The sequence below is a fragment of the Teichococcus wenyumeiae genome, from assembly GCF_003696345.1.
Taxonomy (GTDB): Bacteria; Pseudomonadota; Alphaproteobacteria; order Acetobacterales; family Acetobacteraceae; genus Pseudoroseomonas; species Pseudoroseomonas wenyumeiae.
This window is the reverse complement of sequence record NZ_RFLX01000023.1, coordinates 1-55,791: the sequence shown is the minus strand read 5'-3', so window position 1 is coordinate 55,791 and position 55,791 is coordinate 1. Positions and strand designations below refer to the sequence as shown.

The 55,791-nt window shown below is 67.5% G+C and carries 49 protein-coding genes and 4 tRNA genes; 19 read left to right on the top strand and 34 right to left on the bottom strand.

Features of this window, described 5'->3' with window-relative positions; translation table 11 throughout:
* The first annotated feature begins 382 nt into the window (after positions 1-382).
* Genes tnpA through tnpC form a run of 3 tightly spaced genes read left to right on the top strand, consistent with a single transcriptional unit; the run spans position 383 to position 2,738 of the window.
* A complete protein-coding gene (tnpA, locus tag EBE87_RS21585; protein ID WP_120639299.1) occupies positions 383-754 on the top strand; it encodes an IS66-like element accessory protein TnpA in 372 nt (123 codons plus the stop codon).
* Entirely contained in the window at positions 751-1,098 is a 348-nt protein-coding gene (gene tnpB, locus EBE87_RS21580; protein ID WP_120639298.1) for an IS66 family insertion sequence element accessory protein TnpB, read from the top strand. The genes tnpA and tnpB overlap by 4 nt, the downstream gene beginning before the upstream one ends.
* 47 nt (positions 1,099-1,145) lie before the next feature.
* Positions 1,146-2,738: an IS66 family transposase gene (gene tnpC / locus EBE87_RS21575; protein ID WP_120639297.1), complete on the top strand. Its 1,593-nt coding sequence runs from the start codon at positions 1,146-1,148 to the stop codon at positions 2,736-2,738.
* Positions 2,739-3,274: 536 nt separating this feature from the next.
* On the opposite strand, the gene EBE87_RS21570 is transcribed toward tnpC, so the two are convergent.
* Entirely contained in the window at positions 3,275-4,117 is an 843-nt protein-coding gene (locus tag EBE87_RS21570) for a hypothetical protein (RefSeq protein ID WP_120639296.1), read from the bottom strand.
* A gap of 313 nt (positions 4,118-4,430) precedes the next feature.
* Between EBE87_RS21570 and EBE87_RS21565 the strand changes: the two genes are divergently transcribed.
* Positions 4,431-4,517, top strand: a tRNA-Ser gene (locus tag EBE87_RS21565).
* A 26-nt stretch (positions 4,518-4,543) separates the two neighbouring features.
* On the opposite strand, the gene EBE87_RS21560 is transcribed toward EBE87_RS21565, so the two are convergent.
* From EBE87_RS21560 to EBE87_RS29115, 4 genes are all read right to left on the bottom strand, one after another.
* Entirely contained in the window at positions 4,544-5,170 is a 627-nt protein-coding gene (locus EBE87_RS21560) for a hypothetical protein (RefSeq protein WP_120639295.1), read from the bottom strand.
* Between the two features lie 3 nt (positions 5,171-5,173).
* Positions 5,174-8,572 carry a hypothetical protein gene (locus EBE87_RS21555; RefSeq protein ID WP_147426122.1) on the bottom strand — a complete coding sequence of 1,133 codons (3,399 nt, stop codon included), beginning with the start codon at positions 8,570-8,572 and terminating at the stop codon, positions 5,174-5,176.
* Positions 8,569-9,978 carry a tyrosine-type recombinase/integrase gene (locus EBE87_RS21550; RefSeq protein WP_158600946.1) on the bottom strand — a complete coding sequence of 470 codons (1,410 nt, stop codon included), beginning with the start codon at positions 9,976-9,978 and terminating at the stop codon, positions 8,569-8,571. Before EBE87_RS21550 ends, EBE87_RS21555 begins: the two co-directional genes overlap by 4 nt.
* A gap of 138 nt (positions 9,979-10,116) precedes the next feature.
* A tRNA-Ser gene (locus EBE87_RS29115) sits at positions 10,117-10,202 on the bottom strand.
* A gap of 67 nt (positions 10,203-10,269) precedes the next feature.
* Here EBE87_RS29115 and EBE87_RS21545 point away from each other — a divergent pair.
* From EBE87_RS21545 to mazG, 10 genes are all read left to right on the top strand, one after another.
* On the top strand, positions 10,270-11,325 hold the full coding sequence (locus EBE87_RS21545; RefSeq protein ID WP_120639292.1) for a lipid A deacylase LpxR family protein: 1,056 nt from the start codon (positions 10,270-10,272) through the stop codon (positions 11,323-11,325).
* Positions 11,326-11,392: 67 nt separating this feature from the next.
* A complete protein-coding gene (locus tag EBE87_RS21540; RefSeq protein ID WP_120639291.1) occupies positions 11,393-12,367 on the top strand; it encodes a lytic murein transglycosylase in 975 nt (324 codons plus the stop codon).
* Positions 12,364-13,263, top strand: coding sequence for a septal ring lytic transglycosylase RlpA family protein (locus EBE87_RS30365; RefSeq protein WP_120639290.1), 900 nt, complete (start codon positions 12,364-12,366; stop codon positions 13,261-13,263). Before EBE87_RS21540 ends, EBE87_RS30365 begins: the two co-directional genes overlap by 4 nt.
* A gap of 21 nt (positions 13,264-13,284) precedes the next feature.
* The gene (locus tag EBE87_RS21530; RefSeq protein WP_122140115.1) at positions 13,285-14,493 is read left to right on the top strand and encodes a D-alanyl-D-alanine carboxypeptidase family protein; all 1,209 of its coding nucleotides are present in this window, start codon (positions 13,285-13,287) and stop codon (positions 14,491-14,493) included.
* A 1-nt stretch (position 14,494) separates the two neighbouring features.
* Positions 14,495-15,130 carry a dTMP kinase gene (gene tmk, locus EBE87_RS21525; protein WP_120638244.1) on the top strand — a complete coding sequence of 212 codons (636 nt, stop codon included), beginning with the start codon at positions 14,495-14,497 and terminating at the stop codon, positions 15,128-15,130.
* Positions 15,127-16,134, top strand: a complete 1,008-nt coding sequence (locus EBE87_RS21520) for a DNA polymerase III subunit delta' (RefSeq protein WP_120638243.1) — start codon at positions 15,127-15,129, stop codon at positions 16,132-16,134. Before tmk ends, EBE87_RS21520 begins: the two co-directional genes overlap by 4 nt.
* A gap of 14 nt (positions 16,135-16,148) precedes the next feature.
* Positions 16,149-17,687, top strand: a complete 1,539-nt coding sequence (gene metG, locus EBE87_RS21515) for a methionine--tRNA ligase (RefSeq protein ID WP_120638242.1) — start codon at positions 16,149-16,151, stop codon at positions 17,685-17,687.
* On the top strand, positions 17,687-18,460 hold the full coding sequence (locus EBE87_RS21510) for a TatD family hydrolase (protein ID WP_120638241.1): 774 nt from the start codon (positions 17,687-17,689) through the stop codon (positions 18,458-18,460). The genes metG and EBE87_RS21510 overlap by 1 nt, the downstream gene beginning before the upstream one ends.
* Before the next feature lie 10 nt (positions 18,461-18,470).
* On the top strand, positions 18,471-19,262 hold the full coding sequence (locus EBE87_RS21505) for an MBL fold metallo-hydrolase (protein ID WP_120638240.1): 792 nt from the start codon (positions 18,471-18,473) through the stop codon (positions 19,260-19,262).
* 39 nt (positions 19,263-19,301) lie between these two features.
* Entirely contained in the window at positions 19,302-20,093 is a 792-nt protein-coding gene (gene mazG / locus EBE87_RS21500) for a nucleoside triphosphate pyrophosphohydrolase (RefSeq protein WP_120638239.1), read from the top strand.
* Between the two features lie 14 nt (positions 20,094-20,107).
* On the opposite strand, the gene EBE87_RS21495 is transcribed toward mazG, so the two are convergent.
* The 10 genes from EBE87_RS21495 to dusB form a co-directional block, all read right to left on the bottom strand.
* Positions 20,108-20,935: an inositol monophosphatase family protein gene (locus tag EBE87_RS21495; RefSeq protein ID WP_120638238.1), complete on the bottom strand. Its 828-nt coding sequence runs from the start codon at positions 20,933-20,935 to the stop codon at positions 20,108-20,110.
* Positions 20,936-20,944: 9 nt separating this feature from the next.
* Positions 20,945-22,249, bottom strand: a complete 1,305-nt coding sequence (gene hflX / locus EBE87_RS21490; protein WP_233553189.1) for a GTPase HflX — start codon at positions 22,247-22,249, stop codon at positions 20,945-20,947.
* Positions 22,250-22,271: 22 nt separating this feature from the next.
* Positions 22,272-22,610, bottom strand: a complete 339-nt coding sequence (gene hfq, locus EBE87_RS21485) for an RNA chaperone Hfq (RefSeq protein WP_120638237.1) — start codon at positions 22,608-22,610, stop codon at positions 22,272-22,274.
* Positions 22,611-22,731: 121 nt separating this feature from the next.
* On the bottom strand, positions 22,732-23,397 hold the full coding sequence (locus EBE87_RS21480; RefSeq protein WP_120638236.1) for an HAD family hydrolase: 666 nt from the start codon (positions 23,395-23,397) through the stop codon (positions 22,732-22,734).
* Positions 23,394-24,266 carry a D-amino-acid transaminase gene (locus EBE87_RS21475; protein ID WP_120638235.1) on the bottom strand — a complete coding sequence of 291 codons (873 nt, stop codon included), beginning with the start codon at positions 24,264-24,266 and terminating at the stop codon, positions 23,394-23,396. Before EBE87_RS21475 ends, EBE87_RS21480 begins: the two co-directional genes overlap by 4 nt.
* A gap of 69 nt (positions 24,267-24,335) precedes the next feature.
* Complete coding sequence (ntrX, locus tag EBE87_RS21470; RefSeq protein WP_120638234.1) at positions 24,336-25,736, bottom strand: nitrogen assimilation response regulator NtrX; 1,401 nt, start codon at positions 25,734-25,736, stop codon at positions 24,336-24,338.
* The gene (locus EBE87_RS21465) at positions 25,726-27,948 is read right to left on the bottom strand and encodes a sensor histidine kinase NtrY-like (RefSeq protein WP_120638246.1); all 2,223 of its coding nucleotides are present in this window, start codon (positions 27,946-27,948) and stop codon (positions 25,726-25,728) included. The genes ntrX and EBE87_RS21465 overlap by 11 nt, the downstream gene beginning before the upstream one ends.
* 50 nt (positions 27,949-27,998) lie before the next feature.
* Positions 27,999-29,441, bottom strand: a complete 1,443-nt coding sequence (gene ntrC, locus EBE87_RS21460) for a nitrogen regulation protein NR(I) (RefSeq protein WP_120638233.1) — start codon at positions 29,439-29,441, stop codon at positions 27,999-28,001.
* Positions 29,438-30,568, bottom strand: a complete 1,131-nt coding sequence (locus EBE87_RS21455; RefSeq protein ID WP_120638232.1) for a two-component system sensor histidine kinase NtrB — start codon at positions 30,566-30,568, stop codon at positions 29,438-29,440. Before EBE87_RS21455 ends, ntrC begins: the two co-directional genes overlap by 4 nt.
* Positions 30,565-31,680, bottom strand: a complete 1,116-nt coding sequence (gene dusB, locus EBE87_RS21450) for a tRNA dihydrouridine synthase DusB (protein ID WP_120638231.1) — start codon at positions 31,678-31,680, stop codon at positions 30,565-30,567. Before dusB ends, EBE87_RS21455 begins: the two co-directional genes overlap by 4 nt.
* A gap of 102 nt (positions 31,681-31,782) precedes the next feature.
* On the opposite strand from dusB, the gene EBE87_RS21445 reads away from it, so the two are divergent.
* Complete coding sequence (locus EBE87_RS21445; protein WP_120638230.1) at positions 31,783-32,931, top strand: bifunctional 2-C-methyl-D-erythritol 4-phosphate cytidylyltransferase/2-C-methyl-D-erythritol 2,4-cyclodiphosphate synthase; 1,149 nt, start codon at positions 31,783-31,785, stop codon at positions 32,929-32,931.
* Here EBE87_RS21445 and trpS read toward each other — a convergent pair.
* Positions 32,928-33,929 carry a tryptophan--tRNA ligase gene (gene trpS / locus EBE87_RS21440; protein WP_120638229.1) on the bottom strand — a complete coding sequence of 334 codons (1,002 nt, stop codon included), beginning with the start codon at positions 33,927-33,929 and terminating at the stop codon, positions 32,928-32,930. The two genes, EBE87_RS21445 and trpS, sit on opposite strands and share 4 nt — an antisense overlap.
* 201 nt (positions 33,930-34,130) lie before the next feature.
* On the opposite strand from trpS, the gene EBE87_RS21435 reads away from it, so the two are divergent.
* The gene (locus tag EBE87_RS21435) at positions 34,131-36,290 is read left to right on the top strand and encodes a VTT domain-containing protein (protein ID WP_233553188.1); all 2,160 of its coding nucleotides are present in this window, start codon (positions 34,131-34,133) and stop codon (positions 36,288-36,290) included.
* Between the two features lie 59 nt (positions 36,291-36,349).
* Positions 36,350-36,994, top strand: a complete 645-nt coding sequence (locus EBE87_RS21430; RefSeq protein WP_233560146.1) for an endonuclease/exonuclease/phosphatase family protein — start codon at positions 36,350-36,352, stop codon at positions 36,992-36,994.
* On the opposite strand, the gene EBE87_RS21425 is transcribed toward EBE87_RS21430, so the two are convergent.
* The 13 genes from EBE87_RS21425 to EBE87_RS21360 form a co-directional block, all read right to left on the bottom strand.
* Positions 36,982-37,058, bottom strand: a tRNA-Arg gene (locus EBE87_RS21425). The genes EBE87_RS21430 and EBE87_RS21425 overlap by 13 nt on opposite strands.
* An 18-nt stretch (positions 37,059-37,076) precedes the next feature.
* Positions 37,077-37,400 carry an NADH dehydrogenase ubiquinone Fe-S protein 4 gene (locus tag EBE87_RS21420; RefSeq protein ID WP_120638226.1) on the bottom strand — a complete coding sequence of 108 codons (324 nt, stop codon included), beginning with the start codon at positions 37,398-37,400 and terminating at the stop codon, positions 37,077-37,079.
* Positions 37,401-37,422: 22 nt separating this feature from the next.
* A tRNA-Pro gene (locus EBE87_RS21415) sits at positions 37,423-37,499 on the bottom strand.
* Between the two features lie 47 nt (positions 37,500-37,546).
* A complete protein-coding gene (gene serS, locus EBE87_RS21410) occupies positions 37,547-38,815 on the bottom strand; it encodes a serine--tRNA ligase (protein WP_120638225.1) in 1,269 nt (422 codons plus the stop codon).
* A gap of 9 nt (positions 38,816-38,824) precedes the next feature.
* Complete coding sequence (tatC, locus tag EBE87_RS21405; RefSeq protein ID WP_120638224.1) at positions 38,825-39,577, bottom strand: twin-arginine translocase subunit TatC; 753 nt, start codon at positions 39,575-39,577, stop codon at positions 38,825-38,827.
* 50 nt (positions 39,578-39,627) lie between these two features.
* Positions 39,628-40,182: a Sec-independent protein translocase protein TatB gene (tatB, locus tag EBE87_RS29450; protein ID WP_199707339.1), complete on the bottom strand. Its 555-nt coding sequence runs from the start codon at positions 40,180-40,182 to the stop codon at positions 39,628-39,630.
* A 231-nt stretch (positions 40,183-40,413) separates the two neighbouring features.
* Positions 40,414-40,992: an SMC-Scp complex subunit ScpB gene (scpB, locus tag EBE87_RS21395; RefSeq protein WP_120638223.1), complete on the bottom strand. Its 579-nt coding sequence runs from the start codon at positions 40,990-40,992 to the stop codon at positions 40,414-40,416.
* Positions 40,979-41,734 (bottom strand): segregation and condensation protein A, encoded by a 756-nt coding sequence (locus EBE87_RS21390; protein WP_120638222.1) that lies wholly within the window; start codon positions 41,732-41,734, stop codon positions 40,979-40,981. The genes scpB and EBE87_RS21390 overlap by 14 nt, the downstream gene beginning before the upstream one ends.
* Positions 41,731-42,432, bottom strand: coding sequence for a site-2 protease family protein (locus EBE87_RS21385; protein WP_120638221.1), 702 nt, complete (start codon positions 42,430-42,432; stop codon positions 41,731-41,733). The genes EBE87_RS21390 and EBE87_RS21385 overlap by 4 nt, the downstream gene beginning before the upstream one ends.
* Positions 42,429-43,433 (bottom strand): beta-N-acetylhexosaminidase, encoded by a 1,005-nt coding sequence (nagZ, locus tag EBE87_RS21380; protein WP_120638220.1) that lies wholly within the window; start codon positions 43,431-43,433, stop codon positions 42,429-42,431. The genes EBE87_RS21385 and nagZ overlap by 4 nt, the downstream gene beginning before the upstream one ends.
* Position 43,434: 1 nt before the next feature.
* Complete coding sequence (locus tag EBE87_RS29445) at positions 43,435-44,280, bottom strand: SPOR domain-containing protein (protein WP_233560144.1); 846 nt, start codon at positions 44,278-44,280, stop codon at positions 43,435-43,437.
* Complete coding sequence (gene argS, locus EBE87_RS21365; RefSeq protein ID WP_120640943.1) at positions 44,277-46,058, bottom strand: arginine--tRNA ligase; 1,782 nt, start codon at positions 46,056-46,058, stop codon at positions 44,277-44,279. Before argS ends, EBE87_RS29445 begins: the two co-directional genes overlap by 4 nt.
* Before the next feature lie 11 nt (positions 46,059-46,069).
* A complete protein-coding gene (locus tag EBE87_RS21360) occupies positions 46,070-47,221 on the bottom strand; it encodes a deoxyguanosinetriphosphate triphosphohydrolase (RefSeq protein WP_120640942.1) in 1,152 nt (383 codons plus the stop codon).
* 114 nt (positions 47,222-47,335) lie between these two features.
* Here EBE87_RS21360 and EBE87_RS21355 point away from each other — a divergent pair, with 114 nt between their 5' ends.
* Together EBE87_RS21355 and xth are read left to right on the top strand one after the other, a co-directional pair.
* Entirely contained in the window at positions 47,336-47,692 is a 357-nt protein-coding gene (locus EBE87_RS21355) for a HesB/IscA family protein (protein WP_120640941.1), read from the top strand.
* Between the two features lie 7 nt (positions 47,693-47,699).
* Positions 47,700-48,467: an exodeoxyribonuclease III gene (gene xth / locus EBE87_RS21350; RefSeq protein WP_120640940.1), complete on the top strand. Its 768-nt coding sequence runs from the start codon at positions 47,700-47,702 to the stop codon at positions 48,465-48,467.
* A gap of 209 nt (positions 48,468-48,676) precedes the next feature.
* Here the strand turns inward: xth and EBE87_RS21340 are convergent, their stop codons facing one another.
* The 5 genes from EBE87_RS21340 to EBE87_RS21320 form a co-directional block, all read right to left on the bottom strand.
* Entirely contained in the window at positions 48,677-49,024 is a 348-nt protein-coding gene (locus EBE87_RS21340; protein WP_122140114.1) for a YXWGXW repeat-containing protein, read from the bottom strand.
* Between the two features lie 151 nt (positions 49,025-49,175).
* The gene (ilvD, locus tag EBE87_RS21335; protein ID WP_120640753.1) at positions 49,176-50,900 is read right to left on the bottom strand and encodes a dihydroxy-acid dehydratase; all 1,725 of its coding nucleotides are present in this window, start codon (positions 50,898-50,900) and stop codon (positions 49,176-49,178) included.
* A gap of 117 nt (positions 50,901-51,017) precedes the next feature.
* Complete coding sequence (locus EBE87_RS21330) at positions 51,018-52,337, bottom strand: MFS family transporter (protein ID WP_120640752.1); 1,320 nt, start codon at positions 52,335-52,337, stop codon at positions 51,018-51,020.
* Positions 52,338-52,428: 91 nt separating this feature from the next.
* Positions 52,429-55,122 carry a valine--tRNA ligase gene (locus EBE87_RS21325; protein WP_120640751.1) on the bottom strand — a complete coding sequence of 898 codons (2,694 nt, stop codon included), beginning with the start codon at positions 55,120-55,122 and terminating at the stop codon, positions 52,429-52,431.
* Positions 55,123-55,181: 59 nt separating this feature from the next.
* Positions 55,182-55,667 carry a DUF2497 domain-containing protein gene (locus EBE87_RS21320; protein ID WP_233553453.1) on the bottom strand — a complete coding sequence of 162 codons (486 nt, stop codon included), beginning with the start codon at positions 55,665-55,667 and terminating at the stop codon, positions 55,182-55,184.
* Positions 55,668-55,791: the final 124 nt, after the last annotated feature.

Below are 55,791 nucleotides of genomic sequence, written 5' to 3'. Positions count from 1 at the left end.
GGGGATGAGGCCGAATGTCCATGGGGGGGCGGGACCGCTGGCGGCGGTTGAAACGGGGGTTGCTCCGTCTGACCCTGGCTGTCCTCGCGACCGACCGCCGTCGCAGCGGTCTTCGCTGGCCACACCTTCGGGCATGGGAGCCTCGCGACGACCAAAGGGGGGCAGGGCTGGCCCGTTGCCGAACCTCGACTGTTGATTGCCACTGAGACCTGGGATCTCCCGCACTTTCCGTGCTCGCAGATCCGGAAAAGGCGGCGCAAACCACTGATTACGGACGGGAACTCGGCAAATGGTGTACTCATCCGGTGACGGCCGCCTTGTGAGGGTTGATGGTCGCTGACCTTAGTGACGCTCGTAAGGGCGACGCTAAGGACGGGACGGGATGGAGATCATCACCGGTGTGGAGCGGCGACGACGCTGGCGCGACGAGGACAAGTTGCGCGTGCTGGCCGAGGCGGAGCAGCCAGGGGCACGTGTGTCGGAGGTGGCTCGGCGGCACGACATCAGCCGCGGCTTGCTGTGGTACTGGCGGCGACAGTTGCGGCAGGGGCGACTGGCAGTAGGTGACATGGCCGGGCCGGTGTTCCTGCCGGTGCAGGTGAGCGATCCGGTGCCGCCGGAACTCGCGGCGCCTGCAGTTGCCAGGACCGATCCACGGATCGAGATCGTGCTGCCGGACGGCACCTGTGTGCGGGTCGGTGCCGATGTGGATGCGGCTGCCCTGCGGCGCGTGCTGGCGGCGCTGCGCCGGTGATCCCCGTCCCCTCCGGCATGCGGGTGTGGTTGGCGGCAGGTCATACCGACATGCGCCGCGGCATGAACGGCCTGGCCCTGCAGGTGCAGGAGGCGCTTGGGCGCGATCCGCACGCGGGCGATCTGTACGTGTTTCGTGGCCGCCGCGGTGACCTGGTGAAGATTCTCTGGCACGACGGGCTTGGGATGTCGCTCTACGCCAAGAGGCTGGAGAGAGGACGCTTTATCTGGCCTTCACCCGCTGATGGCGTGGTGTCCATTTCCGGCTCGCAACTGGCCTACATGCTGGAAGGCATCGATTGGCGGAACCCACAGCGCACCTACAGGCCGCTGGCTGCGGGCTGAAGCCGATTGTGCTGGCAAAGCGCGGCTGTCCCTGATTCACTTCTGGTATGACGCCCGCCGCGGCTGACCCTGATGACGTTGAGGCCCTGCGCGCGGCACTGGCAGCCGAGCGGGAGGCGCGCCTCGCGGCCGAGGCCCGTGCCACCGGTGCCGAGGCCAGGGCGGTTGGCGCGGAGGCGATGATCGCGCACCTCAAGCTGGTGATCGCCAAACTGCGGCACGACAAGTTCGGCGCCTCCTCCGAGCGCGGCCGTAAGCTGCTGGACCAGCTGGAACTGGAACTCGGCGAGTTGGTCGCCACGGCGGCCGAGGACGCGGCGCGGGCGGAGAACCAGGCTGGAACCCGGCCCGGCGCACCGCCGCGCAGGCCCTCCCGCGGCCCTCTGCCTGCCCACCTGCCGCGCGAGCGGGTGGTGCTCCCGTCACCCGCGGCCTGTCCCTGCTGCGGCGGCAAGCTGTCCAAGCTGGGCGAGGACGTCACGGAAACCCTGGAGGTGATCCCGCGCTCGTGGAAGGTCATCCAGACGGTGCGGGAGAAGTACTCTTGCCGTCAGTGCGAGGTGATCACCCAGCCGCCCGCGCCGTTCCATCCGATCGCCCGCGGCCGGGCCGGACCGAACCTGCTGGCGATGATCCTGGAGGCCAAGTTCGGCCAGCACCTGCCGCTGAACCGCCAGAGCGAGAGCTATGCCCGCGAGGGCGTGGAACTGAGCGTCTCCACCCTGGCGGACTGGGTCGGCACCGCGGCGGCGGTTCTCTCGCCACTCCACGCGCTCATCGAGGCGCATGTCCTGGCGGCGGAGCGCCTGCACGGAGACGACACCACGGTACCGCTGCTCGCGCGCGGCAAGACGGTCACCGCCCGCCTCTGGGCCTATGTGCGGGACGACCAGCCCTTTGCCGGACCAGCGCCACCGGCCGCCGTGTTCTACTTCTCACGCGACCGCACCGCCGAGCACCCCAAGCGACACCTGGCCGCCTACAGCGGGATCCTGCAGGCCGACGCCTATGCCGGGTTCGGCGACCTCTATCTGGTCAGCCGTAAGCCCGCGCCGGTGACGGAGGCGGCGTGCTGGGCGCATTTCCGGCGCAAGGTGTTCGAGCTGGCGGAAGTCGCCCGCGCGCCGCTGGCGGCCGAGGCCGTGCGCCGCATCGACCGGGTGTTCGAGGCCGAGCGGGCGGTGAACCGGCGCCCGGCGGCCGATCGCCTGCAGCACCGGCAGAGCGTCGTGGCCCCACTCGTTGCCGATCTCCATGCCTGGATGCTGGAGAGCAGGGGAAAGCTGTCGCGCCACAACGACCTGGCCAAGGCGCTGGACTATGCTCTCAAGCGCTGGCCTGCATTCACCCAGTTTCTCAGCGACGGCCGGGTTTGTTTGACGAACAACGCCGCCGAACGCGCACTCCGTGGCGTGGCCCTCGGCAGGAAAGCATGGCTGTTCGCAGGCAGTGACCGTGGCGGCGAACGGGCCGCGATGATCTACGCGCTGATCACCACCGCGAAGCTGAACGACGTCGATCCCCGCGCTTGGCTCGCCGATGTGCTCGCCCGCATCGCCGATCACCCCGCCTCCAGGCTCGACGAACTTCTGCCGTGGAACTGGCAGCGTGCTCAAACGCCTGCAACCGCCGCCGCTTAAGCGTCAACCGCGGCCATCACCGGATGGGTACCAAATGGTGGCCGTTTTCGGAAGTTGAGCGGTTGATGCGGATTGAGTTGGGGGTTTTCTGAGCCGCTCCAAGCACTTGCAGATAAGTTTGCCCTAGGCGCAGCACGGAAAGTGCGGGAGATCCCGGCTCTCAGTGGCAATCAACAGCCATCATTCAGGGCGGTGATCGGCCTGCCGTTCATGGATCCCGAAGTGTCAAGGAGCAAGAGGCAGGGACACCTCGGTTCGGGATTCTCGATCAGGTTCGGGGGAACGAAGGGAATCTGATCCGAAAAGCTCATTGGGCAATCCTGCCATTGGACGGGGTCGGATAGACCGTCAGCGAACCTCTGCAACAAGTGGGCAGCGGGAGGTCTGGGGCCCTGAGGGCATGCAGGGGCAATCCCTAGCCACTCGGCCTTCTCTCCCCTCTGCAGTCAAGGACCACGGAATCCTTCAGGGAAGACTCGACCCAGCAGCTTCGTTACGAGTGACTGGCCGCGCGATATGCGGTGGGGCCGCGCGGCTCAGCCGCCCGCTCGAAACGAGTCGCTGACATCGAACACGTTTACGGTCAGTGTAGCCGCAAGTCCGGAAACCCCTGCAGGGGGTGGGCCATCCAGGACTAATACTGCCTGCGCGTTCGGAGCATGCCCAAGGACGCTCTGCATGGCCCTGAGGACTGAGCGGTACTTCACGCACTGAAATACACCGCGCTCGATCTCGTCGTGCGGCGACCGGACGGACTTGACCTCGACAGCGAGGCGCGACGCGCCGCCCTCGAAGTAGGCATCGAGACGGTCGCCCGACGAAAGGGTAACCTCAGTCTCGCCGATCCCGAAGGTGCCATAGTCGGCGAAGAACTCGGGATTGGACGCCGCCCAAATTTTGAGGTCCTTGTGGGCGGCACTCTCCCGGCCAGTAGAAAACCCCCGGGGATCCGGAAGCCGGGAGCCTGGGCCTGGTACACGCTTGCGCCCAGCGATCGGCACCCGTAGCCGGAGTCGCCTGCACACCTCTGGCCACCCGTTGTAGTCAAAGACGGAATGGATGGCCTGGCGAGCGTAGGCGTCGCGCTCCTCCTGGCTGAGCCGCCCAATTTCGGGGCCGCTGAAGCCAAGGAAGCGAGCTAGGTAGTGGTCGACCCCGTAGCTGGGTAGTTTGGTCTGACCGTTCACAACAATCGCGTTTAGGGGAGGGATCGTCTCGCCCATCTCCTTGCCGAGCGCCTCGCAGATGTCGCCGACCCTCCCGGCGACGTGGTTATAGTGGAGGGCCCAGGAATTGCTGATATCCGGCTCAACGATCTTCTTCAGACCGAGGTAGGTGATGGTGCTACCAACAAGGGCATGCCGCACCAAGGGCAGCATGGCCTCACGCGCTTTGCGGTGCGTTGGGGATTTGTTCTCCAGAAGGAGATCTAGGGCAGTCGGCATCTATACACCCATCGTTTCTTGTGCAGAGGACAGCACACGGCGCGGCTCTGGCAAGGGTGGCCGCGAACTGGATCCGGATTAGTCTCGCCGCATTGCGGATTTTCTGAGCCGCCTGCGGGACCAGCAACGCGTTGCCCTAATTTGGATCCCCGGACATCTGCTCAAACATCGTGCCAGCGGTCTCGCCGGTGGCCATGCCGACCGGGTTGAACAAGATGCCTGTTATAGGCTAAGATACTTATCATGAGGGTGGATGGCCGAGTGGTTTAAGGCAGCGGTCTTGAAAACCGCCGTGGGTGCAAGTCCACCATGGGTTCGAATCCCATTCCACCCGAATTTGATTTATTCTATATTTTCAATTCATTTGTCTTTTAGCTGTTGAATATACCAGGCGATAAAAGCCTTTGTAAGGTTGCTGCCCACTACTGGTAGGCTACCTGGCCGCTCAGCTCGATTAATAATCAACCCTCGTGCGACGTCCACTTCGAAGACGCGTGCGTTCTCCAAAACCCTAACGAGCGCCGTCGCCGTGCAGACGAACGCCTCGTAGAAGTCGGGTGCTGACGCGGCGTTCCTTGTCTTGGCGGCGGCCCCGTCAAGGCGGGCCTCATTTCCCGATTTGACGTTCTGCTGGATGTAGAGTTCCAGGCGCCTCTTGTCCGCCCGTGCGTTCGACAACTCGAGACGGGCTGACAGGAGCTTGGCCTTGAGGGTCGCCATCTCCTGCGTGCTGTCGGCTACCAGGCCGACAGCACCCTTCTGGGATGCAACGTGTGTCTCAAGACGGGCGCGGTAGGCCGGGTTCCGCCGAAGGTTCCCTGCCGACGTGCCGCACCGTTCGGCCACGTACTCGGCGAGGTTACTAACGTTGCGGAACACGGTCCCGGGTCGGATGCCTCCCAGGACGCCATCGATGACGGCCAGGGTCGCCTCCCGGCCTTCCTTGTGGAAGGCGCGGGCGTTGTAGGTCCCTTTACGGGCGGGCATCGCTCAGGCTTCCGATGGCGGGAGGAGAAGCAGCGGACGCGACTCAGCTATGCTGGCCGGGTTACGAACGGCGTCGGCAAGCTGCTCGATCGAGATGTTCCTCGCCTTGAGGACTGTCTTGATGAACCCCGCGAACTCGGCGACAGGATCTCCTGCGCCCTCCGGCATTAGGCTCGCCACGTCTCCCAGTCCGGCCAGGATTTCCGACTTGATCTGCATGACCTGGAACCGCAAGCGGTCGGTCTCGAGTGTCGGATAGGCGTTCGACTCCACCACCCGTCGTAGGAGGAACTCCCGGTCCGACGACGGTCTGGTGACCCGGAGCAGGTGCCTCCGGATGATTTCCGGACTGGCGGCATGGATCGCCTCCCCCGAAGCCGCGATGTCACGGCGCATGTCCGACAGGATCTCCTCCGCTAGGCTCCAGCCGAGGAGTTCCTGCAGGTCGGCCTCGATGGCGTCGTAGATCTCCCCCAACTCGCTCCCCTCGCTTCCGCGGGCGGCCATCCGCCCATAGGCTTCCTGGCTTGCCAGCAGGCGTTCCTTGAGCTCTCTCCGCTTCGCTGCGATGGCCGGGAGGTGGTCGATGCTCTTGCAAGCCAGCGGACAGGTCCCACAGCGACGATTACCTCCGATCTGCGCTACGATCTCCGCCGGGCAGTATTCCCCCACGGGACAGATGTGCGTCTCGCGGAACACGATGCTGGCCATCGGTGACGAGCGTAGGAGATCGAGAGCGATCGGGTCGGCTTCGTCAGGTTCCATCGCCGGAGTGAGGGCCATTATCCCGAAGGTCCTGATCGTCTTTTCCCGATCCTTCCGGAAGCTCCTGACAAGCGCGGAATTCTGCTCCTTGGCCTTGATGAGGGCCGGTCCGGAGGAGATCGCGGCCTGCGCTTTCATCTCGCCGAGGACCTGGGCATCGGCATGGAGGAGCCTTTCGCCAAGCGAATCCGGGTCGGGGTAGTCGTAGTGGCTCGCCACGTTGCCGTCGGCCTGGCCGACGATGGTCGCCACGTCGTCGAGCGTCATGAAGGGTGTACGACGGGTGATGAAGGTAGACCGGCATGAATGCGGCGTGTGTATCGCCATGTAGTGCAGCCTGCAGTAGTGGTATCCTTCGACTGTCCGTCTCACCTTCACGGTCGGGGGCTTCCCCACGTCCACGAGACAGGAGAGTCCCAGCCCGAGGCGGTTGTAGTGGATCTGGAAGGCACGCATGGCATGCAGCCACAGTTCGCTGTAGGCCTTGTCGCTGTAGGGTTGGCCGTTCGAGACGTTCCTGAACAGGGGCAGCAGAGGAGCGAACCGCGAGTTCTCACGGCCCGCGTAGGGCACGCGCACGTCCTCGACCATCAGGGATTCTTGGTCGGCTGATTCCCGGAGGAGGACGTCCCGGACCCTGGGCAGCACGACCGTCGTGAAGCCGTCGTTCGACTTGTCCGTGTTTACGCGCAGGCTATAGAACTCTCGCTTTTCCCGCGGTGCATTTCCCCCGTCGAAGGTCTCCCGCGACAGCCACTGGATGCTCTGGAAGCGGAGGCCGGTCTCCAGAGCGACGATAATCATCCGGATTTGGGTTAGCGACGGTTCGTTCCTGCCGGGCTGGGGCAAGAGCAGCCTGTTGGGGATCTCGTCGACCCGAAAGGTCTCGCCGAGATGACGGTAGGTCGATACGTCGCTGTCGTCGCTAATCGGCGTCTTCCCTCCGTTCGGAACCTGGCCACCTTTCGCCCTCGTCATCATCCCGAATGCCTCTACGGCATACAGCCATTTCAGGAGATGGGGCACGACATGCTTGCCAAGCGGCCGCTTGTTCGTCCAGGCGCTGATACGGGATGTCTTAGGGAGGTCGAAGTCCTTAGAGATCGGATTTCTGAAGCTTTCGCCCGTGACTTCGGCATTATCCTGGTAGCTGAGACCGATGAACTCGAAGAAGAGACGGATCTGATTCAAGTGGCTGTAGGCACTGCCGATGGTGAAGCGCTTGGCGACGTAGTTGAGAAGGGTCGCACCTCCTAGGATATCCTCGGCCGCATCGTCGATGAACGGGAAGCGCGTGAAGTCGCCGGGCCGTGCGGGTACGGCCATGATGACAGATGCTGAGTCCATCGAGACGGGAAGGCAGACAGCCAGGTAGTCGGCCAGCACGCGGAGTGCATTTCGTGGTACTGTCCCATCCTCTAGCCCACGCTTGGATCTCCACGCTAAGAATGAGTCAAAAAGTCTGCTCCACATCCCTCTCGCTTCCTCGGGGAGGCTTGTGGACAGGAAGCTCAACTCGGAGGTGTCCGGGAACCAGCCTACGCGCTTGTACTTGCGCTCAAAGATCAGGAGCATCGAACCTTTTTCCCGGTTTTCGACGTCCTCCGGCTCCACATTCGCATCTCCGTCATGGACCTCGGTGCGTGCCGCCCTGCATGCCGGGACACCTACCCGCCCCGTGAAGCCCCGCACTTCCCAGTACCTCTTGCGACGGGTAGCATTTTGCTTCTTGCGCCGGAGCACGGCCCTATCATCGACTATCGTCTCGAGGAGGGCCTCTTCGGCGGCTTCTGGCAGACGGTAGGCCATGATACGGTCATAGGCGGAAAGGGCTTCCCTGTCGTATCTTACCTCGTCCGGGATCTGATCCAGGAGAATGGACAGCAGGAAGCGGACGCTGGTCAGGATCGATGGCGCGGGAAAGTCTATCTTCCCGTTCTTGCAGTCGTTTAGAAATCTGGCGATGCCGATCGCCTGCCTGACATCGACGTCCCTGGGCGCATACCAGCTCGTGGCTAGGAGCCATCGTGTCGTGTGGTTGCGGATGCGCCAGTGCTCCGTCTCAGTCCCGCCGTCGTTCTGGTAGTCGAGGCAGAACCTAAGGAGAGAGGGTGCGATCTTCGCCTGTTCCTCCCTCGTCAGCGATCCTTTGAAGGAAAAGGTGATCGGGAGGAGAACCTCCTTCTCGGCCCAGAGGTGGAGAAGCATCCAACGCGCGTTCCGTCGGATGTGGTTCCAACCCGACGCCGGAACCCGCCCTCCAAAGCTAGTGGTCGCGTAGAGCCTCCCCATCAGATCGCCCGAGGTAGCGCTCGCGGGAAGAATCGCGATCTCGCAGAGCAGCCTCGCGTAGTCAGTCAGGTCCGTGGTTGGGTGTAGGTTGTCAAGGCGCATGATGTCCATGGCCTTGGCCTTTTCGCGCAGCGTTCTGGAGGAGTGACCCTGGTCGACTCCCCCCGACACGTAGTCGGCCTCAAGCGCCCTGAGAGATTTTCGAACAGCCGCCCCGGTTCCGGCCTTCAGGAATACCGGTGAGGCTGTCCGGTTGAGGTAGACGCCTTCTCCGGCATTTCCCTTGTCATTCACCGGGCCAGAGTCGGACCTGCCCCCAGTTTGCCCACTTTCGACGTCGGTCATTGGACGCCCGCCGCCGCCTCGAGGCGGTTCGCCTCGGCTCGTAGTCTCCTGACGACAAAGGAGGGCAGTGACGACACGTCGGTTCCCCCACCGAAAACGTGGGTGTCCGCGAAGGCCAGCTTCGCCTCGAGCACGAGGCCGTCTCTCCGGGCATAGATCTCCGTAGTTGCGGGATCCGAATGCCCCATCAAGCGCTGCACCTCGCGCAGGTCCAGCCCATAGCCTCCGTCGATCGGCAGGTAGTTGGTCAAGTACACACCATAGGTGTGTCGCAGGGAATGCAGCCCCCAGGCTCCATGCTCCGGCGGTGGTACCTCTGCCCTCCTGACCGCACGCTTAAATGCGGCATCCCGCGCTGTGTCCGAGAAGTCAGCCATCGGTCTCCCTCTGGCGGCACACTGGCGGATGTCCTGGAACACGTGGTCGTGATCCACACCGGGCACATATTCGTCTCTGAGATAGAGCGCTAGGCTGTCGAAGAAGGCGGTCTTGAGAGGCTCAAAGATATAGGTCTCGCTGAAGAGGCGCCCTTTCCAGCGCCGGAAGGCCTGCTTCTGCTCCGGCTTCGGCGTCCTGCGGCCGTTGGGGTCAAACACGTGGACGGTGCGCTTCGCGACGTCGACGCCCTCCCATACCAGCGCCATTGCCTCTGAGGTGCGGAGCCCCCCCCCGGCCAGCAGCGTCCAGAGTGCCCGGTCGCGGTGGCTCGTGGCCGCATCGAAAAGGGGAGCGAGGTAGGCAAGCGGGAAGTCGAGCCGCTGGTCGGCATCCACTCCCTTCTTCACGGAGAAGGCGACTGTCTGCGACCTGTCCGTCGGGAGGGCGCCGGGACGGATAACGTTTGCAAGCTTTGAGCCACTCTTTCGCCCCCGCCGCTCCCGGCTTGCCTTCCCCCGTGTGGTCGTGAGCACCTTCAGCAGTGGGCCGCTCGCGTCCAGCACTGTCCTTGGCCCCAGCGCCTGCGCTCGTTCGGCCTCGGTCTGGGCGTGCAGCTCGGAGAGGGCGATGAACAGGTTGACGGCCGCCACCATGTTCGGGTTGACGTCCACCGAATGCAGGTCGAGCGCCTCCGCGATCGCCCGATATTCCCTCACCATGGGGTCCTGGGAACCCGGCTTAGCAGCGCGGATCTCCGAGGCCCGCTGCCGGACTCGGAAGTAGTCCTCGACTACGGCGACCAAGCGCTCCGACGGCACGGCCTGGCCGAACGCCCCCGCCTCGGCGAGGTAGTCCAGGAAGTTTGCAACGACCTCAAGGTACCGCTTGACCGTCGCGACCGCCCGTCCTCGCCTAACCATCTGACGAGCGAAATGATCAAATGTGGTCACCAGACTGCCGTGGTCATCGATCAGTTGGAACACGGCGGTTCCGCCGATTTCGTAGGCCCGCTTCGTGAAGTTTTTCATCGCCGCCGCCCTTCTATAAGACCCCGTAGGATGCCTTTCGAAGGTGCACATGTTCCACACAGGCGAGGCGGACTAATTTACCGCCAATCCCCCATTCTGCAGAGATTTTAGTCCGTTTTGACAGTGCGGCCTATGTGCACCGGGTGAACGGTTCAGATAAGAACCCACGGTAGAGTTACCCCTACGGCGGTTTTCAAGACCGCTGCCTTAAACCACTCGGCCACCCATCCATTTTGCCGGAACCAAAGCGGCAACTTGTGCGTAACGCCACTGCGGCCAGAAGGAAAGTGCATGCACGCTAAAGTCACGACCCTATTGTCGGCCATTCTCGTCGTGAGCGTTCCCCTGGGCGCCATGGCCCAGGGCGCGAGGGTGCCCGCCGACAACGTCGCGGCCGCGCCCTCGATCGCCCCGGATCAGGCGCCGCCGCCCGATCCTTATGGCACCTTCACCTTCTCGGTTGAGAACGACCTCTTCGGCGGCGGGACCGACCGCTACTACACCAATGGCTTCCAGTTCTCCTGGCGCTCGCCTTCGGCGGATCTGCCGTCGCCGCTGGCCTGGGTCAACGACCGGCTGGAATGGGTGCTGGGCCCGGGGACCCTCCGCTGGGGTGCCTCCTTCGGGCAGAGCATCTACACGCCGGAGGATACCTACCGGCGCAATCCCGATCCCAGCGACCGCCCCTACGCGGGCTATCTCTACGGTGCCGTCAGCCTCAGCCGCACCACGGAGCTGACTTCCCGCGTGGTGGAACTGCAGCTTGGCGTGGTCGGCCCTTCGGCGCTTGGCGAGTTCGTCCAGAACAACTACCACGATATCTTCAACATCAAGAACACCGAGGGTTGGGACTACCAGCTGAAGGACGAGCCGGCCGCCACGCTGCTTTATGAGCAGAAGCGCCGCGTTCCGCTCGGCAGCTTCGGCGGCATCGATGCCGAGGTCATTCCCTCCGCCACGCTGAGCCTTGGCAACGTGCAGACCTATGCCGGGGTCGGTGGCACCTTCCGGATCGGCCAGGGGCTGGATTCCGACTTCGGCCCGCCACGCATCCGGCCGGCGCTCTCCGGCTCCAACTGGGTGCAGCCGCGCCGTGGCTTCGAGTGGTATCTCTTCGCTGGGGTGGAAGGGCGCGCCATTGCCCGCGACATCTTCCTGGACGGCAATACCTGGCGGGACAGCCGCAGCGTGGACAAGCGTCCCCTGGTGGCTGATTTCCAGGTCGGCGCGGCCGTCGTCTGGCATGGCGTGCGCGTCGCGCTGACCCAGGTCTGGCGTTCGGAGGAATTCTACGGCCAGCAGGGGCGGCAGAAATTCGGCTCCCTCAGCGTGTCCTTCCGCTTCTGAGGCCGCGAGGCCTTGTGTGGAAGGCCGAGGTTGTCCGGCCGGCGGATCGCGTGGCATTCCTGCCGCCATGCTGAAGCGCCGTAGCCTGACCACCCGATTCGGTGCCGCCACCCTGCTGGCCAGCGGTGGGGCGGCACATGCGGCATCGCCTTCCTTCGAGGATTTCCTGGCCGGCGTGGCGGCGGAGGCGCAGCAGGGCGGCGTCTCCCCGGCCACCCTGCGGCGCGCGCTGGACCCGGTCCGCCCCAATGACAAGGTGCTGCAGCTGGACCGCAGGCAGCCCGAGTTCACCTTGACCTGGGACCAGTATCGCGACGGCCGCCTTTCGCAGCAGCGGGTGGACCGTGGCCGCCAAGCCTTTGCCGAGCATCGCGCGCTGCTGGATTCGATAGCGGCTCGATACCGGGTGGACCCGCGCGTGATCGTGGCCATCTGGGGGCTGGAAACGAACTACGGCGGCTTCACCGGCAATTTCAATGTGATCGAGGCCTTGGCGACCCTGGCCTGGGAAGGCCGCCGCGCCGCCTTCTTCCGCAAGGAGCTGCTGGCGGCGCTGCGTATCCTGGAACAGGGAGACGTCGCGCCAGAGCGGATGCGCGGCAGCCATGCCGGCGCCATGGGTCATCCGCAGTTCATGCCGACGAGCTTTGAGCGGCTGGCGGTGGACTTCGATGGCGACGGCCGCCGCGACATCTGGGACACCCGAGCCGATGCGCTGGCCTCGATCGCCAATTATCTGGCCGCAAACGGCTGGCAGGATGACGCAAGCTGGGGCAGGGAGGTGGTGCTGCCCGCCGGCTTCGACCCCGCCATGGCCGGCCGCGACAACCGGCGGCCGTTGCGGGACTGGGCTGGCATGGGCGTGATGGCCGCTGACGGCGCAGCCCTGCCATTGCTGGACATGGATACCGCCATCCTGTTACCCGGCGGGGCAGGAGGCCAGGCCTTCGCGGTGTATGGGAATTTCAATGTCATCCGACGCTACAATCCCTCTGACTATTATGCCCTCTTGATCGGCCTACTGTCGGACCGCGTGGCATGAAGGCCCTGTTCCGCCCGGTGGCCTTGCTGCTGCCCCTGCTGGTGGCCTGCACGCCGCCACCCCCGGCCCCAAAGCCGCAGCCCCGCTACACCGTTGGGCAGCCCTATGAGATGGGAGGCGTCTGGTCCTATCCGCGCGAGGATTTCGCGCTGCGCGAGACCGGGCTGGCCAGTGTCATTCCCGACCCGCGCCCCGGGCGCGCGACGGCCGATGGCGAGATCTACGACCCGGCGCTGCTGACCGCCGCGCATCGGACGCTGCAATTGCCGGCCATTCTGGTGGTGACCAATCTGGAGAACGGCCTGTCGCTGCGCGTCCGCGTCAATGACCGTGGGCCAGCCCAGCCCGGGCGGGTGGTGGCGCTCTCCCGCCGCGCGGCGGAACTGCTGGGTGTCTCGGCCAGCGGCACGCAGGTGGCCATTGCGGTAGACCCTGACCTTTCCCGCGCGCTCAGCGCAGGCCTGCCGCAGCCCGAGGCGCCGCGCATCGCCATCGAAACCGCGCCACGGGAGGCTGTGCAGGCCGAGAGCCTGGCGCCGCCGCCCGGCACCCAGGCGGCGGAGCGGGTGCGCCAGGGCCGCAGCCCGGTGCAGGTGGCCGCGGTTTCTGTGGAGCCGGCGGCGCAAGCCGTGCCTGACCAGATGCCGGAAGCCGTCAGCCGGGGCTATGCGCGGCCGGGTCAGCTTTATGTCCAGGCCAGCACCTTCACCACCCGTTCCGCCGCGCAGCGGCAGGCGGCGCGGATCGGCGGCGCGCGGGTGGAGGCCATCGGCAGCGGGCGGTCGGCGGAGTATCGTGTGCGTCTTGGTCCCTATGGATCGGTGGCACAGGCCGATGCAGGGCTTGAGGTGGTGCGGCGCTCCGGCGTATCGGACGCACGCATTCTGGTGGACTGAGTTCAGGGGGAGTTTGGAGCCATGCCGCATCGCCGCGAGTTATTGGGCGGTACCGCCGCGTTGCTGGCTGCCGGCGCGCTGGGCCAACCGGCCATGGCGCAGCGCCGGGCGCCCGCCCGCGCCGGCGCCAATGCGCCGCCGCCGGGCACGCCCGCCAGCACGCCGCTGGGGCCGGTGCATACGCAGGCCAAGCAGGCACTGCTGATCGACGCCGATACCGGCGCCGTGCTGGCCGAGAAGAACGCGGACGAGCGGATGCATCCCTCGTCCATGTCCAAGCTGATGACCGTCTATGTGGTTTTCGACCTGCTGAAGCAGGGCCGGCTGCGCATGGACCAGACCCTGACCGTCAGCGAGAAAGCCTGGCGGATGGGCGGCTCCAAGATGTTCGTGGAGCTGGGCAGCCAGATCAGCGTCAACGACCTGCTGCATGGCGTGATCGTGCAGTCCGGCAACGATGCCTGCGTCGTGCTGGCCGAAGGCATCAGCGGCAGCGAGACGCAGTTCGCGGAGCTGCTGAACGAATACGGCAAGCGCCTGGGCCTGAAGGACAGCACCTTCCGCAACGCGACCGGCTGGCCGGACCCGGAGCACCTGATGACCTGCCGGGACCTCGCATCCCTGAGTAAGCACATCATCAACGACTTCCCTGAATATTACGGCATCTTCAACGTCCGCTCCTTCCAGTGGCATGGCATCACGCAGGAGAACCGCGACCCACTGCTGGGCCGCGTCGCCGGCGCCGACGGCCTGAAGACCGGCCATACCGAGGACGGCGGCTATGGCCTCGTGGGCAGCGCCAAGCGCGGTGAGCGCCGGCTGATCGCGGTGCTGAACGGCATGACCTCCATGCGCATGCGTGCCGAGGAATCCGAGCGCATGCTGGAATGGGGCTTCCGCGAGTTCGAGAACGTGGTGCTTTTCCGTGCCTCGGACACCGTGGAGCAGGCGCCGGTCTATCTTGGCGACCGCCCGAGCGTGCCGCTGGTGGGCGGCCGCGACATGGTGATGACCCTGCCGCGCCAGTGGCGCCGCAACCTGGCGGTGAAGCTGCGCTACGACGGCCCGGTGCCGGCGCCCATCGCCAAGGGCCAGGAGATCGGCCAGTTGGAAGTCTCGGGCCAGGGCGTGCCGCCGATGACGCTGCCGCTTTATGCTGGCGCCGATGTCGCCAAGCTGGGCGTGCTGTCGCGCATTCCGGCGGTGATCGGGCGCTGGGTCTCAGGCTGACGTGACCACGGACAAGGCGCGCTTCATCACGCTGGAAGGCGGGGAGGGCGCTGGCAAGACCACTCTGGCGCGGCGGCTGACCGAAGCCCTGGCCGCCGCCGGCAGGCCCGTGCTGCGCACGCGCGAGCCGGGCGGTGCCCCGGGGGCCGAGGCGCTGCGCGCGCTGATGCTGCACGGTACGGTGAACTGGGACCCGGTGGCGGAGGCCATGCTCATGTTCGCCGCGCGCCGGGAGCATTTGGCCAAGACCATCCGGCCGGCGCTGGAGGCAGGCATCTGGGTGGTCTGCGACCGTTTCGCCGATTCCACGCTGGCGTATCAATGCTACGGCCATGGCCTGGACGCCGCCGTCTGGCGCAAGCTGGCGGATGTGGCGCTGGACGGCTTCGCGCCCGATGCCACGCTGGTGCTGGACCTGCCGCCCGAGGCCGGCATGGCGCGGGCGCTGACGCGCGGGCTGCCGGACCGCTTCGAGCGGCTGGGCGCGGCTTTCCATGCCCGCGTGCATGAGGGCTTCCGCGCCATCGCCGTGGCGGAACCGCACCGCTGCACCCTGCTGGATGCGGCCCAGCCGCCGGAGGCGGTCTTCGCCGCCGCCAGCGTGGCACTGCACAGCCGGCTTGGGCTGGCGCTATGAGCCCGCCGCCGGAACCCCGCGCCAACCCAGACCTCTTTGGCCATGACCATGCGGCGCAGGCACTGGCCGATGCCGCTGCCTCGGACAGGTTGCACCATGCTTGGCTGCTGACCGGCCCGCGCGGCGTCGGCAAGGCCACCCTGGCCTTCCGCTTCGCCCGCTGGCTGCTGGCGGGGCGGCCGCCCGGCAGCCCGCCGCTGTTCCTGCCGCCCAGCGACCCCACCTTCCGCCGCGTCGCCGCTGCCGGCCATGCCGACCTGCGCAGCCTGGCGCCCAATGCCGGCGAGCGCGGCGTGAAGATGATGATCCGCGTGGACGAGGTACGGCAGGTGCCGCGCTTTCTCTCCCTCACGGCCGCCGAGGGCGGCTGGCGGATCGTGCTGGTCGAACAGGCTGAGGCGATGAACGCCGAGGCCCAGAACGCGCTGCTGAAGACGCTGGAAGAACCGCCCCCCCGCGCGCTGCTGCTGCTGACCACGGCGGCGCCGGACCGTTTGCTGCCCACCATCCGCAGCCGCTGCCGGCGCGTGGACCTGTTTCCCCTGGCCGCGCCGCAGATGGAGCAGGTGCTCAACAACTGGCTGCCGGACCTGGATGCCGGGCAGCGGGCTTCCCTGGCACGGATCTCCGATGGTGCGCCTGGCCGGGCCCTGGAACTGGCGGAAGGTGAGGGGCTGGCCCTGCAGGCGGAGGTGGACGGCTTCCTGCGCAGCCTTCCCCACCCGGACCCGCGTGCTCTGCACCAGCTCAGCGACCGCCTGGCGGCCAAGCGCGACGGCAGCGCCCTGGTGATGTTCTTCGACCTGCTGCGCTCTACCCTGGCCACCGCCGTCCGGGAAGCGGCACGCGGCGGCACGGCCGCGCCTTATCTGGCGGCCCGACCGCTTGCCGACTGGGCCTCTCTGTGGGACACCCTGGGCCGGCTGGCCGACGAGACCGAAACCCTGAATCTGGACCGCAAGCAGGCGGTGCTGAACGGTCTGTCCCGACTGGCCTCGCGCTGAGGACCTGAAGAACCATGACGAGCGAGCGGCGCTACTATCTCACGACGCCCATCTATTACGTGAACGACAAGCCGCATATCGGCCACGCCTATACTTCCCTGGCGGCGGATGTGCTGGCGCGCTGGAAGCGCATGTCCGGCTACCAGGTCCATTTCCTGACCGGCACCGACGAGCATGGGCAGAAGGTGGAGAAGGCTGCCGAGGCGCGCGGCATGGACCCGCAGGCCTTCACGGACCAAGTCAGCCAGGCCTTCCGCGACCTCGCGGCGCGGATGAACTATTCCAACGACGACTTCATCCGCACCACGGAGGAGCGGCACAAGCGTGCCTGCACCGCGCTGTGGAAGCGGCTGGAGGAGCGGGGCGAGATTTATCTCGGCCATTACGAAGGCTGGTACGCCGTGCGGGACGAGGCCTTCTATGGCCCGGACGAGATCACGGAAAAGGATGGCCAGAAATTCGCCCCCACCGGCGCGCCGGTGGAGTGGGTGAGGGAGCCTTCCTACTTCTTCCGCCTGGCCGCCTGGCAGGATCGGCTGCTCGCCTTCTATGACGAGCATCCCGACTTCATCATGCCCCAGACCCGCCGGAACGAGGTGATCAGCTTCGTCAAGAGCGGCCTGACGGACCTCTCCATCTCCCGCACCTCCTTCAAGTGGGGTGTGAAGGTGCCGGGGGACGAGGCGCATGTGATGTATGTGTGGCTCGACGCGCTGACAAACTACATCACCGCTCTCGGCTATCCCGATGAAAATGCTGATCTCTGGCGGTTCTGGCCGGCCGACGTACATTTCGTCGGCAAGGATATCGTCCGCTTCCATGCCATCTACTGGCCGGCCTTCCTGATGGCGGCCGGGCTGCCGGTGCCGCGCCGCGTCTTCGCCCATGGCTGGTGGACCAACGAAGGCCAGAAGATCTCCAAGTCGGTGGGGAACGTGATCGACCCTGTGGCGCTGGTGGAGCAATACGGGCTGGACCCGGTGCGCTTCTTCCTGCTGCGCGAAGTGCCCTTCGGCAATGACGGCGACTTCAGCCGCAAGTCGCTGATCCAGCGCCTGAACAGCGAGTTGGCGAACGACCTTGGCAATCTGGCGCAGCGGACGCTCTCGCTGATCCAGCGCAATTGCGATGGCCATCTGCCGGCCGCCGGAGCGTCCGACCCCGCCGATGCCGAGCTGCTCGATGCTGTCTCCGCGCTGCCGGAGCGCGTGGAGGAGGCCCTGAGCCGTCAGGCCTTCCATGAGGCCCTTGAGCGTATCCAATCTGTCTCCCGCCTCGGCAATTCTTGGATCGACGCGCAGAAGCCCTGGTCGTTGAAGAAGACGGACCTAGAGCGCATGGCCTCCGTGCTGCGCCACCTGCATACGGCGCTGCGCGCGCTGGCCACGGTGCTGCAACCCTTCATGCCGGACACCATGACTCGTATGCTGGACCAGCTTGGCGTGCCGGCCGAGGCACGCGATCTCGCCGCGCTGGCGACCCCGCTGCCCGATGGGACGGCATTGCCGCCGCCAAGCCCGCTGTTCCAGAAGATCCAGGACGAGCCCGCCTGATGCTGGTCGATAGTCACTGCCATCTGGATTACTTCACCGATGCCGAGATCGGCGACATCCTGTTCCGCGCGGCGGAAGCCGGCGTGGGAGAGATGGTGTCCATCGGCGTGCGGATGGCGCAGGCGCCGGTGGTGAAGGCGCTGGCAGAGCGTTTTCCGCAGGTCTGGGGCACCGTGGGCGTGCATCCGCAGAATGTGGGTGAGGGGCCTCTGCCGGAAGTGGCCGAGATCGTCGCGGCCGCCGACCATCCGCGCATCATCGGCATTGGCGAAAGCGGGCTGGACTACTTCTACGACAAGGCTCCGCGGGAGGTGCAGCAGGAAGGCTTCCGCCGCCATATCCGCGCCTGCCAGCAGACCCAGCTGCCGCTGGTGATCCATGCCCGGGATGCGGATGAAGACATCGCCGCCATCCTGCGCGAGGAACGGGCCTCGGGCGGCGATTTTCCATTCCTGCTTCATTGCTTCAGCTCTGGCCGCCAACTCGCTGAAATTGCGGTTGAAATGGGCGGATACGTGTCGTTCTCCGGCATCCTGACATTTCCGAAGTCCACCGAGCTGCGCGACATCGCGCGCGACGTTCCGGCAGACCGGCTGTTGGTGGAAACGGACTCCCCATACCTTGCCCCGGTGCCGTTCCGCGGGAAGCCGAACGAGCCGTCCTATGTGGCGCATACGGCGCGGGTATTGTCCGAAGTGCGTGAGATGACGCCTGAGGCGCTGGCGGAACTGACCACCCGGAACTTCCGCACTTTGTTCAAGAAGGCTGCATGAAGCCTTGTTTTTGAAGCTGACGATCCTTGGCTGTGGCGGCTCCGCCGGTGTGCCCATGCTGGGGGGCGCAGACGGCGGAGGCGACTGGGGCCTGTGCGACCCGGCTGAACAGCGCAACAGGCGCTCCCGCTCGTCATTGCTCATCGAAGCCGAGGACGGGCGGCGGTTGCTGGTGGATGCCGGGCCGGACCTGAGGGCGCAGTTGCTGGCAAACTGCGTTCGCCGGGTTGATGCGCTTCTGGTCACGCATGGCCATGCCGACCACATCATGGGCCTGGATGAATTCCGGCCACTGAACCGTATCCTGGGCGCCGCAATTCCAGCCTATGGGACCGCAGCCACCTTGGCAGAGTTGCAGACCCGGTTTGAATACGTCTTCCGCGACCCGACGCCGCCCGCCTTTTTTCGGCCGGCGCTGACGCCCTTGACGGTAGCACCGGGGCAGGTCTGGGAGATCGCTGGCTTTCCGGTCCGGCTGTTCCGGCAGGACCACAAGGTCATGGAGACGCTAGGGCTGCGGATCGGCGACTTCGCGTATTCCACGGACGTCGTGGCCATGCCGGAGGAAAGCTTCGCGGCCCTGGAGGGGTTGGATACCTGGATCGTCGGCTGCTTCCAGCGCAAGCCGCATCCGGTGCACGCGCATCTGGAACTGGTGCTGCAATGGGTTGAGCGGCTGAAGCCACGGCGCACGGTGCTGACCCATATGGGCACGGATCTGGACTGGGCCTGGATGCAGCGCAATCTGCCGCCGAGCGTAGAGGCGGCGCATGACGGGCTCGTGCTCACGACAGCTCCATAGATTTTACATAATATATATTATCTGACAATTGGACCTGCCATGACCGCTTTCCCCGCTGACGCCCTTCTGCGCCTTCTTGGCATCATGGCGCGGCTGCGGGCGCCGGATGGCTGCCCCTGGGACCGGGTGCAGGATTTCGCCTCCATCGCACCCTACACCATCGAGGAAGCCTACGAAGTCGCGGATGCCATCACCCGGCGGGATATGCCGGCCCTGAAAGATGAGCTGGGCGACCTGCTGTTCCAGGTGGTCTATCACGCTCAGATGGCGCAGGAGGAAGGCGCCTTTGACTTCGCCGCCGTGGCCGAGGCGATCTCGGACAAGATGATCCGCCGGCATCCGCATGTCTTCGGCGAAGCCGCCGCGCGCGATGCGGCAGCGCAGACCGCTGCCTGGGAAATCCAGAAGCAAGCCGAGCGGCAGGCACGGCGTGAAACCGGTACCCTGGCCGGCATTCCACCCGCCCTGCCCGCCTTGACCCGTGCCAACAAGATCGCCCGCCGCGCCGCCGGTGTCGGCTTCGACTGGCCGGACGCCGAGGCGGTCCTGGCCAAGCTGGACGAGGAAACCGCCGAGCTGCGGGCTGAAATCCCCGCAGCCTCCAAGGCCCGGCTACAGGATGAGTTGGGCGACATGCTCTTCGTCATGGTCAATCTGGCCCGCAAGCTGGACCTTGACCCGGAAACCTGCCTGCATGCCGCCAATGCCAAGTTCGAGCGGCGGTTCAACGCCGTGGAGGCATTGCTGGCCGAACGTGGCCAGTCTCCGGCCGACGCTGGTCTGGAAGCCATGGAAGCGGCTTGGCAGGATGTGAAAAGGCGCGAAAGCTAACCGCGCCTTTTCTTTCAGTCGTCCAGCAGGGCGGCCTTGATGCTTTCCCAGCTGGCGCGATCCGGCGCCGCCAGCAGGCCACCGCCCGTATGAGTTGGCAGATACTCGCTGCCGTCGAAGCGGGCGCTGTAGCCACCTGCTTCCCGGTGTAGCAGCCACCCGGGCAGATGGTCCCAGGGCATCAGCTTGTTATAGATGGTGAAATGCGCGCCGCCGGATGCGACCAGCCGGTATTCGTGCGCCGCGCAGCGGAACTGCACCCCCGATGAAAGGCGCGACAACCGAGCCGTGATCCGGCTGCGCAGCGGTTCCGTCATCCAGGTCCAGGAAACCGCGCCTGTCATCTGCTCCAGCGGCAGCGGGGCAGCGACACGCAGATCGGTCCGGCCGTATTGCGGATGCTCGATCCAAGCGCCCTCGCCCCGCAGTGCCACGGCGGTGTCGTCGCCCAGCGGGTCGTGAATCCAGGCCGCCACCACCTCACCCTTCACCACGGCCGCCGCCATGCAGCCGAAGAGCGGCACACCGGCGGCGAAGTTGGCGGTACCATCCACCGGGTCCACCACGAAGGCCAGCTCGGCGTCAGCCAGCTTCTCCAGCAGCGAAGGGTCGGCGGCCTGGGCTTCCTCGCCCACAACGACGCAGCCGGGGAAGCGGGCCAGAAGCTCGCGGGTGATCTGCCGTTCCGCTGCCTCGTCGGCATCCGTCACCAGGTCGATGGGGCTCGACTTGGTGCGGATGGCGCCGGCGGTCAGGCGGCGGAAGCGTGGCAGGATCTCTGCGCGCGTGGCATCGCGCAGGAGGGTGGCGACATCCGTCGCCATCCGGTGGTCGAAGCGCATCGGAATCCTTCAGGCTTGCTCGAAGCGGGCACGGTCGGCGGGACTCAGGCGAACTGTCAGGCGGATGCAGTCGTCGGCATCCTCCCGCGCCAGAACCTCGCCATGCTGGTAGAGCCAGGCGATCCGCGCGCCATCGGACGGCGGCAACGCGTAGTCCAGCGTCACCATGTTGGCGGCCAGCCGTGCATCCAGCGCCGCGCGGAGGATATCCAACCCCTCCCCCGTCAGCGCCGAGACCGCAATGGCGGAGGCATCGGTGCCAGGAACATCGGCGATGCCGCCAAGCAGGTCGGCCTTGTTCAGCACCTCGATGGTGCGGCCCATCCAATGCTCGTCCAGCGTCGGGTTCTCGCCGGAGGCCATCTCATGCAGCACCCCCAGCACGTCGCTGCGCTGGGAAGAGGTGTCCGGGTGCGCCACGTCCCGCACATGCAGGATGATATCGGCGGCCGCGACTTCCTCCAGCGTGGCGCGGAAGGCCTCGATCAGCTGCGTCGGCAGGTCGCTGATGAAACCGACGGTGTCGGAGAGGATCACCGTCCGCCCGCTGGGCAGCCGGATGGCACGCATGGTCGGGTCCAGAGTCGCGAAGAGCTGGTCCTGCGCGTAAACGCCGGCGCCGGTCAGGGCATTGAACAGCGTCGACTTTCCGGCATTGGTATAGCCCACCAGCGCCACCACCGGGAAAGGCACGCGGGTACGCGCGGCCCGGTGAAGGCCGCGGGTCCGGCGGACCTGCTCCAGCTCCTTCTTCAGCTTCACGATCCGCTCGCCGATCAGCCGGCGGTCGATCTCGATCTGCGATTCACCGGGGCCACCCAGGAAGCCGAAGCCGCCGCGCTGACGCTCCAGGTGGGTCCAGGACCGTACCAGGCGCGTGCGCTGGTATTCCAGATGCGCCAGCTCAACCTGCAGCGAGCCTTCCCGCGTGCGGGCGCGCTCACCGAAGATTTCCAGGATCAGGCCGGTGCGGTCGATGACCTTGCAGCCCCAGGCACGCTCAAGGTTACGCTGCTGCACCGGGGTCAGCGCGGCGTCGACCACAACGACGCCGACCTTGTTTTCCTCGATCGCGAGCTTGGCCGCTTCGACCTGCCCTTCTCCCAGCAGGGTCGAAGGGCGGCGCGTGCGCAGCGGGAAGGCCGCGCTGTGCACGATGGTCAGGCCGATGGACGCGGCGAGCCCCACGGCTTCCGCGAGCCGTGCTTCAGCGGCGCGGCTGACGCTGCGCTGGTCCGGAAATGCAAGAACACCGGCCTCCGCGCCAGGAAGGCGCGCGGGGCGTTCATGTGGCAGGAGCACGGCGGCAAGCATCGGCTTGCCGCCCGTGGCATTCTCAGTCGGAGGAGCCGACAGGGTTGACCTCGCGTTGCAATGTCATGGTGCCTTCGCGCGTCACGGTCGCGGTGCCGCCCTGGGCAGGGCTGGCGCCAGCGCCGGCGGCGGCGGCATCGAACAGCATGATCGGCGCGCCCGGCATGACGGTGCTGATGGCGTGCTTGTAGACCAGCTGGGTGTGCCCGTCCCGACGCAGCAGGACGGAAAAGTTGTCGAACCAGGTGATAATGCCCTGGAGCTTGACGCCATTGACCAGGAAGATGGTCACGGGAGTTTTGCTTTTGCGAACGTGGTTCAGGAACACGTCCTGCACGTTCTGGGACTTCTCGGCGGCCATTGGCTCGGTCCTTCTTTTTCTTGGCGGGCCGCTTACATGTCCCGGCCGGGCGGGGGTGACCCGAGGCAAGATGCGCGGCATCGCCCCGGTGCACAGGGTGTGTACCGGTTCGGGCGCAAGATCATGCGAACTGGGGTGCCTTGGCAAGCCCAAGGAGGCATTTGGCCAGTTCGTGACCATCACGGAAGTGGGCGTCCGGCGCCAGAAGGTCCACCCCTCCATCATGGGCCGCATCGCCAAGCAGAACCGCGGAACACCCCGCCGCCCGCGCCGCCTGCATATCCACCCCCGTATCGCCGATGAACCAGACCTCCGGCCCCGGCGCGACCCCCAGCTTTTCCAGCGCCAGCAGCACCGGCGCCGGCGAAGGCTTGTCCGCCACGGCATCCCCGGCGCCGAGCAGCACGCCGAAGCGCGGCGACCAACCCAGGTGTTCCGCTTCCCGCCGCAGGATCGGCCCCTGCTTGTTGGACACCACGCCCTGGGGCCAGGACGCGCCAGCCGCCATGGCCTCGGCGACCCCGGCCAGGGGCGTGATGAACTCAAGGTGGCGTGCGCGGACCTCGGTGTAGAAGAGGTCGCGCGCCTTCTCCCACTCCGCGCCGAACAGTGCCGGAAAGGATTCCCGCAGCGAAAGGCGGGCGCGGGCCCGGACTTCCTCCACCGTCCATTCCGGCATGCCGAAGGCCCGCAGGGCCGCGTTCATCCCGGCCTGGACGCCGGCCCAGGCATCGACCAGCGTATTGTCCCAGTCCCAGAGCAGCGCGCGGGGCGGCGGCAGGCTCATGCCGCGTTCTTGGCCCCGCCCTTCACATGCCGGGCGAAGATCTCGAAGAGCTTGGTGGTCACCGGCCCCGGCGTGCCGTCGCCCACCGGAGCGCCGTCGATCTTCAGCATCGGCTTCACGAAGGAGGTGGCGGAGGTGATGAAAGCCTCCCTCGCCCGCTTCAGCTCATCCAGGGTGAAGGCGCGCTCGTCGAAGGCGATGCCTTCCTGCTGCAGCTCGGCCATCAGAGCGCCGCGGGTGCAGCCCGGCAGGATGGCATGGGACAATCCGCGGGTCCGGATGGCGCCCTGCTCGTCCACGATCCAGAAGCTGGTCGCGGCCCCCTCGGTCACGACCTGGGTGTCTTCCTCGTAGAGGATAGCCTCGACGGCCCCCTGCTCCTTCGCGGCCTGGCGGGCCAGGATGTTCGGCAGCAGGTTGATGCTCTTGATGTCGCGGTGCTTCCAGCGCAGGTCCGGCAGCGTGATGGCATTGCCGCCCCAGTTGGCGATGCTGGTGGGGTAAGGCTTGATGCGCTTCACCGTCACCACCAGCGCCGGCGGCACAGGCTGGGCCGGGAACGGGTGGTCACGATGCGCCACGCCGCGCGTCACCTGCATGTAGAGCAGGCCCTCGGTCACGCGGTTCCGCCGCGCCACTTCCTTCAGCACATGGGACAATGCGGCGCGCGTCAGCGGCATCGGCAGGCGGATGGCCTTCAGCGAGCGCTCCAGCCGGTCCAGATGACGGTCTTCGTCGATGAAGCGGCCATCATAAAGATGCACCACTTCGTAAATGCCGTCGCCGAACTGATAGCCGCGGTCCTCGACATTCACGCTGGCCTCCCGCTGAGGGACGTAGCGGCCGTTGACATAGGCAATGCGGGACATACGCGTGTCTTCTATCCTGGTGTTCGGTACTGCACCTTCGCGCGCGGGCGGCGCCGAGGCAATGGGGCCTCAGACCGCTGCGCTACGATCCTCCGCCTGCACGCCCAGGAACTTCAGCTTGCGGTGCAGCGCGCTGCGTTCCATGCCAACGAAATTGGCGGTGCGGCTGATATTGCCGCCAAAGCGCAGCAACTGGGCTTCCAGATACTGCTTCTCGAATAATTCCCGCGCGTCGCGCAGCGGCAGGGTCATGATTTCGCTGGAGCGGTCGAGCTTCAGCGCCGCGGGAGCGGCGGAACCCACCTCCGGCGGCAGCATCTCCGGCCGAATCGGCTCGCCAGGGCCGCCGGGCGCCATGATCAGCAGCCAGTCCACGAGGTTGCGGAGCTGCCGCACGTTGCCGGGCCAGTCATAGGCCTGCATGGCTGCCAGCACGTCCTCGGACAGTTCCCGGGCGGGCACGCCCGAGGTCTCGGCCGAGCGTGACATGAAGTGCCGGGCCAGCACCGGCACATCCTCCCGCCGCTCCCGCAGCGCGGGAACGCGCAGCGGCACCACGGCGAGGCGGTAGAACAGGTCCTCACGGAACCGGCCGGCGGCGATCTCGGCCATCAGGTCGCGGTTGGTGGTGGCGATGACGCGCACATCCACCTTGACCCGCGTGGCGCCGCCGACGCGTTCAAAACCCTGTTCCTGCAAGGCGCGGACGATCTTGCCCTGGGTCTCCAGCGGCATATCTGCCACCTCGTCCAGCAGCAAGGTGCCGCCATGGGCACGTTCCAGCACGCCGGCCCGGCGGCCGCCGCCGGCGCCATCGGTGCCGGCCTCGACGCCAAACAGTTCCTCTTCGAAGCGGGCCGGGTTCAGCGTGGCGCAGTTCAGCGCCACGAAGGGCTCCCCGGCGCGACGGGAGCGGGCATGGATCATCCGCGCCGCCACTTCCTTGCCAGCACCGGCCGGGCCAGAGATCAGCACGCGGCTGCCGGTCGGCGCCACGCGCTCGATGGCATTGCGCAGCTGGCTGACGCTGGAAGACGCGCCCAGAAGCTCCGTCTCCGCCCCGGCGCGCAGGCGAAGCTCGCTGACCTCGCGCTTCAGCCGCGCCGCTTCCAGTGCCCGCTCGGCGATCAGGATCAGCCGGTCGGACTTGAAGGGCTTCTCGATGAAGTCGTAGGCGCCGTGCTGGATGGCCTGCACCGCCGTCTCGATGGTGCCGTGGCCGGAGATCATCACGATCGGAACCTGAGGTTCCTCCCGCTGCATCGCTTCCAGGATGCCCAGGCCGTCGAGGCGGGAGTTCTGCAGCCAGATGTCCAGAATCACCAGGCTCGGCCGGCGGGCACGGAAGGCAGCCAGGGCCGTGTCGGAATTCTGCGCCACGCGGGTTTCGTAGCCCTCGTCCGACAGGATGCCCTCGATCAGGGCGCGGATATCCGGCTCGTCGTCGACGATCAGGATCTCATGCGCCATGTTGCTGCACCTCCGTCATCTTACCTTCAGCCGCCTCGGCCTGCGTCTCACCCAGCGGGAAGGACAGGGTCGCGCGCGTCCCCCTCATTCCCCCGTCGCGGTCCGTCAGGACAAGCCTGCCGCCATGGTCCTCCATGATCTTCTTGACGATGGCAAGACCAAGGCCGGTCCCTTTCGGCTTATGCGTGACATAGGGCTCGGTGATCCGCTCCCGTTCCTCGCCCTGCGGCAGCCCCGTGCCATCATCCTCCACTGCGATGCTCAACGAGTCCTGCCCCCGCTCCACCAGGATACGGATATGGCCAGGTTCCACGGTTTCTCCAGCCGCTTCCTGTGCCTGCTGGCGGCCGTGAACCGCATCTGCGGCATTGGCCAGCAAGTTGGTCAGCGCCTGCCCCAGCAGCCGCCGGTCGCACTGGATGCGTGGCAGCCCCGGCGGAATATCCGTCGAGAAAACAATGTCGTGATGGGCATTCTGCTGCAGCACCAAAGCCTCGCGCGCCACCTGGGCCGGGTCCTCCGGCCGCATCACCGGCTGAGGCATGCGGGCAAAGGCAGAGAACTCATCCACCATGCGGCCGATATCCTCCACCTGGCGCACGATGGTGTCGGTGCAGGCCTTGAAGGTCTCGGGGTCGGACTGGATCTCCTTCAGGTAGCGGCGCTTCAGCCGCTCGGCGGAGAGCTGGATCGGAGTCAGTGGATTCTTGATTTCATGCGCGATGCGCCGCGCCACATCGGACCATGCCGCCTTCCGCTGGGCGGAGAGCAGTTCCGTGATGTCGTCGAAAGTCAGAACATAACCCGCCACCTGCCCGCGCTGCATCTCGGCGCCGATCTGCGCCAGCAGGGTGCGGCGGGCGGAAGGCGGGCCGATGCGGATTTCGGCCACCCGGCTGCGCTCCGGCGCCGCCATCGCGGCTTCCAGCAGCGAGACGAATTCCGGCTCCACCTCCGCCAGCTTCACCCCCAGGTCGGCATCAAGGTCACGGCCCAGCAGCTCGCTGGCGCGGCGGTTGGGCAGGTTGATGCGGGCCTCGGCATCCAGCCCCACCACGCCGGCCGAGACGCCGGAGAGCACCGTCTCCGTGAAGCGCCGCCGCTCATCGATCTGGCGATAGGCTTCCATCAGCTCGCTGCGCTGCGCGGCCAACTGGTTCGTCATGCGGTTGAAGGCGCGGGAGAGGCTGCCGACCTCGTCATCCGCCTCGCCTTCCGTCACCCGCACAGTCAGGTCGCCGCCACGCACCCGGTCCGCCGCCACGATCAGGCGCGACAAAGGCCGCGCGATCTGGTTGGCGATCACGAGGCCGATGGAAACCGCCGCCAGCAGCACCAGCAGGGCCGCGATGGCGAAGATCATGGCGAAGGTGATCTGCAGGCCCGAGCGGTTGCGGTCCAGCTGGTCGTATTGCTGAAAGGCCATCTCGGTGCGCTGCATATGCTCGATGACGCCAGGGTCCACCGGGCGGCCGATCAGCAGCATCAGCCCTGGCTGGATGTCCAACTCCACCAGCGCACGCACCCGGCCTTCCTCGGATTCGCCAGGCAGCACGGCCACGTCGCCGTTGCGGGCCTGATCCATGGCCCAGGCCGGCAGCGGGTTCAGGACCATGGTGGTGGTCAGGCCGGCATGAGCCACGACCTGGTTGAGGGTCGGCTCGAAGACCACGGAATCCGTCAGCCCGCGCAGCGCCGTATGCGTCGCCAGGATGCGGGCGAAGGCATACTGGTTGGTTTCCAGCAGGCTGCGGTTGCGGTTCAGGTCCGCGGCCATGGCCAGGGCATCGGCGCGGATGGTGTTGCGGTGCTCGTCCAGATAGGCGCGGGAAGCGACGAGGCTGGCTTCCAACGTGGAGCGCACGCGATCGCTGAACCAGGCCTGGATGCCCAGATTGAAGAACACGGCCGCGAAAACCGCCACCAGCAGCGCCGGCAGCACCGCCGTCACGCTGAACAGCAGCACCAGCCGCACATGCAGTCGCGACCCGGCCGAGCCTCGCCGCCGCTCCGCCCAGACCCGCACCAGCCGGCCAATGACCGAGCCCAGCAGCAGCAGCAGGAACAGGACGTTGACCAGCACCATGGCCACGACCTGCCCTGGCTTGGTCGGCCCGAAAGGGCTGCCGCCCGAGAGGAGGGTGAAAGTGCCGATGCCGAGCAGCAGCGCCCCGATGGCCAGGACCAGCGTCACCACGCGGCCCAGCATCATGTCCGCCAGGCGGCGGCCGAGACGCGGCGGCTTGCTGCCCGCCGCGCGGCTCACGACAGACCGCGCACCACCGGGAGATCCAGCTCCCGGATTTTCTTGCGCAGCGTATTGCGGTTCAGGCCGAGCATGGCGGCGGCCTTGATCTGGTTACCCCGTGTGGCCGCCAGCGCCAGCCGCAGCAGCGGCCGCTCCACCTCGGCCAGCACGCGCTCGTAAAGGTCACGCACCGGCAGGCCGTCCTTCTGGGCCGCGACGAAGGTGGTCAGGTGGCGTTCCACCGCCTGCTCCAGCGTCTCGGGCGCCCGCAGCTCCGGCTCGCTCACCGGCTCGGCCTCGGCCAGCTCGTTGTTCACGGCGTCGGCGCCGATCACCTCCTGCGGATAGAGGGCCGCGAGGCGCCGCATCAGGTTCTCCAGCTCGCGCGCATTGCCCGGCCAGCTATGGCGGCGCAGCCGTTCCACGGCCTCCTGATCCAATTGCTTGGACGGCAGGCCGGCATTCTTCGCGCGCTCCAGGAAGTGGCGGGCCAGCAGCGGGATGTCCTCCATCCGCTCCCGCAGCGGCGGCAGGCGGATGGGCACCACATTGAGGCGGTAGAACAGATCCTCGCGGAACAGGCCCTGGCGGATCGCCTGCCGCAGGTCCCGGTGCGTGGCGGCCACGATGCGGACATTGGCCTTGATGGGGCTGCGCCCGCCGACGGTAGTGAACTCGCCTTCCTGCAGCACGCGCAGCAGGCGTGTCTGGGCTTCCGGCGGCATGTCGCCGATCTCGTCCAGAAACAGGGTGCCGCCGGCCGCCTGCTCGAAGCGCCCGACGCCACGCGCCAGGGCGCCGGTGAAGGCGCCGCGTTCATGGCCGAACAACTCGCTCTCGATCAATTCGCGCGGAATGGCGGCCATGTTGATGGCGACGAAGGGGCCGGTGCGGCGGCGGCCATAGTCATGCAACGCGCGGGCGATCAGTTCCTTGCCGGTGCCGCTCTCACCCGTGACCATCACGGTCAGGTCGGTGGTCGTGAGGCGGGCGACCGTGCGGTAGATCTCCTGCATCGCCTGGCTGCGGCCGACCAGCGGCAGGCGCTCGCCCTCGGTGCCCTCGTCCGTCTCGGGCTGGGGCGCGGCGGGCGCGGTCAGCGCGCGGGCCACGACGGCCAGCAACTCCTTCAGGTCGAAGGGCTTGGGCAGGTATTCGAAGGCGCCGCGCTGCGCGGCCTTCACGGCGGTGACGAAGGTGGACTGCGCCGACATCACCACCACGCGCAGGTCCGGCCGCACGCGCTTGATGCGCGGCACCAGGTCCAGCCCGTTCTCATCCGGCATGATGACATCGGTGATCACCAGATCGCCGGCCCCGTCCTCCACCCAGCGCCAGAGCGTGGCGGCGGAGGATGTGGCGCGCACCGTGTAGCCGGCGCGGCCAAGGGCCTGGGACAGCACCGTGCGGATGGCGCGGTCGTCATCAGCGATCAGGATGGTGCGGCTGTCGGTCATTCGGTGCGGGTCTCGATCATGGCCGGCAGGTCGGCGGGAGGCATGGGCAGGGAAAGGCGGAACACGGTGCGGCCAGGGCGGCTGTCGCATTCGATCAGGGCGCCCTGGTCCGCCACCAGCTTGGCGACCATGGCGAGGCCAAGCCCCTGCCCGCCCCGCTTGGTGGTGACGAAGGGCTCCCAGAGCGTCGCGCGCACATCCTCGTCGATGCCGGGGCCGTTGTCGCGCACACTCACCTGCAAGGGCAGATGCACCCGCTCCCGCGACCCGGGAATGGCGATGCGCACGCCGTGGTGATAGGCGGTGGAAAGCTGGATCTCGCCGCCCTGCGGGTCCACCGCCTCGGCAGCGTTCTTCACGAGGTTGAGCAGGATCTGCACCAGGAAGTCCCGGTTGCCCCAGACCGGCGGCAGCGAAGGGTCGTAATCCTCCACGATGCGGAGGTGGCTGGCGAAGCCACGGCTGGCGATCCGGCGGACGTGGTCCAGCACCTCGTGGATATTCACCACGCCGCAGTCGGTCGGGCGTTCGGAGAACATCTCCATCCGCTCCACCAGCGTGCGGATGCGGTCGGCCTCGTCCTGGATCAGAACGCAGAGCTCGCGGTCGTCCTCGCTGGCGGATTGCTCCAGCAACTGCGCGGCGCCCCGGATGCCGGAAAGCGGGTTCTTGACCTCATGCGCGAGCATCGCGGCCATGGCAGAGGCACCGCGCGCGGCACCGCGGAAGTTCAGCTGGCGGTCCAGCTTCTGTGCCTTGCTGCCATCCTGCAGCGTCAGCACCACAGCGCCCGAGATCTCGGGCAGTGGCGCGCCATGGGCCGCGACGCCTGTCCGGTGCAGGCGCGGGCTTTCCAGCGTCAGGTCATGGTCGGACACCGGCGCATCCTGGTTCCGCACCTGGTCCACCAGCGCGAAGAGCCTGGTATCGGAGGGAATCAGGTCCGACAGCCGGTGCTGCGCCAGCGAGGCGAAGGAAAGCTGAAAGAACTGCTCCGCCGCCGGATTGGCGGAAAGGAAGCGGTTGCCGGCATCCAGCACCACCACCGGCACCGGCAGGGCTGACAGCACCGCGATGCTGTCAGGCAGTGCGACCTCCGCGGCGGGATGGCGGGTAAAGATGTTCATGCCGCCATGGCATCCTCATCCCGCCCCGCGGCGGAGAAGGCTTCCCGCACCACCTGCACGCCCTGCTCGATCAGCGGGCGGTAGAAGGCTTCCAGCACCGCCTCGGTGGCTTCCGGCGTCTCGGCATGGTTAACGCGCACGCGGAACTCGGCGGAGCCGGGCAGGCCCTTGGAATACCAGGCCAGGTGCTTGCGGGCCATGCGGACGCCCGGGCCGGCGCCGTGATGGTCGAGCATGGCGCGGTAATGGCGCAGCAGGATGTCGTAATGGGTGGCGAGGTCCGGCTCCGGCAGCAGGGCGCCGGTGGTCAGATACTCGGCCACCTGCGCCAGCAGCCAGGGGCGGCCATAGCAGCCACGCCCGATCATCACGCCATCCGCGCCGGATTGCCGCAGCGCCTCGGCGGCGTGCTCGGGCGTCAGGATATCGCCGTTGACGATGACGGGAAGGCTCACGGCCGCCTTCACCTTGGCCACGAAGGCCCAGTCGGCGGTGCCGGTATAGAGCATCTGCCGGGTGCGGCCATGCACGGTCACCAGCTTGATACCGCAGTCCTCGGCGATCTTGGACAGGCGCGGGGCGTTCAGGTTGCTGTGGTCCCAGCCCATGCGCATCTTCAGCGTCACAGGCACGTCCACCGCCTTCACCACCGCATCCAGGATGCGGGCGGCGCCGATCTCGTCGCGCATCAGCGCGCTGCCGGCCTGCTGGCCGATGGCGACCTTCTTCACCGGGCAGCCGAAGTTGATGTCGATGATGGCAGCGCCACGGTCCGCTGCCAGCTTGGCGGCCTCGGCCATCACCTGGGGGTCGCACCCGGCCAACTGCACACTGGCAGGGCCACCGAAGCCATCGACCTCGGCCATCTTCAGCGTGGCGCGGTTCTCCCTCACCATGGCTTGGCTGGCGATCATCTCACTGACTACCATCGGCGCCTGCAGCTCCCGGCACAGCCGGCGGAACGGCAGGTCGGTGACGCCCGACATGGGTGCCAGGATCACCGGCGCGTCAATGCGCAGCGGCCCCACCTGGATGGGCCGCAGGCGTGGCGGCGTGACGGCCTCGGCCGCGGAAGACGGGGCGGCGTTGTCGTGCGGTGTCGCGATGCTCATGATTTGGGCAATCTAAGGCGCAAAGCCCCTCGCGTCCATGCCGATCCGCCTTCAGCATGGCGCCTCTGGTCAGCCTTGCGGCAGGCGGATAGGTTCCGCGCCATGCGCGTCATCGCCCTGTTGATGGCGGCCGGAAGCGGGTCCCGCTTCGGAGCCGCCGAGCCGAAGCAATACAGCCAACTGCTGGGCTGTCCCATCCTGCGCCACGCCGCTGAGGCCTTGCTGGCCGATGGTGCCGTCCAGGCCCTCCTGCCCGTCGTGGCGGCGGGCGAGGAAGCGCGGGTGGCGGCCATGCTGGAGGGCCTGCCCTGCCTGCCGCCAGTCGCCGGAGGTGCCACGCGGCAGGATAGCGTCCGCGCTGGCCTGGAGGCCCTGGCCGCCTCTCCCCCGGATGCCGTGCTGGTGCATGACGGCGCCCGGCCTGTCCTGCCGCGGGGCACAGTGCCGGCGCTGCTGGCGGCGCTGGAGGTCTATCCCGGCGCCATCCCCGCTCAGCCGGTCACCGATACGCTGAAGGCCGGCGCCGAGGGCGCCATCCAGCGCACCGTGCCCCGCGCCGGTCTTTATCGGGCGCAGACGCCGCAGGCCTTCCGCTTCCCTGCCCTGCTTCAGGCGCATCGTGACGCGACGGCGGAAGCCACCGATGATGCCGCCCTGCTGGAAGCCGCCGGCCTTCCCGTCGCCCTGCTTCCTGGATCGGAGAGCAACCTGAAAGTGACCTATCCCGAAGACCTGGCCCGCGCCGAGGCCGCCCTGCTGCCGCGCTTCCTGCCCGCCATGGGTACCGGCTTCGACGTGCACCGGCTGGTCGAGGGCCGCCCCTTGATCTTGTGCGGCGTCACGATCCCGCATCCGCTGGGGCTGGACGGGCATTCGGATGCCGATGTGGGGCTGCACGCGCTCTGCGACGCCATCTATGGTGCCCTGGCGGAAGGCGATATCGGCCGCCACTTCCCGCCCAGCGACATGGAATGGAAGGACGCGGACAGCGCCCGCTTCCTGCGCCATGCCGCCGGCCGGGTGGCGGCGCGCGGCGGCATGATCACACATGCCGACGTGACGCTGATCTGCGAGAAGCCCAAGATCGGCCCGCATGCCGAGGCCATGCGTGCCCGGCTGGCGGAACTGATGGGTATTCCCGTCGCCCGCGTCTCCGTGAAGGCCACCACCACGGAGCGGCTGGGCTTCACCGGCCGTGGCGAAGGCATCGCCGCCCAGGCGGCGGCGACGCTCCTCCTGCCCTCGGCTTAACGCCGGGGCAGGAAGCCCACGATCTCCTCCGCCTTCGTCACGATCGGCTCGGCGATGGCGGAGGCGCGGTCCGCACCCTTGCGGAGCGCGGCATCCACGGCGGCCGGGTCGGCCAGCAGGCGGGTCATCTCGGCCTGGATGGGGCTCAGATGCGCCACCAGAGCCTCGGTCAGCACTTCCTTGAAGGCGCCGAAGCCCTTGCCGGCATGGTCCCGCAGCACATCGGCCGGAGTGGCATCGGTCACGGCGGCCAGGATGCCCACCAGGTTGCGCGCCTCGGGCCGCCCTTCCAGCCCGGCCAGCTCGGAAGGCAGCGGCTCGGGGTCGGTCTTGGCACGGCGGATCTTCAGGGCGATGGCATCGGCATCGTCCGTTAGGTTGATGCGCGACTGGTCCGAGGGGTCGGACTTCGACATCTTCTTGGTGCCGTCGCGCAGCGACATGACGCGCGCGGCCACGCCCTGGATCATCGGCTCGATATTCGGGAAGAATTCCACGCCGAAGTCATGGTTGAACTTCTGCGCGATGTCGTTCGCCAGTTCCAGGTGCTGCTTCTGGTCCTCGCCCACCGGCACGCGGGTGGCGTGGTAGGCGTGGATGTCGGCGGCCATCAGGTTCGGGTAAACGTAGAGGCCGGAGCCCGCGTTCTCCCGGTCCTTGCCAGCCTTGTCCTTGAACTGCGTCATGCGGTTCAGCCAGCCGATACGGGCCACGCAGTTGAAGATCCAGGCCAAGCGGGCGTGGGCATGGACATGGCTTTGCACGAAGAGCGTGCAACGGTCAGGGTCCACACCGCAGGCAATCAGGGCAGCCGCCATCTCCCGCGTCGCGCGGGCCAGTTCCTTGTGGTCGAAGGGCTGGGTGATGGCATGCAGATCGACTACGCAATAGATGCATTCATGATCGTCCATCATGGGCACCCAGTTGCGGATGGCGCCCAGATAATTGCCGAGGGTCGGAATACCGGAGGGCTGGATCCCGGAAAATACGCGCTGCATCGCCAAAATACCCCTTGCGCCAAGTCCTGCGGGTGATCCCGCGCGAGGCCTCCGGCGTCAAGCGGCGCAGCCCGGACCGGACAATTTTTGGCGGCATCCGCCGTGACTTTTCGTGCTGCGCTGCGTTCAAAGCCGGCCATGCATCATCTTCTTGCGCCTGTCGCATCTCGCCAGCCGGACGACCGCGGGTCTTCCGCCGGAATGGCCGTGCCCGCGGTGGTGCGGGAGGGCGATACCGTGTGGCGGCAGGAGCATGCTCATCGCGCCAGCGTGCTGGTGGATGCCTCCACCTATTATGGTGCGCTTCGCGAGGCTTTGCTGAAGGCCGAGGAAAGCATCCTTATCGCCGGCTGGGATATCGACAGCCGCGCGCCACTGGTGGGCCCTTCGGGCGAGCCCAAGGACGACCTGCCGGTGACTTTGGGCCCTTTCCTGGCCGCCCTGGTGGGCCACAAGCCGCAACTGCGCGTGAAGCTGTTGTTGTGGGACTATTCAGTTCTTTACGCCCTGGAGCGCGAGGTGCTTCCGGCGCTTTCCCTGCACTGGAACACCCCGGCGCAGATCGAGTTGTGCCTGGATGACGAAGTGCCGCTCGGCGCTTCCCACCACCAGAAGGTGGTGGTGATCGACGACCGGCTGGCCTTCTCGGGCGGCCTGGACCTGACGATCCGGCGCTGGGACACCCCGGCCCATTCCCCGCTGAACCCGCACCGCGTCGACCCCCGCGACGTGCCCTACCTGCCCTTTCACGATGTGCAGATGGTGGTGGACGGCGAGGCCGCCGGTGCGCTGGCGGATCTGTTTCGCGCCCGCTGGTCCCGTGGTGCCTGCGAGGACCTGCCGCCCCGGCATCCGCCGCGCCCTGGTGACCCGGACCTCTGGCCGCGCTCGGTCCAGCCAGACCTGCGGAACGTGGAGGTGGGCATCGCCCGCACCCAGGCCGCCTGGGAGAATGAGCCCGAGATCCGGGAGGTCGAACGCCTCTTCGAAGCCATGATCGACAGCGCCGAGCGCTGCATCTATGCCGAGAACCAGTTCTACACCAACCTGAACCTCGCCGCCCGGCTGGCCAAGCGGATGCTGCTGAAGCCGGAGCTGGAGGTGGTGCTGCTCGGCCCCCGCACCCACCATACCTGGCTGGAGCATCGCACCATGCTGGCCGGCCGCATCCGCTTCATGATGCTGCTGCGGCAGGCGGGCGTCGCGGACCGGGTCCGCATGATGTTCCCCCATGTGGGCGACCGCCGTGGCCCGCAGGCCGACGTGATGGTGCATGCCAAGGTCATGATCGTCGATGACCGGCTGCTGCGCATCGGCTCCGCCAATCTCTGCAACCGCTCCATGGCCACCGACACCGAATGCGACCTGGTGGTCGAGGCACGGGACGAGGCGACCCGCGCCGGCATCCGCCGCGTTCGGGACCGCATGCTGGCCGAGCATCTGGGCGTGAAGCCGGAGCAGGTCGCGGCACTGACCCGGGATGGGTCGCTGTTCAAGGCATTGAATCAACTGCATAGCCGGAAGCGTCGGCTGCTGCCGATCGACGATGGTGAGCTCGCGGAGGGCGAAGGCGTGCCACAGATCGAAGCCGTCGCAGATCCGCGGCGCCCGATAGGCCCCGAAACCCTGCTGGCCGATTTCGACGCCGACGAGGCACCCGCCGCTGGCGGCGGCATGGCGCTCTGGCTACGGATCGGGCTGGTGGTGGCGCCGATCGTGATCCTGGGTGTGGCCTGGCGGTACACACCCTTGTCCGAGTTCATGAACCCCCAGGCTTTCAGCGCCTCCATGGAAGCCGGCGGCTCCCTGGGGCCGCTGCTGGCGCTGGGGCTTTTCATGCTGCTAGGGCTGGTGGCCTTCCCGGTGAATGTGCTGATCGTGGCCACCGCCGCCGCCTTCGGGCTCTGGCCCGGCCTGCTCTATGCCGCGGTGGGTGCCATGGTCAGCGCGGTGCTGACTTATCTGGTCGGGCGCCGTATGGGGCCGGGCCTGCTGCGAAAGATTATTGGCCCGCGCATCAACAGGGTCAGCCGTAGCATCGCCAATAACGGCATCCTGGCCGTGACCATGGTACGGCTGATGCCGATCGCGCCCTTCACGCTGGTCAACCTCGTCGCGGGCGCGATCCGTATTCCGCTGCTGGACTATGTCGTGGGGACCGCGCTGGGGTTGGCGCCCGGCCTGCTGCTGATGACGGCGCTGGGCGACCGCTTGCTGCGAATCCTCACCGAACCATCGCTGACCGACATCCTGGGCTTTGTTGTGGTGCTCATCTGCTGGGGCGCCCTCTCCTTCGGGCTGCAAAGCCTCATCAAGCGCTTCCGCCGTATGATGGACCGTAAGCGAGACGCCGCGGCGTGATCCTGCGGGTTATGACCTGGAACATCCATGGAGGCATCGGGACCGACGGGGTGTGTGACATGCACCGGGTGCTCGGCCTCATCCGCCGGCAGGCCCCGGACATCCTGGCGGTGCAGGAAGTGGACAGCCGTGGGCGCGGCAATGACCATTGTGGCTTCACGGCACTGCGCGGCCACCTGCCAGGCCATGCCCTGGCCGAGACCATCCGGGCCAAGGATGGCGCCTATGGCCACATGCTGCTCAGCCGCTGGCCCATCAAGCAGAGCGCGTTGCACGACCTCTCCCACCCCGGGCGCGAGCCCCGCGTGGCGATCGAGGCGGAGATCGCCACGCCGGCGGGTGCCCTGCGGGTGATTTCCACCCACCTTGGGCTGCTGCAGCGCGAGCGCTACACGCAGGCTACACGCCTCGCTGCCCTGGTGCGGCGGTTGGAAGGCCCGCTGGTGGTGCTGGGGGATTTCAACGAATGGGGATGGCGTGGGCCGGTGTTCCGGGCTCTGGCGTCGCAGATGCCGGCGCGGACACGGCACCGCACCTTTCCTTCCCGGCTGCCGGCCCTGAAGCTCGACCGCATCTTCTGCCGGCCTGCCTCGCTGCTGGGGCGCAACTGGCGGGATATGACCGGGCGGCTGGCCTCCGACCATCTGCCGGTGGTGGCCGAGCTGCATATGCCGGGAAAGCTGAAGGAAGCTGGCGCGCCCTGAGGGACTTGAACCCCCAACCAACCGGGTAGAAGCCGGTTGCTCTATCCAGTTGAGCTAAGGACGCGGAAGCAGGGCCTGGACCCTAGTGGGTCCAGTTCTCAGACCGGCCGTAGCGGAAATTCTCGGCATAGGTCTTGGGCTTGATCGCGGTTGCGGCAGGCTCGTTCTCGACCTCATAGGCGATGCCATTGGCGCGGGCATAGGCTTCCGCGGCTTCCCGCGTGGAGAAGCTGAGGCGGAGCTGCGCGCGGGTATCGCCCGAGCCGGACCAGCCCATCAGGGGGTCGAGCTTACGGCTCTCGGAGGGCGCGTATTCCAGCACCCAACCCCGCAGCCTGCCCTTGCCCGACTGCATGGCCGAGCCTGCCGAATAGTGAATGCGGGCAATGGCGATGTCGCGGCTCATGGAGCAGATCCCGATATTGCGGTGGTCGGGGCGAGAGGATTCGAACCTCCGGCCCTTTGGTCCCAAACCAAATGCGCTACCAGGCTGCGCCACGCCCCGACTGCTTGCTAATTATGGCCGATTGCGTTCCGGCGCAACGGGGGCCTTCAGCCGATGTGGCTCAATCCGCCCATCCAGGGTGCCAGAACGGCCGGAATGGCCACTCGGCCATCCTCCTGCTGGTGCGTTTCCAGCACCGCGATCAAGGCACGGCCCACGGCGACGCCGGAGCCGTTGAGCGTATGCAGGAAGGCGGTGCCCTTCCCTTCCTTCGGCCGGTAGCGCCCGCCCATGCGGCGTGCCTGGAAATCGCGGCAGTTGGAACAGGAGGAAATCTCCCGCCAGGCCGCCTGACCTGGAAGCCAGACCTCCAGGTCATAGGTCTTGGTGGCGGAGAAGCCGGTGTCGCCGGCGCAGAGCACGATGCGGCGCCAGACCAGCCCCAGCTCGGTCAGCACCCGCTCGGCGCACTGGGTCATGCGCTCGTGCTCGGCTTCCGACTGCTCGGGGGTGGTGATGGAGACCATCTCCACCTTGGTGAACTGGTGCTGGCGCAGCATGCCGCGCGTGTCCCGTCCCGCGCTGCCGGCTTCCGAGCGGAAGCAGGGCGATAGCGAGGTCAGCCGCACCGGCAGCGCGTCTTCCGCCAGGATCTCGCCCGCCACCAGATTGGTCAGCGGCACCTCGGCGGTGGGGATCAGCCAGCGGCCGTCGTCGGTGTGGAACAGGTCTTCCTTGAACTTCGGCAGCTGCCCGGTGCCGTACATGGTGGCATCGTTCACCAGCAGCGGCACCGAGGTCTCGGTGAAGCCATGCTCATCCACGTGCAGGGAGAGCATGTACTGCCCGAGCGCCCGCTCCAGCCGCGCCAGCTGCCCCTTCAGCACCGTGAAGCGGGCACCAGCCAGCTTGGCGGCGCCGGCGAAATCCATCAGCCCCAGCGCCTCGCCGATCTCGAAATGCTGCTTCGGCGTGAAGGGCAGGTTCGGCGGGTTGCCGTGCTGGTGCAGCACGACGTTGTCCGATTCCTCGCGCCCCTCGGGCACGCTGTCGTCCAGCAGGTTGGGCAGGGTTTCCAGCAGGCTGGTCTGGGCGGCGTCAGCGGCCTTCGCCTCGGCCTCCAGGGCTTCCATGCGGCCGCGCAGCGCCGTCGCCTCGGCTTCCAGCGCGGCGGTATCGGCCCCCTGGCGCTTGCCGATGCCGATTTCCTTCGACAACTGGTTGCGGCGAGCCTGCAACTCCTGCAGCGCGGTCTGGGCCGCGCGGCGGATATTGTCCTGCTCCAGGATGGCCTCGGCGGCCGGCGGCAGCGCGCGGCGGGCCAGGGCGGCGTCAAAAGCCGCCGGATCGGCGCGGACGATACGGGTGTCATGCATGGCGGAGGCTCAGTTCTTGTCTTCGTCGTCGCGCTTCGGCGTCATCCAGCCTGCGGCCAGGATCGAGATTTCGTAGAGAAGGATCAGCGGCAGGGCGAGGCCGATCTGGCTGATGATGTCCGGCGGCGTGATGATGGCCGAGATGGCGAACATGCCGACAATGGCGTAGCGCCGCGCCTTCTTCAGCCCATCGACCGAGACGATGCCCACCTTGGCCAGCAGCGTCAGCGCCACGGGAAGCTGGAAGGCCGCGCCGAAGGCCAGGATCATGTGCATGACCAGGCTCAGGTATTCGCTAACCTTGGCCTCAAGCTGCACCGGCAGCGCACCGCCGCCCGGAGGCGTCTCGAAGGAGATGAAGAACTTCCAGGCCAGCGGGAAGATGAAGTAGTAGGCCAGCGCCGCGCCCATGATGAACAGGATGGGCGAGGCAAGCAGGAAAGGCAGCAGCGCCCGCTTCTCGCTGCGGTAGAGGCCGGGGGCGATGAACAGCCAGAGCTGCGTCGCCCACATCGGGAAGCTGATGAAGACCGCGCCGAAGAAGGCCACCTTCAGGTAGGTGAAGAAAGCTTCATAAAGGGCGGTGAAGATCATCCGCCGCTCGCCGCCGCTCTGCTCGTGCAGGATCTGGGCCAGTGGGCGGGCCAGGAAGCCGTAGATCTGCGTCGAGAAGTAGTAGCAGATCGCGAAGGCGATAATGAAAGCACCCAGCGACCACAGCAGGCGCGTGCGCAGTTCGAGCAGATGCTCGATCAGCGGCATCGGCTTGTCGTCGATCTGGTCTTCTTCTTGCCGTGGCACGGATGAATTTCTCAGGTGGTCGGAGTTGCGGGCGGGGTGGCAGGCTTCTCCGGCGCGGCGGCACCGTCGATCTGCGGCGGAGTCGTCGAGGGCGGCGGCGCGGGCGCCGTGACATCACGCTGCGCATCGGCATGGAAGGCAGCCACCGTGGGCGGCACGAAGGCCGGTGCCTCTGGCGTCGAGGCCGGCGCGGTGTCGGAGGTCACGCTGCCGGCTGGCGGCGTGGGCCCATGCACGGCGGAGTTAGCCTCCGTCGTCGGCTTCCAGGCATCCTTCAGCGGATTGTCGTTGAAGGTACGGCGGATCTCGCCGTCGTTGTCCACCGCGCGCTCGATGGTGCCCTTCAGGTCGAAGTTGCGGATCTCCTGGATCTGCTGCCGCACATCCTCAAGCTTCGCTTCCTTCACCAGTTCATCGGCATGGGTCTGGAACTCGGCGGCCATGGACCGGAGCTTCTTGACGCCCTTGGCGACGTTGCGGATGGCATCCGGCAGGTCCTTGGGCCCGATCACCACGATGGCCACCACGGCAATCAGGGCAATCTCGGACCAGGCAAGATCGAACATGTGCTTCCCACTCCCCCCGGGAACCGGGGGCCGCTTCCGTTAGCAGGAACCGGCGGCAACGCCAATCGGCCCCTGCCACCGAACTCCCGTCGCCACCTTATCTAGGCGCGCTGCCCGCCCTCCGCAGGAAGGGGCGCGTGAAATCGCGTCCAGCCATGCGGGGGGGGGGCGGCGCGCCATCCGGCAATCTAACCCGGCTTCACGCGAAACGTGAAACCCCCCCTGGATGCGCTAGGCCGGCGGGGGCGGCTGAGGGGTCGCCTCGGCCGCCAGCAACTCGTCCCGGCGCGGCAGATCGGTCAGCGCCCGCAGCCCGAACTGCTCCAGGAAACGCGGGGTGGAGCCCCAGAGGACCGGGCGGCCCGGCACTTCCTTGCGCCCGCGCGGCGCGATCAGGCCATTCTCCAGCAGCACTTCGAGTGTGCTCTGGGCCAGGCTGGCGCCGCGGATCTCCTCGATCTCGGTGCGCGTCACCGGCTGGTGGTAGGCGATGATCGCCAGCGCCTCCATGGCCGCGCGGGGCAGCCGGCGCGGCACTTCCACCACCTTGGTCAGCATCGGGGCAAGGTCCGGCGCAGTGCGGAAGGCATAGCCGCCGCCGACCTCCGCCAGTTCCACGCCGCGCCCGGCATAGCGGGCGGTCAGCAGCGTCAGCACAGCCTCGGCCCGCAACCCATCCGGCAGGAAGGATTGCAGCCGGTCCAGCGGCACCGGGCGGTCGGAGGCGAAGATCAGCGCCTCCGCCAGCCGCAGCGCGTGCTCGACAGGTGCCATGGTGCCCGGCTGGGCCTCGTCCTCAGGCAGCGACATCGCGCCTCTCCAGCATGTCGTTGCGGCGCAGCAGAATGGGGCCGAAGGCGGCTTCCTGCCGCAGTTCGATATCGCCGCCACGCGCCAGTTCAAGTCCCGCCACCAGGGTGCTGGCCATGGCGGCGCGGCGCTCCACCGGGTCCAGCGCCTGTTCCGGCAGGAACTGCAGCAGGTCGCCCCAGTCCGGCAAGCCGCCGACCATGCGGGCCAGCCGGTCCAGTGCGTTCTGCACGGTCCAGAGCTGGCGCTGCTTCGGCCGGTAGGGGCGCTTGGCCGCGGCGCGGCGCAGCGCATCGACATAGCCGCGCAACAGCGCGGGCAACTCGGCGGCCAGTCCGCTGCGGTCGGTCGTGGTGAAGCTTTCCGGCGCCCCGCGCGGGAAAACCTGTTGCCCCAGCTGCGGCTGCCGCCCCAACCAGACGGCGGCGGCCCGCATCCGCTCCAGCTCCGCCAGCCGCTCGGCCAGTTGCCCGGCCAGGGCTTCGGCATCCTCTTCCTGCTGCGGGTCCTCCGGCAGCAGCAGGCGGGACTTCAGCCAAGCCAGCCAGGCGGCCATGACCAGCCAGTCCGCGGCCAGTTCCAGCCGCACCCGGCGGGCGCCCTCGATCACGGCGAGGTACTGGTCCACCAGCGACAGGATCGAGATGCTGGCGATATCCAGCTTCTGCGCCCGTGCGAGGTCGAGCAACAGGTCCAGCGGGCCTTCGAAGCCTTCAAGCTGCAGGTGCAGCGTGTCGCTCATACCGGGTGCCCTGCCAGCCACAGCACCAGGCGGAAGGCCGGGCCGGTGACGATACCGGACAACCAGCCGATGACGTCGTATTGCGGCCCAAGGCGGGGCAGCAGCAGGATCATCAGCATCACCAGCAGCAGGCCGAACCGCTCGGTCCTGGCCAGCGGCGCCGCCAGGGCGCGAGGCAGCAGGCCAACGGCGATCCGGCCGCCATCCAGCGGCGGGATGGGCAGCAGGTTGAACAGGCCGAGCAGCAGATTCGCCATGATCGAGAGCGCGATGAAGCGGATGCCAAACTCGACGACCTCATGCGGCAGGGTGCCGGCCAGCCCCTCCACCACATGCGCCAGCAGCGCCGCGACCCAGGCCAGGAAGAAGTTCATGGCCGGCCCCGCCGCCGCCACGAGCACCATGCCGTAGCGGGGGTTGCGCAGCCGCCAGGGGTTCACTGGCACCGGCTTGGCCCAGCCGAACATGGCGACCACGCGGCCGATGGTGAGCAGCTGCGTCACCAGCAGGATGCCGGGCAGGATGATGGTGCCGACACGGTCCACATGGCGGATCGGGTTCAGGCTCAGCCGCCCGGCCTCGCGCGCGGTATCGTCACCCAGGGCGAGGGCGGCATAGCCATGCGCCGCCTCGTGCAGGGTGATCGCGACCACCGTGGCCAGGATGGCCACGATGAGTTCTGGGAGCCAGTCTATCACGCCACGTCCCGCAGCAGCGCGTCCCGGCGGGCTGCCAGGGCGATCGGGTCGGGAAAGACGCCGTTGCTGGCAGCGTCACGTGCCGCCCGCGCGGCGGCCATCCGGGCTTCGGCCAATTCCGTCAGCGGAGAGGCCGCTTCCAGCGTCGCGGCGGTATCGGCCAGCACGCCGGAGCATTGCAGTGCCAGGTCACAGCCGGCTGCCAGGGCGGCGCTGACCAGCTCGCCAGGGCTGCCGGACAGGGCCTTCATGTCCAGGTCGTCCGAAACCAGCACGCCATCGAACCCGATTTCCTGGCGAATGATGCCGGAGATGATGCGCCGCGACAGCGTGGCCGGCTTCTCGGGGTCCAGGGCATCGTATAGCAGGTGCGCCGTCATGGCCCAGGCGCCGGAGCGTGCCAGAGCCGTGAAGGGCGCGAAATCCGCCGTGAGGGCGGCGTGCCCGGCGGAGACCCGCGGCAGTTCCAGGTGGCTGTCCACCATGGCGCGCCCGTGCCCTGGCATATGCTTCAGCACGGGAATGGCGCCGCCGGATTGCAGCCCCCTCACCCAGGCTTCGGCCAGGCGGATCACCTCGGCTGGCTTGGCGGAAAAGCCCCGGTCACCGATCACGCCATGCGCGCCGGGCAGCCGCAGGTCCAGCACCGGGGAGCAGACCACATCCAGCCCGGCCGCGACGCATTCCATGGCCAGCAGCGTGGCATTGGCCTCGGCGGCGGCGGGGCTGCGGTTCTCGAAGCTGCCGGGCGGCGGAAAAGCGGGCCAGTGCGGCGGGCGCAGCCGAGCGACACGGCCGCCTTCCTGGTCCACCAGAATGGGCGCAGCCTCCCCCAGTTCCTCCCGGATGGCGTCGGTCAGGGCCAGCAGCTGTGCGGGAGTCTGCACGTTGCGCGCGAAGAGAATGGCGCCCGCCGGACGGAAGCGGCGCAGCAGCGCCGCCTCCTCCGCCAGCAAGGCGGGGCCCGAGAGGCCGATGATGACGGCGCGGGCAGGCGCCATCTCAGCCGCCGATCACGGCGCAGGCGCCACCCTTGGCACGCACCTCGGCGCAGAAGTCACGCGCCGCCTCGGCCGAGAAGCCACCGGTGCGCAGGCGCCACATGGTCGGCTTGTCCGGCCGCTCGAAGCGAATGACCTGCGGCGTGCGGCCATCCAGCAGCCCCGGCGCGCGGCGGGCCAGGCGCACCCACTCGGCCAGGGCGCCGGCCTGGGAGTCAAGCGCGCCAAGCTGCACCACGACCGAGCCACCAGCCGCCACCCGCGGTGCGGGAGCGGGCGTGGCCGGCACCGGCGCGGGCCCGGCGGGGGCCGTGGGCGCGGGAATCGCCGCGCGTTGCGGCGGCACGGCCGGCGCCGCCTGGGGCACAGGCTGAGGCGCGGGCTGGGCCGGCACGGCGGCCTGGGGCGCGGTGGTCTGCGGTGCGACCGAAAGCGGCGCGGCGGCCGGCGGGGCCGGCTGGGGTGGCACGGCCTCCGTCACCTGTGCGGCCGGCGGCGGCAGCGCGGTGGCGGCGCGCAGGGCGTCCAGGTTCGGCGCCTCGGCGGCCGGGGCAAGCCGGCCGGAGGGTTCGAAGCTGCTGGCCGTTCCCCGGCGCTCGAAAATGATCTCGTCCTGATTCGGCACGCGCAACCCGCCCCGGTCGTCCGGGCGGATCTTCATCGGGCGCGAATCGGGCTCAATGACCGGGATCGGCCGATGCGTGGTCAGCCGGGTCACGCCCCAGCCGACCAGTGCCCCAACACCGACCACGGCCGCCAGGCCGCCGGCCATCATGAACATGCGCGTGGACGAACCCTCGTTCGCCGCACTGCGAACCCGGTAGGACGGGATTGGTGCTTCGCTCACCGCATCTCCTCAACAGGCGTGACGCCCATCACAGCAAGGCCGGAGCGGATGACGGTCGCGGTGGCAGCCACCAGGGCCAGCCGTGCCCGCGTCGCCTCCGGCTGTTCGGCCAGGATGAAGCGCAGTGTCGCATCCTCTCGCCCACGGTTCCACAGGATATGAAAGTCGCTGGCCAAGTCGTGGAGATAAAAGGCAATCCGGTGTGGCTCCCGCGCCGCAGCAGCGGCTTCCACGGTGCGGGGCCAAGTGGTCAGGCGGCGCAGCAGGGCCAGTTCCGCCGGGTCCTTCAGGACATCCAGCGGCGCGGTGGCCAGATCCTCGGCCGAGGGGTCCTCCGCCTGCCGCAGCACGGAGCGGCAGCGGGCATGGGCGTATTGCACGTAGAAGACCGGGTTCTCGCGCGACTGCTCGACCACCTTGGTCAGGTCGAATTCCATCTGCGCGTCGGACTTGCGCGTCAGCATGGTGAAGCGCACGGCGTCGCGCCCGACCTCGTCGATCAGGTCGCGCAGCGTGATGTAGCTGCCGGCGCGCTTGGACATGCGCACGGGCTCGCCGTCCTTCAGCACCTTGACGATCTGGCAGAGCACCACATCCAGCGGCACCTTGCCGTCGGACAGCGCCTTGGTCGCCGCCTTCATGCGCGAGACATAGCCGCCATGGTCGGCGCCCCAGACCTGCACGAGCTGCTGCATGCCGCGCGCGATCTTGTCGGCATGGTTGCCGATGTCATTGGCGAAATACGTGTTGGAGCCATCGCTTTTCCGCAGCGGGCGGTCCACGTCGTCGCCGAACTTGGTGGAGGCGAAGAGGGTCTGCGGGCGCGGCTCCCAATCGTCCGGCAGCTTGCCCTTGGGCGGCTCCAGCACGCCTTCATAGACCAGGCCCTTGGCCGCGAGCTCCGCGATGGCACGGTCCGCCACGCCCTCCTGCACCAGCTTCAGCTCGCTGATGAAGACATCCTGCACGACGCCGAGGGCGGCCAGGTCCTCGCGGATCTCGTCCATCATCATGGAGACGGCGGTGCGCTGGACCAGCGCCAGGCGTTCCTCGGTGAAAGCCGGCACGGCACCCGGCGCGAGAGAGTCGCCATGCTGCTGCTTCAGTGCCTCGCCGACCGGGATCAGGTAGTCGCCGCGATACTGCAGCCCGCCGGGGACCAGGGCGGAATATTCCTCTTCCGACATCGTGGTGCCCAGAGCCTGCAGGTACCGCCAGTAGGCGGCATAGGCGAGCGCGCGCACCTGCGCCCCGGCGTCGTTGATGTAGTATTCCTTGGTGACGTCGTAGCCGGCCTTCAGCAGCAGGTTGGCCAGGGCATCGCCCACCACGGCGCCGCGGCAATGGCCGACATGCATCGGCCCAGTGGGGTTGGCGGAGACATATTCCACATTCACCCGGATGCCCTGGCCCACGGTCGAGGTGCCATAGCCCTCACCCACGCGCAGCAGCGCCGGGATCTGGGCCAGGACGAAATCCTCGCGCAGGCGCAGGTTCACGAAGCCGGGGCCGGCGGGCGATGCCTCGGCCACCATGGGCAGCGCGGCCAGTGCCTCGGCCAACTGGGCCGCCAGCTTCGGCGGCGGCATCTTCGCGGGCTTGGCGACGACCATGGCGGCATTGGTGGCCATGTCGCCGTGGCTGGCATCGCGCGGCGGCTCCACCAACACGCGGGCGAAGGCATCCTCCGGCAGGTCGGGCAGCAGCCGGCGCAGGCAAGCCACGACCTCTGCACGCAGCACGGCGAAGATATCGGGGGCGGTCGGGTCTTGGGGCATGGGTGTCGTGTTCAACCAGGAAGATGCGGGTCAGTCAGGCGTCGGTGCTCGTCGAGCGCGAAGCGATCGGTCATGCCGGCGATATAGTCACAGACGGCGGCGGCGCATTGCGCGCTGCCGGCGGTGCCGGCGCGGTTGCGCCATTCAGGAGGCAGCATCTCCGGCCCGCCATGCAGCAGGCTGAAGAGCACCTGCACCACGCGCTTGGACTTCTGCGTGGTGCGGTTGACGCGCCAGTGGCGATACATGCGGCCGAGGAGAAAGTCCCGCACCGTCTGGTTGGCGGCTGTCATGCGTTCGCTGAAGAACACCACGGGGCGCTCGGCGACACGGATATCGTCCACGGTGGCGGGAGCCAGGGCTTTCAGCCGCCGGCCGGCTTCCTCCACCACGTCGTTGATCATGGCATTGATGACGCGGCGGATCGCCTCGGACACCAGGCGCCCGTCCGCCACGCCGGGGTAGCTCTCCCGCGCGGCCGCCACGGCAGCGCCCACCAGCGGAAGCTCCGAGGCTTCCTCCAGCGTAAAGAGGCCGGCACGGAGGCCGTCATCCAGGTCGTGGTTGTTGTAGGCGATGTCATCGGCCAGCGCCGCCACCTGGGCCTCGGCCGAGGCATGGGTGCCGAGGTCCAGCGGGTGCCGAGCGTCGTATTCCACAAAATAGGGCGTCGGCCGGCGGATGGGGCCGTTGTGCTTGGCCAGCCCTTCCAGCGTTTCCCAGGTCAGGTTCAGGCCGTCGAAGCTGGCGTAGCGGGCCTCCAGCAGGGTCACGGCCTTCAGGCTCTGGGCATTGTGGTCGAAGCCGCCATAGGGGCGCATGACGCCGTTCAGCGCCTCCTCCCCCGCATGGCCGAAGGGCGGGTGGCCGAGGTCATGCGCCAGGGCCAGGGCTTCCGCCAGATCCTCGTCCAGCCGCAGCCGGCGGGCAATGGAGCGGGCGATCTGCGCCACCTCGATGCTGTGGGTCAGGCGGGTGCGGAACTCGTCGCCCTCATGGTAGATGAAGACCTGCGTCTTGTACTGCAGGCGGCGGAAGGCCTTGCTGTGGATGATACGGTCCCGGTCCCGCTGGAAGGGCGAGCGCGAGTCGCCGCCCGGCTCCGGGTAGAGCCGGCCACGCGAGGTCTCCGGCCGCACGGCATAGGGGGCAAGGCCATCCATGGGGCGGGCTCTACCAGCCACCCAGCGCTGCCGCAACGCCGCGGACCTGCCCTGCCCGCCGGAAGGTTGGAAATCGTCTCCGCGTGGTCCTATATGCGAGGCCTGAGGAGTTCGATGGCCATGCCCGACGGCACCGTGACCGCCCCCACCTTCCATGTCACCCCCCGGGCCTTCGCCCAGGTCGCCGAGATTGCCGCGCGCCAGGGCCGTCCAGACGCCGGGCTGCGGGTGGCGGTGCTGGCCGGGGGGTGCTCCGGCTTCCAGTATTCCTTCGAGCTGGAGGATGCGCCGGCGGAGGACGACCTGGTGCTGGAAGGCGCCTCCCGCGTCTTCATCGACCCCACCAGCCTGGACCTCCTGGCCGGCGCGCAGCTGGACTGGGCGGATGAGCTGATCGGCGCCCACTTCGCCATCAAGAACCCGCAGGCGGTCTCGGGCTGCGGCTGCGGCGCCTCCTTCTCGATCGGCTGAGGCTCCCTTGCGGCTCGCCACGCTGAACGTCAATTCGGTGCGCAAGCGCGTGCCGCATGTGCAACGCTTCCTGTCCTCCGCGAAGCCGGACCTGCTGTTTCTGCAGGAACTGAAGTGCAAGACCGAGGAATTTCCCGCCGCCGAGTTCGAGAGCCTGGGCTACCGCGCCCATGCGGTCGGCCAGCATGGCGGGCGCAATGGCGTGGCCGTGCTGGCGCGCATCCCCTTCCAGGTCGTGGCCGAGGCGCTGCCCGGAGAGGATGAGGACACCCACGCCCGCTATATCGAGGTGGCGGCGGCGGGCGGCCGCTTCGCCGGCATCTACCTGCCCAACGGCAATTCCGGTGGCGCCGAGGGCTATGCCTACAAGCTGCGCTGGATGGAGCGGCTGCGGCAGGTGGCGGCGGAGCGGCTGGACAGCTTCACCCCCTTCGCCGTCCTGGGCGACTTCAATGTCTGCCCGACGCCACTGGACCTCGCCCCCGGCGCCCTGCCCGCGACCGATGCGCTGGTGCGCCCGGAAAGCCGCTCGGCCTTCCGGGCGCTGACCAACCTGGGCCTGACGGATGCGCTGCGGGCGCTGCATCCGGGTGAGCGGCTTTATACCTACTGGGATTACGGCGCCGCCTTCGATACCAACCGCGGCCTGCGCATCGACCACGCCCTCCTCTCCCCCGAGTTGGCGGAGCGGCTGGAGACGGCGGAGATCGACCTGTCCCTGCGGTCGCAGGAACAGCCTTCCGACCATACCGCCGTCACGATCACGCTCTCCTAACCTTGCTCCTGGCTAACGCCAGGGGCGCGGGCCGTACCAGCCGGGCGGCGGCCCCGGGGGCGGCGGCGGTGGAGCGTAGTAGCCGTGCTGGTGGTGGTGTGGCGGCGGACCGTAATAGTCCGCCGGATACACGACGCAGCCGCACAACCCGACCCCAAGTGCCGCCAGAGCGAGCATCCTGCCAAGTCCTGGCATGGCTGCCTCCTTCCCTAGTGCCAGCCGGGCTCGACCCAGACCCAGCGGCCACGGCGTTCGACCCAACGGCCTTCCTGCCAGTTGCCGCGCCGGCGGCGCTCAAGCCAGCGGCCGGAAACCCAGACGTAGTTGCCGCCGCGCCAGGACCAATGGCCCGGCTGCCAGACGGCGGTGCGGCTGGGCGCGCGGCCTCGCCGCTCTTCACGCCGTGGCGGCGGCGGTGGCGGCGGGCGACCGGGGCCGCCACGGCCCGGCGGGCCAGGCGGGGGAGCGTAAGGCTGTGCCTCGGCAATGGTGGAGAGGGAGACGGTGCCGGCCAGCACGGCCAGCGCGCCCCCCAGCAGACCACGACGATTGAGCATCTCTTCCTCCTGTTCCGGACGGTTGGCGCCGGGGCTTCTCGATGCCGGCCCGGCGGCGAACGCGCCGGGCCATGAGGAAGATGCTGCCGCCTCAGAATGGCAAAGCTGAGGCGGAATAGTGACCTAAATTATCGAAGTCGAACGCACCGATTCAGATGTCGGCGTAACAATGGGTCTCGGCCTCACCGCCCGGATGCGTGACGGCACCAAGATGCGCGGGGCCCACAAGCTGCGCGTACTTCCACAAGGCACCGGCATTATAGTCTGTGCCGCGTGGCTTCCATTCAGCGCGGCGCTTCGCCAGTTCTTCCTCGGAAATATCGACGTCGATGCTGCCCTTGGTGGCGTCAATGATAATCTTGTCGCCATTCTTCAGCAGGCCGATGGGGCCGCCCACGGCGGCTTCAGGCCCCACATGGCCCACGCAGAAGCCACGGGTGGCGCCCGAGAAGCGGCCATCGGTGATCAGCGCCACGGCCTCGCCCATTCCCTGGCCGTAGATGGCCGCGGTGGTGGAGAGCATCTCGCGCATACCCGGCCCGCCCTTCGGCCCCTCGTAGCGGATGACGATGACGTCGCCCGCCTTGTAGGCCCGCTCCTCGACCGCCTTGAAGGCATCTTCCTCGCAATCGAAGCACAGGGCGGTGCCCTCGAAGCGCTGGGTCTTCATGCCGGCGACCTTCACGATGGCGCCGTCCGGAGCAAGATTGCCCTTCAGCCCGACCACGCCGCCAGTCGGCGTGATGGCCTTGGACACGGGGTAGATCACGTCCTGGTCGGTGGGGAAGACCACGTCCTTGTGGTTCTCGGCCAGCGTCTTGCCCGTCACGGTCATGCAGTCGCCATGCAGCAGGCCGGCATCCAGCAATGCCTTGATGATGATGGGAATGCCGCCGACGTTGTGCACATCCAGCGCCACATACTTCCCGCCCGGCTTCAGGTCGGCAATGTAGGGCGTGCGGCGCATGATGGCGGCCACATCATCCATGGTGAAGCGGATGCCGGCCTCATGCGCCATGGCCGGCAGATGCAGCCCGGCATTGGTGGAGCCACCGGTGGCGCCCACAACCACGGCCGCATTCTCCAGCGCCTTCAGCGTGACGATGTCACGCGGGCGGATGTTCTTCTTCAGCAGTTCCATCACCGCCTTGCCGGATTCCACGGCCCAGCGGTCGCGGTCCTCATAAGGCGCCGGGGCGCCGGCGGAGCCGGGCAGCGCCAGGCCGATGGCCTCGGAGACGGTTGCCATGGTGTTGGCGGTGAACTGGCCGCCGCAGGCGCCGGCGCTCGGGCAGGCGACGCATTCCAGGGCGTGCAGGTCTTCGTCCGACATGTTGCCGGCGGCGTGCTGGCCCACGGCCTCGAAGACATCGACGACGGTGACATCCTTGCCCTTGAACTTACCGGGCAGGATGGAGCCGCCATACATGAAGACGCTGGGCACGTTCAGGCGCAGCATGGCCATCATCATGCCCGGCAGCGACTTGTCGCAGCCCGCCAGGGTGACCATGGCATCGTAGGAATGGCCACGCATGGTCAGCTCGACCGTGTCGGCAATGGCGTCACGCGAGGCCAGGGAGGACTTCATGCCCTGGTGGCCCATGGCGATGCCATCAGTCACGGTGATGGTGGTGAATTCACGCGGGGTGCCGAAGGCCGCCTTCACGCCTTCCTTCACGCTCTGCGCCTGGCGGTTCAGGGCGATGTTGCAGGGCGCGGCCTCGTTCCAGCAGGTGGCGACGCCGACCAGCGGGCGGGCGATCTCCTCCTCGGTCAGCCCCATGGCATAGTAGTAGGAGCGGTGAGGAGCGCGCTCCGGGCCGACGCTCACATGGCGGCTTGGAAGGCGCGACTTATCCCAAATGTGCTCAGCCATGCGGGTAAACCTTTCTTCGTTTCGTCCCGAGGCTGGTATCACGCAACCCTCTTTCTCGCGCAACTCCCCTCGCCGCTTTCATGGCCAGGGGAGCGTGCGAGGAGAGCGGCGTTTCGGTCAGACCGGGCGCTTCAGCGCGTCCGGATGGTCCAGGTGGCCGTGCAGGCGGGTGTCCTTCATGGTCAGCACCGACACCAGCGCGACCACCGCAAAGGCGGAGACGTACCAGAAGAAGCTGTTCTCCATCCCAACGCTCTTCAGCCACAGCGCCACGTATTCGGCCGACCCGCCAAACAGCGAATTGGCGATGGCGTAGCCGAGGCCCACACCAAGCGCGCGGATCTGCGGCGGAAAGAGCTCCGCCTTCACCACGCCGCTGATCGCCGTGTAGAAGCTGACGATGAAGAGGGCGCCGAAGATCACCGCGAAAGCGCCCAGCGACGTCGTGACCGTGCCCAGGAGGCTCAGCAGCGGCACGGTCAGCACCGCCGTGCCGACGGCGAAGACGATCAGGCAGGCCCGCCGGCCGATGCGGTCGGACAACGCGCCGATGGCCGGCTGCAGGCACATGTAGCAGAACAGCACCACGGCCATCGTGACGCTGGCACGCTCCACCGTGAAGCCGGCGGAGTTCACCAGGAACTTCTGCATGTAAGTGGTGTAGGTATAGAAGGCCAGGCTGCCGCCGGCGGTCAGGCCGATGACCTGCAATAGCGGCTTCGGGTGCTTCAGCAGCAGGGCAATGGTCCCTGCTCCTTCGGAGGAGCGTTCCTTCGCCGTCGTGGTCTCGTGCAGGGCGCGGCGCAGGAACATGGCGATGATGGCGGTGCCGGCGCCGATGAAGAACGGGATGCGCCAAGCCCAGGCGCGGATCTCATCGCCGGTGTAGATCGCCTGCAGGACCACCACCACCAGCAGGGCCAGAAGCTGGCCGCCGATGAGCGTGACATACTGGAACGAGGCGAAGAAGCCGCGGTGCCGCGCCAGTGCGACCTCGCTCATGTAGGTGGCGCTGGTGCCGTATTCGCCGCCTACGGAAAGCCCCTGGATCAGGCGCGCCAGCAACAGCAGGGCCGGTGCCGCGAGGCCGATGCTCTCATAGGTCGGCAGCACGGCGATCATCAGCGAGCCGAAGCACATCATCAGCACCGAGATGACCATCGAGGTCTTGCGGCCCTGGCGGTCCGCGATGCGGCCAAAGAGCCAGCCGCCGATAGGCCGCATCAGGAAGCCCACCGCGAAGATGGCAGCGGTGTTCAGCAACTGAACGGTGGGATCGCCTTTAGGAAAGAAGGCCGGCGCGAAATAGAGTGCCGTCGCCGCATAGACGTAGAAATCATACCATTCGACAAGATTGCCCGAGGAACCGCCGACGATCGCCATGACGCGCTTGCGCGTGTCATGGGGATCGCGGACCTCTGCCGGTGCCATGGCCATCGTCGCTATCCTCCAAACGATGCGACGGTTGTTTCACGCGCGCGAGCCTCGCGCGCGTGAACATTGGGCAACCCTGGAATGCAGCCTTGCTCTACCCCCCGATACGCTGCAGCGCAGCAGTGAGCCGGGCGATCTCCGCCTGCTGGGCCTCCAGGCGCTCACGCATCTCCTCGACAACCTCAGGCTTGGCACGGGCAACAAAGTCGGGATTGTTAAGCTTCGCCATTGTCTTGGCGACATCGTCCTCAGACTTGACCAGGGTCTTCTTGATCCGGGCACGCTCAGCGTCCAGGTCGATCGCGTCGGCCAGAGGCAGCAGCACAGTCGCTTCGTCCACCACAAGTTGGGCGCCCTTCGGCGCCTCGCCCTCCAGGACGCGCACTTCGGTAGCGCGGCCAAGGCGCCGGATGGCCTCAATCCAGCGCTCCGCCCGCGCCATCGTCTCCGGCGCCGCACCGGAAAAGAGCAGCGGCACGGTGACCGAGGGCGGCACATTCATCTCGCCGCGCACCGTGCGCACCTCGCCGATCAGGCGGACCACCCAGCCGAGTTCCGCGCGCGCTTCCTCGGCACCCGGCACAGCCACAGCCTGCGGCCAGGCTTCACTGATCAGGCTGAACTCGGCGCCATAGCCGAAACGGTCCCAGAGTTCCTCGGTGACATAGGGCATGACCGGATGCAGCAGGCGCAGAATGGTGCCCAGCACATGCTGCGCGACGCCCTTCACTTCCGCCTTCTCGGCGCCCTCGGGGCCGTTCAGGGCGGGCTTGGCGAATTCCAGGAACAGGTCGCAGAAGCTGTTCCAGACGAAGCGGTAGCAAGCGGATGCGTAGTCATCCATCCGGTAGGCTTCGAGCGCCGCCGTCGCCTCCGCGATCGCGGTATTCGCCGCGTCCAGGATCCAGCGGGCCAGCGGCGTCTGCACCTTCGAGGGATCGAAGGAGGTATCCGGCGCGATGCCGTTCATCTCGCAGAAGCGGGCGGCGTTCCAGAGCTTGGTGCCGAAGGAGCGGAAGTCCTCCACCCGCTTGCGGCCCAGCTTCACGTCGCGGCCCGGCGTGGCCAGGGAGGCGATGGTGAAGCGCAACGCATCGGTGCCGAAGCTTTCCACCAGTTCAAGCGGGTCGATGACGTTGCCCTTCGACTTCGACATCTTCTGGCCCTTCTCGTCGCGGACGAGGCCGTGGATGTAGACGGTCTTGAAGGGCACATCGCCCATGAAGTGGTGGCCCATCATCATCATCCGGGCCACCCAGAAGAAGATGATGTCCCAGCCCGTGACCAGCACGTCGCCGGGATAGTACTTGTCCAGTTCCGGCGTCTTGTTGGGCCAGCCGAGCGTGGAGAAGGGCCAGAGGGCGGAGCTGAACCAGGTGTCCAGCACGTCCGGGTCACGCTCCAGCGTCACGTCCCCGCCCAGCTTGGCGCGGGCCTGGGCCAGTGCCTCCTCCTCCGTCCGCGCCACGAAGACGCTGCCATCCGGCGCGTACCAGGCCGGGATCTGGTGGCCCCACCAGAGCTGGCGGGAGACGCACCAGGGCTGGATGTCGCGCATCCAGGAGAAGAAGACATTCTCGAAATGCTTCGGCACGAACTGCGTGCGCCCGGTCTCCACCGCCTCGATGGCCGGCTTGGCCAGGGTCGCAGCGTCGCAGTACCACTGCATGGTCAGGCGCGGCTCGATCGGCACGCCGGAGCGGTCGCCATGCGGCACGGCGTTGTTGTGCGGCTCGATCTTCTCCAGCAGCTCCAGCCGCTCCAGCTCGGCGATGATCGCCTTGCGGGCGGCGAAGCGGTCCTGGCCGGCCAGGGAGCGGACGAATTCCGGGTCCGCCACGCCCTCGACGGCGCGCAGGTCGTCCTCGATCTCCGCTAGCCAGATGGCGCCATGGGCGTCCATCACAGAAGGCATGGCCAGCTTGTGCCGCTTGCCGACCTCGAAGTCGTTGAAGTCATGCGCGGGCGTGATCTTCACGGCGCCGGAGCCCTTCTCCGGGTCCGAATATTCGTCGGCCACCACAGGTACGCGGCGGCCGGTCAGCGGCAGGATGACGAACTTGCCGACCAAGTCCCGGAATCGCTCGTCTTCCGGGTGCACGGCCACGGCGGTGTCGCCCAGCATGGTCTCGGGGCGCGTGGTGGCGACCACCAGGAAGCGCCCGGCCTCGCCCTCCACCGGGTAGCGCAGGTGCCAGAGGCTGCCCTTCATCTCCCGGTTCTCGACCTCAAGGTCGGAAATGGCGGTCTGGAACTTCGGGTCCCAATTCACCAGGCGCTTGTCGCGGTAGATCAGTCCCTGCTCATGCAGGGTGACGAAGACCTCGCGCACCGCCTCGGAGAGGCCGGCATCCATGGTGAAGCGCTCGCGCGGCCAGTCCAGGCTGGCGCCCAGGCGGCGGAGCTGGCGGGTGATGTTGCCGCCGGACTGCGCCTTCCATTCCCAGACATGCTCCAGGAACTTCTCGCGGCCGATCTCGCGGCGGTCGATGCCCTGGCTGGCCAGCAGGCGTTCCACCACCATCTGGGTGGCGATGCCGGCATGGTCGGTGCCCGGCTGCCACAGCGCGTCCCGGCCCTGCATGCGGCGCCAGCGGATCAGCGTGTCCTGAATGGTGAAGGTCAGGGCATGGCCGATATGCAGGCTGCCCGTGACATTGGGCGGCGGGATCATGATGGTGAAGGGCTCGGCCCCACTGTCGGGCCGGGCGCCGAAGGCCCCGGCGGCCTCCCACCCTTCATAGATGCGTTGTTCGAAGCTGGCGGGCGAGAGGGTCTTGTCGAGCATGGCGGAACGCTTGATAGCGCCGCGCCACGACGTCAAGGGGCCGTCGCGATTCCGGCGCTTCAGCCGGGGCCGCTACCCATCAAACGGGCGATCTCGGCCTTCACGATATGCTCCACCATGCCGGGCAGGTGCTGGTCCAGCCAGGCCTTCAGCAGGGGGCGCATCTCTTCCCGCACCACGTCCTCGATGCTGGCGCCCCCGCGGTGGACGGGCGCCGCGCGGTTGCTGGCCACGGCCTTCGCCAGTTCCCCCAGGGCTGCCGCGGTCGCGGCAGCCACGGTGGGTGCCAGCAACGAAGTCGCCGGCGGCGTCGCACGGGGCTCGGGCGGCGGAGGGGGCGGCATGTCGACAGCCACGGGCGGCTCGGAAAGCATGGCGGGCGGCTCCGGTTTGGTCGGCGCGGCCGGGGCCGGCGGCTGCGTGACCAGCATGGCCTCCGTCAGTTCCAGCGGGCTGGTCCCGGCCTCGTCCTCCTGCAGGATGTCGCGGATGGAGGCCAGGATATCCTCCATCGACGGATCGGCCTTCGGATCATGTGCCGTCATGTCAACGTGGCGCCCCCTCGCCCTCTCCCGACCAGTCCCCGGTCCCGAACCACTTGGAGCGGACGGTGCGGTAGTAGGCTTCCATGTTGTAGAGGGGCACGGGCAGCGCCAGGTCGCGGGCGGT

What these genes read in the sequence shown, in the direction of transcription:
- EBE87_RS21545 (WP_120639292.1), top strand. Translation starts at nt 10,270, where the DNA reads ATGCACGCTAAAGTCACGACCCTATTGTCGGCCATTCTCGTCGTGAGC.
- EBE87_RS21520 (WP_120638243.1), top strand. Translation starts at nt 15,127, where the DNA reads ATGAGCCCGCCGCCGGAACCCCGCGCCAACCCAGACCTCTTTGGCCAT.
- trpS (WP_120638229.1), bottom strand. Translation starts at nt 33,929, where the DNA reads ATGCAGCGCGTATTTTCCGGGATCCAGCCCTCCGGTATTCCGACCCTC.
- EBE87_RS21435 (WP_233553188.1), top strand. Translation starts at nt 34,131, where the DNA reads ATGGCCGTGCCCGCGGTGGTGCGGGAGGGCGATACCGTGTGGCGGCAG.
- EBE87_RS21420 (WP_120638226.1), bottom strand. Translation starts at nt 37,400, where the DNA reads ATGAGCCGCGACATCGCCATTGCCCGCATTCACTATTCGGCAGGCTCG.
- EBE87_RS21540 (WP_120639291.1), top strand. Translation starts at nt 11,393, where the DNA reads ATGCTGAAGCGCCGTAGCCTGACCACCCGATTCGGTGCCGCCACCCTG.
- EBE87_RS21355 (WP_120640941.1), top strand. Translation starts at nt 47,336, where the DNA reads ATGGCCATGCCCGACGGCACCGTGACCGCCCCCACCTTCCATGTCACC.
- nagZ (WP_120638220.1), bottom strand. Translation starts at nt 43,433, where the DNA reads ATGGCGCCTGCCCGCGCCGTCATCATCGGCCTCTCGGGCCCCGCCTTG.
- argS (WP_120640943.1), bottom strand. Translation starts at nt 46,058, where the DNA reads ATGCCCCAAGACCCGACCGCCCCCGATATCTTCGCCGTGCTGCGTGCA.
- EBE87_RS30365 (WP_120639290.1), top strand. Translation starts at nt 12,364, where the DNA reads ATGAAGGCCCTGTTCCGCCCGGTGGCCTTGCTGCTGCCCCTGCTGGTG.
- EBE87_RS21530 (WP_122140115.1), top strand. Translation starts at nt 13,285, where the DNA reads ATGCCGCATCGCCGCGAGTTATTGGGCGGTACCGCCGCGTTGCTGGCT.
- tatC (WP_120638224.1), bottom strand. Translation starts at nt 39,577, where the DNA reads ATGCCGCTGATCGAGCATCTGCTCGAACTGCGCACGCGCCTGCTGTGG.
- metG (WP_120638242.1), top strand. Translation starts at nt 16,149, where the DNA reads ATGACGAGCGAGCGGCGCTACTATCTCACGACGCCCATCTATTACGTG.
- ntrX (WP_120638234.1), bottom strand. Translation starts at nt 25,736, where the DNA reads ATGGCGCATGAGATCCTGATCGTCGACGACGAGCCGGATATCCGCGCC.
- ilvD (WP_120640753.1), bottom strand. Translation starts at nt 50,900, where the DNA reads ATGGCTGAGCACATTTGGGATAAGTCGCGCCTTCCAAGCCGCCATGTG.
- EBE87_RS21560 (WP_120639295.1), bottom strand. Translation starts at nt 5,170, where the DNA reads ATGCCCGCCCGTAAAGGGACCTACAACGCCCGCGCCTTCCACAAGGAA.
- ntrC (WP_120638233.1), bottom strand. Translation starts at nt 29,441, where the DNA reads ATGACCGACAGCCGCACCATCCTGATCGCTGATGACGACCGCGCCATC.
- EBE87_RS21480 (WP_120638236.1), bottom strand. Translation starts at nt 23,397, where the DNA reads ATGAGCCTGCCGCCGCCCCGCGCGCTGCTCTGGGACTGGGACAATACG.
- EBE87_RS21555 (WP_147426122.1), bottom strand. Translation starts at nt 8,572, where the DNA reads ATGACCGACGTCGAAAGTGGGCAAACTGGGGGCAGGTCCGACTCTGGC.
- serS (WP_120638225.1), bottom strand. Translation starts at nt 38,815, where the DNA reads ATGCATGACACCCGTATCGTCCGCGCCGATCCGGCGGCTTTTGACGCC.
- EBE87_RS21510 (WP_120638241.1), top strand. Translation starts at nt 17,687, where the DNA reads ATGCTGGTCGATAGTCACTGCCATCTGGATTACTTCACCGATGCCGAG.
- EBE87_RS21390 (WP_120638222.1), bottom strand. Translation starts at nt 41,734, where the DNA reads ATGAGCGACACGCTGCACCTGCAGCTTGAAGGCTTCGAAGGCCCGCTG.
- EBE87_RS21320 (WP_233553453.1), bottom strand. Translation starts at nt 55,667, where the DNA reads ATGACGGCACATGATCCGAAGGCCGATCCGTCGATGGAGGATATCCTG.
- EBE87_RS21340 (WP_122140114.1), bottom strand. Translation starts at nt 49,024, where the DNA reads ATGCTCAATCGTCGTGGTCTGCTGGGGGGCGCGCTGGCCGTGCTGGCC.
- EBE87_RS21325 (WP_120640751.1), bottom strand. Translation starts at nt 55,122, where the DNA reads ATGCTCGACAAGACCCTCTCGCCCGCCAGCTTCGAACAACGCATCTAT.
- EBE87_RS21570 (WP_120639296.1), bottom strand. Translation starts at nt 4,117, where the DNA reads ATGCTGCCCTTGGTGCGGCATGCCCTTGTTGGTAGCACCATCACCTAC.
- EBE87_RS21465 (WP_120638246.1), bottom strand. Translation starts at nt 27,948, where the DNA reads ATGATGCTGGGCCGCGTGGTGACGCTGGTCCTGGCCATCGGGGCGCTG.
- EBE87_RS21475 (WP_120638235.1), bottom strand. Translation starts at nt 24,266, where the DNA reads ATGTCCCGCATTGCCTATGTCAACGGCCGCTACGTCCCTCAGCGGGAG.
- EBE87_RS21330 (WP_120640752.1), bottom strand. Translation starts at nt 52,337, where the DNA reads ATGGCCATGGCACCGGCAGAGGTCCGCGATCCCCATGACACGCGCAAG.
- tnpC (WP_120639297.1), top strand. Translation starts at nt 1,146, where the DNA reads ATGACGCCCGCCGCGGCTGACCCTGATGACGTTGAGGCCCTGCGCGCG.
- tnpA (WP_120639299.1), top strand. Translation starts at nt 383, where the DNA reads ATGGAGATCATCACCGGTGTGGAGCGGCGACGACGCTGGCGCGACGAG.
- EBE87_RS21455 (WP_120638232.1), bottom strand. Translation starts at nt 30,568, where the DNA reads ATGAACATCTTTACCCGCCATCCCGCCGCGGAGGTCGCACTGCCTGAC.
- EBE87_RS21430 (WP_233560146.1), top strand. Translation starts at nt 36,350, where the DNA reads ATGCACCGGGTGCTCGGCCTCATCCGCCGGCAGGCCCCGGACATCCTG.
- scpB (WP_120638223.1), bottom strand. Translation starts at nt 40,992, where the DNA reads ATGTCGCTGCCTGAGGACGAGGCCCAGCCGGGCACCATGGCACCTGTC.
- EBE87_RS21445 (WP_120638230.1), top strand. Translation starts at nt 31,783, where the DNA reads ATGCGCGTCATCGCCCTGTTGATGGCGGCCGGAAGCGGGTCCCGCTTC.
- tatB (WP_199707339.1), bottom strand. Translation starts at nt 40,182, where the DNA reads ATGTTCGATCTTGCCTGGTCCGAGATTGCCCTGATTGCCGTGGTGGCC.
- mazG (WP_120638239.1), top strand. Translation starts at nt 19,302, where the DNA reads ATGACCGCTTTCCCCGCTGACGCCCTTCTGCGCCTTCTTGGCATCATG.
- EBE87_RS21360 (WP_120640942.1), bottom strand. Translation starts at nt 47,221, where the DNA reads ATGGATGGCCTTGCCCCCTATGCCGTGCGGCCGGAGACCTCGCGTGGC.
- dusB (WP_120638231.1), bottom strand. Translation starts at nt 31,680, where the DNA reads ATGAGCATCGCGACACCGCACGACAACGCCGCCCCGTCTTCCGCGGCC.
- hflX (WP_233553189.1), bottom strand. Translation starts at nt 22,249, where the DNA reads ATGCTTGCCGCCGTGCTCCTGCCACATGAACGCCCCGCGCGCCTTCCT.
- hfq (WP_120638237.1), bottom strand. Translation starts at nt 22,610, where the DNA reads ATGGCCGCCGAGAAGTCCCAGAACGTGCAGGACGTGTTCCTGAACCAC.
- EBE87_RS21495 (WP_120638238.1), bottom strand. Translation starts at nt 20,935, where the DNA reads ATGCGCTTCGACCACCGGATGGCGACGGATGTCGCCACCCTCCTGCGC.
- EBE87_RS21550 (WP_158600946.1), bottom strand. Translation starts at nt 9,978, where the DNA reads ATGAAAAACTTCACGAAGCGGGCCTACGAAATCGGCGGAACCGCCGTG.